This is a genomic window from Ruegeria sp. G2 (genome assembly GCF_056533505.1).
On record NZ_JBQFON010000006.1, the window covers coordinates 222,734 to 269,679 of the forward strand.

The following is a 46,946-nucleotide window of genomic DNA, read 5'->3' on the forward strand; positions in this document are numbered from 1 at the left end:
GGTGGACGGGCTGGCCAGCTGCATGGCGGATGGTAATAGCGCGGCCTTTACAATTGACGGCGCGATGCCAGTCGCACAGGTGCGCGACCTGATCCGCTCCAGTTTTGGCTGGGCGCTCGATCTTGACTGGTCGGCGCCTGAACACTGCGCGCGCGCCTGGTATGTGTCGGAAGAAAAGCTTGAGCCTCGTTTGGGGGAACGGTTTGAAGAACCGATAGAGGAGTATGAGCAACCTCTTGCTCCGGCACGTGATTCCGCGCTTGCCGATAAGGCTTTGGCGGACTGGTCGGGCGAAAGTCCGATCGCCGAATTCCTGCTGCGCCACCCAGAACACCGCCACGCCGTACGTCGTGCGCAGATGAGCCGTCTGGCACCATATGGCGAAATCAGCGACAATACGATCAGTGCGGAGGTTCTGCCGATTGACATGTTGCGCGCCAAATTGTCGTTCTTTGGTGCCACGCATTTCGACCCGCGCTCGGATCGTTGGGTGCGTATTTGCATGTATTCGGGGGCACCTTACCCCGAGGAACTGAGTCCGGAGAACGCGGATTTGTGGGTGTATCCGGAGCGCGCCCAATGAGTTTTTCCCTTAATGAAATCGAAGCCACGGCCAAGCGTGCAACGCGGGGTGCGGGCTATGCCTGGGGCATCTCTGAAGAGGCCGCAAAAGCGACGCGATGGCTCTGTGCGCAGGGGCTGGACGGAACGGTCGAATTGTCACGCGTGCTGGAAGGCGAGTTTGCCGGGTCACTGGAAGATCATGTTCCCGCAGGGCTGGACGGAGACTGGGTTGGTCGCAAAGACCTATGCCCACTGATGGTCGGTGCTCTACTTTCCGACTGTGCGCACATGCTGTTGGCGGGCCCGATCCGGATCAGACAGGTTGCTTCGCCAATGATGCTACTGCCATTTGCGGCCTATGCTGCGCGCATGCACAACGCGGTGGTTTCAGTCACGGCGGGCGATTTCAAGGCTTTGACGGATGGTGCGAGTTTGATGCTGAGAAACGACTGCCCGGTTCGCGCGGATCATGTCGAGGTAGCATTCAGCGACCTACTGATCGAGCCGTGTTCACGACAGACGCGTGCAACGCCTGATCCGGCGGCATGGACAATACTCAACCGTTTTGCCCATCTTACCTATGCTCCTGCGACTGAAGAATCCCGTTTGCTCGGCGCAGGGGCCGGGCTTTCTGACAATGACTGAAAAGAGACAGACATGATTGAAACCCGCACCCTCTCACTCGCTGAAATTGAAGACCTATCCTTTCGCGCGCTGGTGGCTGCGGGGACGAGCGAAGAAAACGCGCGTCCTTTAGCGGTTGCGACCGCGGCAACCGAGGCTGACGGGGTCGCCAGCCATGGTCTGGCCTATATCCCGATCTACTGTGAGCATGTTCAATGCAGCAAGGTTGATGGGCTTGCACAGCCGGTTCTGGCGCAGCCACGCCCTGGCGTCGTTACAGTCGATGCTGCCACCGGATTTGCGCATTCCGCCATTGAAGCCGGGTTCGACGCCTTGATCCCCGCTGCCCGCGCGCAGGGGATTGCGGCGCTGGCGATCAGAAACAGCTATAACTGCGGCGTTCTTGGATATCACACTTATCGTCTGGCGCAGGCCGGCCTGGTTGGTTTGGGTTTCACCAACGCTCCGGCCTCAATTGCGCCCTCCGGCGGGGCCAAGCCGGTGGTCGGCACCAATCCGTTTTCAATCGCCGCTCCGGGCACGGACGGCCAGCCCGCCCTATTGATTGACCAGAGCGCCAGCACCATCGCCAAAAGCGAAGTCATGAAACACGCGCGTGAAGGCAGGCCGATCCCTGTTGGTTGGGCACTGGACGATGAAGGAAATCCAACCACTGATCCGAATGTGGGCCTCAAGGGTTCGATGGCGCCGTCGGGTGGTTATAAAGGTGTTGGCATCGCGCTGCTGACCGAAGTTCTGGCTGCTGCTCTGACCGGCGCGACTTTGGGGATCCACGCCTCTCCGTTTTCTGGCACGGCCGGTGGTCCGCCGAAGACGGGGCAGTTCTTTATTGCGATTGACGCAAATGCGACGGCGAATGACGCATTTTCAACAGGAATTGTCGATCTTGTCGAAGCGATCCGGTCGCAAGAGGGCGCACATTTGCCCGGAGATGGCCGCCGGGCAAAGCGACTGGCAGCTAAATCTGATGGTGTTGCGGTGAACGTAGCGACACTTAGCAAAATTGAGGCTCTGCTGACTTAGGGCTTTGTGGCGCAAATCCGGGGTGCCAGAAGAGAATGACCTGGAAATCGGGACACGTGCGAACAGGGAGGAATCACATGTCTATGAAGGACCCTTTTACCGATCTGGAGATCAAGCGATCTTCAGGTGGGTTTTACGAAGGCCACAGCGTCGAAATTGCCTTGCTCAGCAAGTCAATCATGGTCGCGCTGGTGATCTGGGCATTGGTCTGGCCCGCTAATGCAAACGGTGTTCTTGGCAGCCTGAACTCTCGCCTGCTGGAAGACTTTAACGCCTTCTATATCATCATCGTCGGCTTCTTTGCCTTTTTCCTGTTTGTTGTGGCTGCGCTGCCGCAAACTGGTAAACGACTCATGGGGCCGGAAGGTGAAAAACCGGAATTTTCGGATTTCTCGTGGTTTTCTATGATGTTCGGCGCCGGTCTGGGCGTCGGTCTGATGGTATTTGCCACCGCTGAGCCTCTGGGCCTTTGGGGGTCAAACCCGGTTGTGATCGCCGAACGGGTAGTTGGTAATACCGAAGAGGCACTGCAGTCCGGGTATCGTTATACCTTCCTGCACTACGGGTTTCATGCCTGGGCGATCTATGTCGTGACGGGCTTGTCGCTGGCCTACTATGCCTACACGCGCAACATGCCGCTAACGATCCGCACTGCGCTGACACCTTTGTTCGGCAAGCTGATGAACGGTTTTCTTGGCCACGTCGTGGACGTTCTGGGTGTTGTTGCAACAATCCTGGGTGTCTCGGTAACGATCGGTTTTGGCGTTTCACAGTTTATCGACGGTCTCTATGCCATCACCGGTATGGGATGGATCATGGATCTGAACGGAGAAGTGCCGACGCCAAGTACAGTAGGTCTGTTGGCGGGTCTGATCGTCATCATGGGCCTGTCGATCGTATCGGCTGTATCGGGCGTTGGTCGTGGCGTTAAGTATCTGTCTAACCTAAATCTGGTGTTGTCTCTGATCCTGCTGCTGGTCTTCGTCGTATTCGGGTCGTTCCTGTTTGCAATGACCACCTATGCAACGGCGTTCATCGACTACATCCTGCATTTCATCTCGCTCAGCTTTGGCGCGTTCAACCCGCAGTCAGCGGCAGCATTTGATGCAGCGTTGCCAAGCGAAGCTGCCCCATTTGCCGATGCCCTGTACAGCGGTGCAACCAACCCCTGGGGTTCGTTTGACGGGTTCAAATCAGGACTTGAAGGCGACGCCGCAGCCCTGCCTGAATCCGTTCTCGCTTCGGTCTATGCCGCTGGTGACCCCGGTCGTCAGTTTGGTTGGCAGGCAGGATGGACCACGTTCTACTGGGCCTGGTGGATCGCGTTCTCGCCCTTCGTGGGCCTGTTTCTGGCGCGCATATCCAAAGGGCGTTCGGTTCGTGAGTTCATCATTGGCTGTGTATTCGCACCAGCGCTGGTCTGCTTTGCATGGATGACCATTCTGGGTGGCACCGCGATCGATCTGGAATTGAACGGCACGGCCGAAGGCGCCATCATCGGTGCATCGAACACCGCCAAGCTGTTTGTAACCCTGCAAGAGATGATTTCGGGCGGGTTGCTGTCCGGCATCACCGTGATGTGCGTCGTATTGATCATGACGTTCCTGGTCACATCGGCGGACTCGGGCATTCTGGTGATGAACACCATCATGTCGGGTGGCGATCAGAATATCGGCAACAAGCACAAGATCATCTGGGGTCTGATCCTGACGGCTGTGATCGGTGCGCTGATTCTGGCTGCGGGTGAGAACAACCCGATGGACGCGTTGCGAAACGCGATGATCATCGGCGCATTGCCCTTTACGATGGTGATGGGGCTGATGTGCGTGGCGCTTGCCAAGGCGCTGTATCGCGACGGATTGCGGCAAAAGCACGCTGCACCGGCTGAATAAGCTGTTGTGCCGGGCGGTCGCGATGCGGTCGCCCGGCATCATTTCGGTATTTGGCACCGCCCATCTCCGACTACCCCCTCTGCATCGAATCACGCACTTAAGCTACGCCACGTAACCGGAAGATACGCAGACAGGAAAATGGCTGCCTGGCTCGCCGGCAGCATCTGATCCCCTGATAGCATGGTAGGTCATGCCGCCGGTCATTCCCGCGCAAGAAACTGGTGTGGAATTTGGGCAGTTTATCAACAGCCCAAATCAGATCGAAATGGCATTCATCTTCGAACAGTATGCGCGGGACAAGGCTGGTTTACACGAAGGTACACCCATCAAGACATATATATATAATAAGAGAAAGAAATTGATGAAGAGTTTACCATCCGATTGGCCACTAACATTCGCGATCGCCCTATTCGCTGGTCAAGGTTGGGAAACGAGTTTCTTGGGGTTTCGGCTCAGTTGGTTCGGGGTACTTGTGCCCAGTGAGACTGGGTTGTCGAGGTGTTGGCTTAACGCTCCAATGAACCACGTTATCGGCGTCGATCCCGCAACTATGTAAGGATCGCTTAGTCCGAAAGCGGCAACCAGATAGTTTTGCCGGTTCTTCTGTCTCGCCCAACTTCGCGTTCCTTTTGCCCGCAACCCGATCCTTTTGTTGTGCAACTCAATCACTGTAGCGATTCAAGTGAATAATCGGTGTTGGAGAAATTGCAGCGGTTTAAATGAAGCTCTGATTTTGGACGCTCAATAAAGCACCACCTGTATATATTTTTCGGAATGCTTAGGTTTCCGACGAACGTGAAAACTAAAGAAAGGTCCTTCAGCTTGAAGTGTAGGGCTCCAAGAATCAGCTTACTTTTCTATCAGTTAAGCCCCGCCAATTAAGAGGTGGTAGTGTCGCAAGGCTTCGAGAAAACCAATTTCGTATACGACGGTTGGTATTCGCGCCGATTTTTCGGATAGCAAACAACGAAGTTGAGAATGGTATTTTCAAAAGGTGGGCCAAGGGGTGGACTGAGAATAAAGTCAAAAATGTAATATATTGATAATTAGGCGAATTTTTAAGGGATATGGTGCGCCCGGAGGGAGAAAGATTGAACCCCCGGTTCAATTCCCTTTCAGAGAATGAACTCAGCGCGCTGTTTGAAGCCCTGGAAGACTGGGAGCGCCAACTCGCACAATTAGACTCGCCGAGTCTGAGGTGCGACGATGAGCACCTTACGCCATAAATTCAATGACATAGGCGGGCGAAAGCCCGAGGCTGAGGCCGACGCGCCGAAGTATCCAACGCCGTTTTCCATTCGGTTTACGTTCGAAGAACGCGCCAGACTGGATGCCAAACGCGGTAGAAACTCGCTTGCCGTGCATATTCGTGAACGCTTGTTTGGTGATGAAGTCACGCCTCGACAGAAGCCAGGGAACAGCCCAGTCAAAGACGCGGAAGCTTTGGGACGCGTCCTTGGTGCTCTGGGTGGGTCACGCCTTTCAAACAACCTGAACCAGCTTGCCAAGGCTGTTAACACGGGCTCGCTGCCAGTGACACCAGAAACCGAAGCCGATCTCGTCGAAGCCTGTCAGGAGGTCAAAGCCTTGCGTGCCGACCTGCTGCGTGCGCTCGGCAAATTGCCGGGAGCATCGCCATGATCCTGAAGGCCAAAGAACGTGGTGATGCTGGCCAGCTTGCGCGATACCTCTTGGCAACTCGTGACAATGAACATGTCGAACTGCACCAGGTTGCGGGCTTCACGAGCGATGACTTGATCGAAGCCTTCCAAGAAGCCGATGCCATTGCTCGCGGGACACGTTGCAAAAACTATCTGTTCTCGATGAGCCTGAATCCGCCCGAGGGTGCTCACGTTGAAACGGAAGTATTCGACAAGACGGCAGACCTGATCGAGAAGAAGCTCGGGCTGGACGATCAGCCGCGCGCCATCGTCTTTCATGAAAAAGACGGCAGACGCCATGCGCATGTCGTCTGGTCACGCATCGATACAGAACAGATGCGGGCCATTAACCTTCCGCACTTCAAGTCGAAGCTAAAGGATGTCTCGCGTGAGCTCTTTCTTGAGCATGGCTGGGACATGCCGCGTGGGTTGCAGGATTGGTCATTGCGTGACCCAGAGAACTGCACGCGCGAAGAATGGCAGCAAGCCAAGCGTGCGGGCGTTGATCCGCGTGAGATAAAGGCTGTCTTTAAGCAAAGCTGGGAGGCTTCGGATAGTCGTGCTTCGTTCGAGAGTGCCCTCAACGAACGGGGCTTCTGGCTCGCACGCGGTGATCGGCGCGGCTATGTCGCGCTCGACTATCGCGGGGAAGTTTATTCGCTTTCACGTTACGCCGGGGTGAAGACAAAGGAGCTCGAAGCACGCCTTGGAGATCGCCGCGCTTTGCCTTCCGTCGATGAAGTCAAAGCAGAAATCTCGCGACGACTTTCACCTAGACTCGAAGGGTTCATCAGAGAAGTCGAAGCAGAGGCCAAGCAACGCATGGCGATGCTCGACTTCCGCAAAGGTGAGTTGCTAGCGCGTCATAAAGAAGAGCGAAGCAGGCTGTGGGACGCTCACGAAAAACGCTGGTTGGCAGAAACCAACCAAAGAGCACGGCGAATGCCACGTGGCTTTTCCGGTATCTGGCACCGCCTGACAGGTCAGTATCGTCAAACCAGAGAAAAGAACGAACGAGAGACGATTGAAGCGTGGCAGCGCGACCGTGCCGAGAAGGACACCTTGATTTTCAAACAGCTAAAAGAGCGAGAAGCCCTTCAGTACGATATCAAGCGTCACCGCGCGCGTTCGAGCGAAACGCTTATGCAGCTGCGCGCAGATGTTGCGAACTACACCGCTTCAGATTACGATCAAGAGCTTCAACGGCGAAAGAGCGAAATTGAACAACGGCGCCCTACAGTTCGGCTTAGTCGCGATTTTTAGTCGAAGCAGTGCTCGCAGACCTGAAAAGACTGATCCAATTGAGCACCGCATAAAGGCCTACAGCGTGTTCAATATATACCTAAGATACTATGGAAAAGCTTTACGCCAGCAACAATTACCGCGACTGTAGCGGAAGTGTAGAAGAAGATTGACTTCTCTGTTTCAATTGAGAGCGCCATGATTTGAAGTGCTAGACGTCGTATAGTTCGCAATACGACGACTGATAAACAACCAATAACGAGCATAATCCAATATATTGTCGTTGGGATTAATGCGGTTGCAGAATAGAATAGAATACTTCCGATAGTTTGGACGGAAAACAAGGCGGCTATTACTAAGTCTTGCTCTACACCTTCCTCAAAGCTCATTGGTGCGCCGGTATTTCTGTCAATGGCAGTCCAAACTGGACTTATCCCTATGGATTTTCTGAATCCTTCGAATGGATCAAGGGCTAGTAGGTTCCAGACATCAAAAATCACAAACAGACACAACAGGTAACATGCAAAGGCTAGCGAAAATGCAGCCAGCATATCTAAGGTTACTATGGCTACTCTCCTAAATATAGCGCGAGACTCTATAAACTTCTTGGCAAGCTTGTATGTTATAAAGACCGAAGCAACATCAAAAAGTGCGTTCAATGGAAGGAGCAAATAAAGTTTTAGTGCGCGTAATTGATAGTAAATTATCTCCCAAGTATTCCCGCCAACTAGCACCGCAATCTCTTCTTCACCACTAGGCGGGTTTTTCGATATCTCTCGATGAATTAAATCTTCGAAGAAGTACTCAACTGCAAAAAAATGTATAAAATACGGAAGCAGTAAGCACGATAGTGTCAAAACAAAACTTCCAAGCGAAATCCTCAAAATAACGGAAATTTTTGATAATTCACCTGGTGCAAGAATCTTACGAACTGTGCGTACAAGTTGTCCGGCAATGTCACCAGGTAGATCGGAGACTTTCAGGTCTTCTACGTAAACCCAATACTCTGTAAGTTTGCTTTTGAGCCAGTTCTTTTGACGATCTAGCAGCAGCTTGTCCAAGCCATATCCAACAGCTACAATTGCACCACAAATTATGGCAATATCAAGCGTACCAACTTCCACCAGTTTACTTCTTTCGCATCGATATCATCTATCAACCAAAGCAATATACATTCATGTTCGCATCGGCGCTCGCTACACGTCAAGAACGGAAAAATAGTTGCCTGAGTCTGTTGTGTTAACCTTCTAAGCCCTGGCGGCCCTGAAAGCCAACTAGGAAGGTAAGAGGGCGCCTATGCGCGCCTCTCGGTGATCGTTTCGGGAGCATCTTCGCGTGGAAGGCGTAGAACGATGCGGCCATTGATCGGGCAGGTTTCCAACTGCAGCGTGAAGCCTTTGTCGTCCTTGTGCGACCATGCTGCGCCGACTTTGTTCCAGTAGGATTTGTCGCCTTTTTCGGTGACGTGCCAGGCTAGGTAGTCGGGGGCGTTTAGGGCTTGGGTTTTGGTGTTCTTTTCGCGTGCCATGATGTCTTCTCCTTTGTTCGGGTTGGCTTGCTAACGCCCTCCCGTCAGGCCGAAGGCCAAGGCTCGGAGTTCATGGACAACACGGCTGGCATAGCCAGGTGGTGCGGGCCGTCCATTGAAATCTGATGCCGCATTCGGTCAGGGATTCTTGGGTGAACTAGTGCAAGCCTTCCCAGAACAGTGAGAAGCAAGTTAAGCATGATGTAGAACACAGACGCCTGAGCCCTTACGCGCTGATCACAGATGCCATCGCCTCACTCGTCCGATTGCGACAGCCCATGAAGTCGATTTCGCGCTGAATAGACCGCACGCGACGGAGGAGAATAGCTGCCATTTAACTTCCTGCGGGATATCCATTCCGTTCCAATTGTCTGTACTTGATGCAGCTTCAATTGCTCGAAGCGTTTTGAGTGCATCCTTTCCTCATGTCGAGAAAGACACCCGATCCATCAGAGCCTTGTTGAGGGCCAATGATGATGTGCGGGGCCGAAAGGCCCTGAGCGGTTCGGGGCCTCCTTGAACAAGAGGAGGATACGATGAAACTCGTCTCACGATTTGAAGCGGCAACACTTGGTACCGCAGAACTATTCGGATTGCGCAAGAAAGCCTTCATTGCTTTTTCAACTGCGCCGCGTGGTTCTCAAGAACAGCGTGATGCCCTTGCGTCCATGCATGCTATCGAAAACGAGTTGGCTGCCCGAAAGCCAACGCCATAAATCTCTACCGGCTGGCCGACTGGCCAGCCGAAATTTTTCGTGTCTCAGAACAAGGTCATCTGCGCGTTGCTCCAGCGCGTGCGTTCGGCCTCATGGTCAAGCCATGCGGTGACAAAAGCTACCGCGCCGCCATGCTCGGCGACTGTTCCTTTTTCCAAGAAGTGCGACCGATAGCCTGTCTCAGTAACGGGGAGTTTCTCTTTGTTCTTGGTATGAAGTTCGATGTGGTCAACCATGCCGAATTTCTCGGGCGTGAAGGTGATTTCGATTTCGACACTACGCCATGTGATGATGTGCTGTTCCATGTCTTTGCCTCCTCCTTGCGGGGAGCCGCCGCTTACGTGGCGACTCCTTCTTTGGTCTCGGATGTTTGGAAGCCGTTCAGGTAGTCAGCTGCTTTTTGTGCATGCGCCGCTGCTGCGAATATCGCGCGCTTGTCACTCTTAAGGACTTTGAGCCAGCTTTGAATATAGGCCGCATGGTCGATGCCAGCTTCTGGCGTCAGACCAAGGTCAGCACATAGAAATGCTGCGCCTAAGCGCCAGAGCAACTTTCCCAATTTGTTAATGCAACCGCGCTCATATTTGCTTCCGAGGTTGCCCAAGGCAGGGGACCCACCAGTAGCCAAGGCCCCCCCTGTTTGGTTTGCAGAGCGGTTTCAAAAAATTTCCAATTTCATTGAAAAAGTGTTGCATAGTCAACGTTCGAGCACTGCCCGATCCGGATGAACGGTTCTGTCGGTTTGCTGGGTCGCATCCACCACCATTTAAACAATGCACGTGCTCGATGGGATTGTCCTTGTGGCAACTCTCTCTACATTCTCAGCGGCTGACATTTCGCGCGTATGGATTGCGATTTGTCCATCCACTTTCCCAATGCAAAGCGATGCAACAGCCATTTATGGCCGATAATCATTAAGTTCGTCTCGGGGTCAAAGCAGGGGGCACGACGAGCCGCGTGCGCGCGTTGAGCGGGGCGAGTTTTGGTGGGTACCCTGCGTCCAAAAGAGCGTAATCTGATGACAATACGCCGCAAAAATCAGAATATTCTTATGAATTTCACAATAATATACACCAATAAATACTTATTGACATAATGAAATTCAGTACACATGTTTGATTCATTATTGGGAATCGTGAGGCATTCATGTCTGAAAAGCGTGAAAAATTTGTAAAACTTGCAGAGGGAAGGACGCGTACCGCGTTGGATGCAATACGGAAGATCGGGAACCTCTCAAACAAGAGGGCCTATGACTACGACGAAAAAGACGTGAAGAAGATAATCAAAGCCCTTCGAGAGGCTACCAGCGAACTTGAAAGAAAATTCAACCCATCCTCTTCCAGCGATTCCGACACTTTTAAGCTTTAGGATACCAGTATGAGTGCCGAGCCACTTCAAATTGATAACGACCGTTTCTTAATCAACCGTCTAATTGAGCAAGCACCAACCCATACTCTCGTGCGGGAATTCTTTATGAACGCTCAAGAGAACGCCGCCTTGGCTCCAGAAGGCGAAAGAACAGTCCGAGTCTACCCAACGAATATCGAGGGTGTCCGAAAACTCACTTTCTGGAATACGGGGCCGGGGATGAGTGAGAGTGACTTGCGCGTAGCAACCAACCTGTCGTCATCAATAAACAAGCAACTGGCGCTGGACGAGAACTTTGGTATCGGAGCGAAGGTTTCAGGGTTAACCATAAATCCTGAGGGCATACGATATCGGTCTTGCAAAGATGGAGTGATCCATGAAGTCACTATTGGTTACGATGATGAACTGAAGACATATGTAAGATTTCCGGTGCAGTTCGACGATGGAAAAGAGGACACTGTGTATGACGTTACTTGGGCTGCGACCTCAGAGGGAATGCCGAAAAACATCGACTGGACCGAGGTTGTCCTGCTTGGCGAGGATCGCGAACACGACACCGTTGAGCGCCCGATAGGAAGAGATGTCGCGGTAGATCGAAGCTACGTCACAACTCAGATTTTTCAGAGGTTTGCCGAATTCCGGCCGGGTGTTGAAGTGTTCATCAATACTGCCATGACGAAAGGCGGGGGGAAGAACGAAGAAGGTAGGTTTCGCTCCCTGAAACCACTCGCGTCCGTGATCCCATCTTTGCCACACGCTGAGCAGGTGACTTGCCCAGAGACAGGTGTGATCGTTCACTACGTGCATGATCCGAAGCATCTCAACCACGGGCACACGTTAAGCTCTTTGAAGAACCCAGCAACGCAGTCAACGACCTTTTGTGCGTTGGTTCACAAAGGTGAACGCTATGACTTAAAAAACAAAAAGCGTTGGTCTGCCGCCGCTCCAAACTTTGGAATTCCGTTTGGTTCGACAGTGCTGACAGTAGAGATCATGTTGCCTGAAGAAATGGCACTTCCCAACCAGTACCGAGATGGCCTTACTTCGCCTAGTGATCGTTCCGCCTTAACGATTGAACACTTCGCTGCACAAGTGAGGGAGCTTATGCCGCAGTGGGTGAAGGAAGTTATCAAAGATGCGCATCCACCGAGCGATGACAACCTTGATGACCTCCAAAAGGACCTTCAGAAGTTGCTGGATGAATTCAAAGTTCCGACAGTCGCATTCTCGCCTTCAAAGGCGTTGCCGGACCGTGTCGATCTGTTTGATCAAGGTACAGATGAAACTGAGCCTGCGGAAACGGAGGGTGTGGACGACGATGTCGACGGCATATTTGATCGCATCAACGAACGATCCAAACGTGCCATTCCGCGTCGTGTGCGAAGGGCTCCAGATGGAGCCAAGCTGTCTAAAGAAACCAAAGCACTAGAACGAGTGCCCCAGATAGAAATCTTGGTAAAGCCCGAAGAAATTGAAGCTAAAGGCATCAAAGGGCGCGCTGGAAAGTTCTATAAGGACGCTCAAACACTATTCGTTAATGGCAAGTATTCTGCAGTCGACAGAATGGCCTCGGAGCTTGAGTTGTCGTTCTCGGGACAGGTGGAAGCTGAGATGCTTCGCAAGTTGGTGTTGCAAGCTGCGCAGCGGTTCACTGCCTTTAGGGTTGGAAAAGCAACGTGCTACGCTATCAGCAAGAGACTAGCGGAAGATTGGTCTGTCGATGACCTCGACCGGGCCACTTCGCCAGAGTCTTTGAGCGTGGCGGCTGACGACTACCGTCAAAGCCTCAATGCAGCTCGAAAATGGATGCGGACTGAGTTGAAGGCGGATTCAAATACTGTAGAGACGTCCGAGCCTGTATGAGCTAGGTTTTCCCTTAGGTCGTACGATACTTGTCCGGGCCAATACCTGATCAAGGCTACTTCCGCCGCTGTGATGCGGGCGCTGCAGCCCATCAGTTACCCGGCAGTAGCGCCAGATCAGGTCAAGGTGTCATTTGCCGACACGCCAAACTGTGAGAATGCGAAGGAGATTGGACTTATCCCGCAAGTTGGGTCGAACAAGTATTCTCAGACGAGGGCAATCAACGAAATCAAACGGCAAGCTGGATCACGGGGCGCTAACTTGGTGTTACTTCAAACACGGGCGACGAGCCTCTTAGGTGACATGCTCATAGACGCAGAGATGTACCGCTGCCTTTAGTATAGAATTGGATTTGGGCCGCGTTAGCGGCCCTTCTTCGTTCGGGGTCTAGCCGACCAGCCTAACGCGGGCTAGGAGCCACAAACTTCGCCACCTTGTTCAGTGCTTCCAGCTTTTCGGCAAGCAGATCATCACCACCGTATTCCGCTTCGGTCGGGTCCGCATCCTCCAACCGCCCCGCAATCAAACGGCGAATTTCTGGGTCAATCTTTGCGCGGCGGGCCGCATCGGCCCAGCTATGGCGCAGGCTGTGGAATGTCATTCCATCGTCGGTCAATTCGAGAGGCTTGCGAACCTTTCTTGCGAAGCGGTGCCCATAGTTGGTCATGAACCGGCCCCGCTTGTCGGTGCTGACCTCTTGCGTCTTCGTTTGCTTGCGCTTGTCTGTGTAGTTCTCCAACCACAGCATGCGCCCACCCGCTTCGCGGCGCTTTGCTACGTAGTCAAGAAACCCGGCTTGAACCAATGCATCAGGTACTGGAACGGTACGAAGGCTATGGTAATTTTTCACCTTCTGATCCGGGTCCAAATCGGTGATGCGGATGCACCAATGGTTACCGATCTGCACAATGTCATCAATGGTAAGTTGCCCTAGCTCTTCCTGCCTAGCGCCGGTGTAAGCGGCTATGAGTGGAATCCAGTGGTCCAAGGTGGAATGATCAAAGGTTGAGCGCGTATAATCGATGATCTTGCCAACCTGTTCAGGCGTGAATGGTGTTCGAGACTTTTCTTTCCGCTCACTTGCTCGCTGCTTCGGCTTGTCCGTCGTGTATCCTGCGAAAGGGTCGGCAGGCAGAACGCCTAGCCTATCAACCGCGTAAGCGGTCAGGCTCTTCATGTGGAAAAGGGCGGTTTCCCGACTCTTTAGGCCGATGGGCGCTTTTCCGTCTTTCCGGCCCTTCTTGATCGACTGATGGAGCGTTAGACGCCGGTGCTCACCAACCGCAGGGGGAAGCTTTTTCAGAGCTTCATCAAACTGGTTCAAATGCTCGCGCTTGATCTGATCTAGTTGAATATCGCCGTGAAGCTCATTCCACCGACGCAGCGTATACATAACCTTTTCGCGGTTTTGGGGCGTGTAGTCTTTGGAATCAAGAAAGCGCTCGGCTACGTCGCTCAGGCCCACGACTCCTTCATCCGTGCCTTTGATCGGTTCCGGAACTTCAATCTTGAGCGAGTTTGCTATCCGCTTGGTGCCGCGAATTTCTGCTACCAGAGCTTGCCGATATGCCGCGTTAGCGGCGATTTCTGCGCGGTGTTGGATTTCAGACATGAGGTCCGCGTCTTCTTCGTCCTCTAAATGTCCTGTCGCACCTTCACCCGCCGTCAGAAACGCAGCGACCTTTCTAAGCTCGGCAATGTGGCTCGGGATTTCGCCTGTACCACCGATGGCGTCCAGTGCAGCCTTTTGATCATCCGTTAGGAGTTTGGACAATCTTTCCCGGTCTTCCTCACGCGCGCGGTCTTCAAGCTGCTGATCGAATATTGTTCGTTGAAAACGAACCTTGGCCTCAGCTTCCTTGGGATCGGAGGTTTTCATTGTGCCCCGAAAAGCTGCCTTATTGTCGTACAGGTCGCGGATGGTCGTCGGAATCGGTAGGTTGAAATGGTAGGTCGTGCCGCGCTGTTGCGTTCCGGGGACCTTTGGGAGTTTGTAAGCTGGCATGAAATCAGTGCTCAAAGAGATGTATTGTGTTAGCCGACGCTAGCACAACAACTAACACAACAGATAGCGCACGCAGCTCAGCTAGCGGCCTGTTTTTGCTTAAGATATTGATATGGATGGAAAGTTTATGGTGCTGCTGGAGAGAATTGAACTCTCGACCTCTCCCTTACCAAGGGAGTGCTCTACCTCTGAGCTACAGCAGCGCTGTGGGCGGGTGATTAGACTTAAACTAAACGCGGCGCAAGGGTGTCTGGACGGTTTTTTTCCACTGCTGTAGAGAAAGACAATGGCAGACAAAAATTCACCCAAAAAACACGGCAAATCCGGGGAAACGCGCGAGGAGCGTTTGAAGGCGGCTCTGAAGGCGAATATGGCGCGGCGTAAGGCACAGGCGAAAGCGCGGGCAGCGTCCGGGCACAAGGCCGACAAGGACGAGGGATAAGAGCAGATGGATTCGATTCTGGTGACGGGCAACGGCCCGCTGAGTGGGCAGATTCCCATTGCAGGGGCGAAGAATGCGTGCCTGACGCTGATGCCTGCGACGTTGCTCAGCGAAGAACCGCTGACGCTGACCAATGCGCCGCGCCTTAGTGACATCAAGACAATGACCGCATTGCTTCAATCTCTTGGGGCTGAAGTGTCCGCATTGCAGGATGGGCAGGTGATTGCGATGTCGAGCCACAGCCTGACCAGCCATGTTGCTGATTATGACATCGTTCGTAAGATGCGCGCTTCGAATCTGGTGCTCGGACCCTTGCTTGCGCGGTTTGGGCAGGCAGTTGTCTCGTTGCCCGGTGGCTGCGCGATCGGCGCGCGCCCGATGGATTTGCATGTCGAAGGGTTAGAGGCGCTGGGTGCCGAAATCGAGTTGAAAGATGGCTATCTACACGCCAAGGCACCCGGTGGTCTGAAAGGTGCCGTGCACGAAATGCGATTTGCCTCGGTTGGTGCGACTGAGAATATCGTCATGGCTGCCACGCTGGCTAAGGGTACGACTGTACTTAAGAACGCTGCGCGCGAGCCTGAGATTGTCGATCTGGTGGAATGCCTGCGCAAGATGGGCGCGCAAATTTCCGGTGAGGGTAGTTCGACCATCGAAATTCAAGGTGTCGACCGGCTGCACGGTGCCACCCATCAGGTGGTGACCGACCGGATCGAGTTGGGCACTTATATGCTGGCCCCTGCGATCTGCGGAGGCGAGGTCGAGCTGTTAGGTGGCCGTATGCGGCTGGTTGAGAGTTTTGCTGCCAAGTTGGATGCGGCAGGGGTCAGTGTGGCAGAGACCGACAAAGGCCTGAAAGTGACGCGCAAGAACGGGCGCGTAAGCTCGGTTGATGTTGTTACCGAACCGTTCCCCGGATTTCCAACCGACTTGCAGGCGCAGATGATGGCGCTGATGTGTACAGCTGAGGGAACTTCGGTGCTTGAGGAACGCATCTTTGAAAATCGTTTCATGCACGCCCCCGAATTGGTGCGCATGGGTGCGAATATTGAGGTGCATGGTGGCACGGCCACCGTCACCGGGGTTGAGCGCTTGAAAGGCGCGCCGGTGATGGCGACCGATCTGCGGGCTTCGGTCTCGTTGATCCTTGCCGGATTGGCGGCGGAAGGTGAAACGGTGGTCAGCCGGGTCTATCATCTGGATCGCGGATATGAACATGTGGTGCGCAAGCTGGAAGGCGTGGGCGCAAAGATCGAACGGATTAAGGGTCAATGACAGACGCGAGTTTCAAAGACGGCCGTGAGGCACCGCTGAACCTTGGGGCCGAGGATGCCGATGACCTGCAGGTTATCGCGACCCTGACGCAGGACGCGATTTTTCCGGTCACCGAGATGACATGGCGCCCATCCGAGCGTCGCTTTGCCTTGTTGCTGAATCGCTTTCGGTGGGAAGACAAAGATGCCGCTGCCCGGCGAGGCCGCGCATTCGAACGAGTGCAGGCAGTATTGGTGTTTGATTCCGTTTTGTCCGTGGCCAGCCAAGGTATCGACCGCAGCGATAAGGATATGATCCTGTCCCTGTTGTCGATTGAATTCGAGCCCGCAGAAGATGGCGCCGGTCAGGTGTTGCTGACGCTCGCTGGCGATGGTGCGATACGGCTGTCGGTCGAGGTGATAGACGTTACGCTCAAGGACGTTACTCGCCCATACATCGCGCCCTCGGGCCAGGCTCCGCAGCACCCTGAGTGAACAATAAACGTGGCATCGCTCAGGCGTTTTCGAACCCATCTGAGGGTCTAGGATTACGACCCGCAACTGTTTTTGATGTGTTCGGTATAAGCCGGACTCTGACCCGTTCGATCCGCGATCTGTGTCAGGCGGATCATCGGGATGACCCCATGAAGCTTGCCCTATGGACCGCCAACAAGGATCCGGCTGCGATCCGAGACTGGATCGATGCCGGAGCCTCTCTGTGGGTCGCGACAAAAGGGGAGGAGGTTGTAGCGGTTGGCGGACTGCGTGCAGAGGGTGAGATTTCATTACTCTATGTCGACCCAGATCACTCTGGGCAACGAATTGGCGCAACTCTTCTGCATCGGTTGCAGGATGAATTGCGCGCGCAAGGTTGCACAGAGGCGCATTTGCGTGCGACCAAAACCGCACATGGGTTCTATGTCGCGCAGGTTTGGCAGGATGCTGGAGACCCCACCGAATGGAACGGCATTCCGCAATATCCAATGCGCAAATCGCTGCATCCAGTGGGCTAAGGGTTGAGGCCACGCGGTCCCGGCGATAAGACCCGTTGAAACGCCTTCGGAGTACCCTACATGCCCGTTTTCCTCGATACGACTGCAGCTGATTTCGAGCCCGCTTTTCAGTCGCTGCTATCCGCAAAACGCGAGGACAGCCCCGATGTGGACGCGGTCGTGGCACAGATCATCGACGATGTGCGCGCCCGAGGCGACGCGGCGGTGATTGAACTGACCGCGAAATTCGACCGTCTCGAGCTGACACCCGAGACCATGGCCTTCTCTGCAGATGAGATCGCTGAAGCCGTCGCGCGGGTTACGCCAGAGGATCGCGCAGCGCTGGAACTGGCGGCTGACCGCATCAGGGCCTACCACGAAAAACAGATGCCCGAGGGCCATCGGTGGACTGATGAGGCCGGGGCGACGCTCGGCTGGCGCTGGTCCGCGGTGTCGGCTGCGGGGCTCTATGTGCCGGGAGGACTGGCGTCATACCCCTCATCGGTTCTGATGAACGCAATTCCCGCGAAAGTGGCGGGCGTGGGCCGGCTGGCGATCGTCGTTCCAACACCTGACGGTCAGGCGAACCCGTTGGTCCTGCTGGCGGCGCAGCTGTCGGGTGTGGATGAAATCTATCGTATCGGAGGTGCGCAGGCCGTGGCCGCGCTGGCATATGGCACCGAGACTATTGCGCCGGTCGACAAGATCACCGGGCCGGGCAATGCCTTTGTTGCGGCTGCCAAACGCCGCGTTTTCGGCAAAGTTGGCATCGATATGATCGCCGGTCCCTCGGAAATTCTGGTCATTGCCGACAGGGACAACGACCCCGACTGGATCGCTTTGGACCTGCTCAGCCAGGCCGAACATGACGAAAGCGCGCAATCGATTCTTATTACTGACGCCGCCGATTTCGGTGAGGCCGTTGCCCAAGCCGTCGAGAAACGCCTTGAGACCCTTCAGCGCCGTACCATCGCAGGTGCCAGTTGGCGTGATTTCGGCGCGGTGATTACCGTGCGTGATCTGAATGAGGCCGCCGCATTGTCCAATCGTATCGCCCCCGAGCATCTGGAACTCTGCGTGTCCGACCCAGAGACTCTGAGCCAGAAAACCATCCACGCAGGTGCCATCTTCCTCGGCCAGTATACGCCCGAAGCCATCGGCGACTATGTCGGCGGCCCTAATCATGTGCTGCCAACCGCACGTTCGGCACGATTCTCGTCAGGACTCAGCGTGATGGATTTCCTCAAACGAACCACGCTCAGCCAAATGACGCCCGAGGCTCTCCGCATCATCGGTCCGGCGGCCGAAATGCTTGCGAAGTCGGAAAGCCTTGAGGCGCACGGATTATCGGTTACGGCACGCCTGAACCGGTTGAACGGTTGATGTGACGCAATGACTTGAGGGCGATGCCACTTCTGTGCGTTGCCCAATGGAATCCGTTGTTATAGGTCTGTGCAGACGTAAGGATTGTGACTGTTAAGATGACCCGTATCTCGCATATCGAACTGGATGACCGGAACCTACCCCCGCCGACCCCCGAAATCGAGCAGGAGCGCAAGGTCGCCATCTATGATCTGCTTGAAGAGAATTCGTTCACCCTTCCTTCACGCGACGACCGGATAACCCCGGACGGGCCATACCACGTGCAACTGTCAATCCGTGACAAACGTCTGGTATTCGACATTGAAACCGAGGCGAGCGAGAAGGCGGCTGAGTTTCATCTGTCGCTGGGGCCGTTCCGCCAAGTGGTCAAAGACTACTTCCAGATTTGCGAGAGCTATTTCAACGCGGTGAAGAACCTGCCGCCCAGCCAAATCGAAACCATCGATATGGCCCGGCGCGGTATCCACAACGAAGGTAGCCGCGTGCTACAGGAACGGCTGGAAGGCAAAGCCGATATCGACACCGACACCGCCCGCCGCCTGTTCACGCTAATCTGCGTGCTGCATTTCGGAGGCTGACGGGTGACGTCTCTGCCGCAGTCCATTCTGTTCTGTTGCGACCACAATTCGGTTCGGTCCCCCATGGCCGAAGGCATCATGAAGAAATTTTATGGGACTGGCACCTATGTGCAATCCGCGGGTGTCCACGGTGATCTTGATATCGACGGCTTCTGCATAGCTGTCTGTCAGGAGATCGAAGTCGAGTTGTCCCGCCACCGTTCGCGATCATTCGACGAGATGGAGGAATGGGGCGACGATCTCAGCTCGTTTGACCTGATTGTGGCCCTATCGCCAGCCAGCCAGAGAAAGGCGCTGGAACTGACCCGGTTTTTTCACCTCGATGTCGATTATTGGCCAATTATGGACCCTACCGGATTAGGCGAATCCCGCGAAGAAAAGCTACGTCACTATCGACAGACCCGCGATCAGATCATTTCGCATCTGAAAGACCGCTGGGGCGAACCGACGGAGTGAACATGAACCCAACTGTAAAAACCTATTTTGATGCCTTCAATGCGGGTGATGTGGAAGGCATGTTGGCCTGCCTCTCCGATGACGTGGCCCATCATGTGAACGAAGGTCAGATACGCGTCGGCAAAGAGAGATTTGCCACCTTCTGCGCCCATATGAATCGTTGCTACCGCGAGAACCTGACCGATATCGTGATCTTCGAGGCCGAGCACGGCGCCCGCGCCGCCGCCGAGTTTATCGTCAACGGCACCTATCTGGAAACCGATGAGGGGTTGCCTGAGGCGCATGGCCAGACCTATCGCCTGCCTGCGGGTTCGTTCTTTGACCTCAGGGATGGCAAGATCACTCGCGTGACGACCTACTACAATCTTGCTGACTGGACCAAACAGGTTTCAAATGGCTGAGATCACGGATGTCCGCCCCTTGACCGGAGCGGCACTTGAGGCTGCGCTGGACGATGTGGCGCGCCTGCGGATCGAGGTGTTCCGGGTTTGGCCATATCTCTATGATGGCGATTTGGCCTATGAACGGGAATACCTGCGATCCTATCGGGACAGTGACAGGGCTATCGTTGTCGGTGCCTTTGATAGCGACAGGTTGGTCGGTGCCTCGACCGGGGCCCCCCTGATCGATCATGCTGACGACTTCGCCGCAGCCTTTGCAGAGACGGATCTGGACCTTTCAAACATCTTCTACTGCGCAGAGTCCGTGTTGTTGCCGCGCTACCGAGGACAAGGCGTAGGGCATAAGTTCTTTGACCTGCGCGAGCAACATGCGCGTGCGTTGGGCTTCACCAAATGCACCTTCTGCAGCGTCCAGCGCCCCGATAACCACCCGATGCGACCCGCCGATTACCGTCCGCTTGATACCTTCTGGCGCGGGCGGGGATACACGCCGTTACCGGGGGTGGTAGCGCAGTTCTCGTGGAAGGATGTGGGCGAGGAGTTTGAAAACCAAAAACCATTGCAGTTTTGGATTCGTGATCTGTAAAATGCTTGAGGGCAAGCTGCCCACTTGCCCCGATTATCGCCACCCAATACCATCGTGACATGTGTGGTAAGTTTGCAGCCGGTCACCTGACGCAGCGCGAGATGTTGGCGATACTCGAGAATTTTCTCTACGGAAAAGTTTCGCCTCATTTGCCCGACCAGTTGCCAACAGGTGGCTATAATGTTTCCCCGACCAATCAGATCGGTATGATCCGGTGGGCGAATGGTACCGCAGAACTGACAACCGCACGCTGGCAGTTGAAGGACCCGCGTAGCGCGAAGCCCGTCATAAACGCGAAGATTGAAAATGTAAGTTTCTGGCAAGATTACTGGGACAACGGCCGCTGCTTGATCCCGGCGTTGGGGTACTATGAGTGGCCAAAAGACCAGGGCCATGATTGCCCGGTCTTTGTTACCGTCAAGCGCAACGCACCTACCATGTTCTTCGCTGGTTTTGTTCGAACACAAGACGGAAGTCACAATTGTTCGATTCTAACCCGTCAGCCAAGCCCGCAGATTGCCCATATTCACAGTCGTATGCCGGTCATCCTGACGCCTGATGAGATTGAAAGCTGGTTGTCAGGGGTAACGACACCCCAGGACGCTCAGAAATCGCTTGGAGCAGGTTACGAGGGCCGCTTCGAGTTTCACACTGTAAGACCGATTAAGCGCGATAGCGAAGGCGAAGAAATGATCGAGCCATATTCCCCGCCGGTTCAGACGGCGTTTGATTTTTGATTGAACCAAAGCGTAAGTCGCCGTCCGGTGAACCTGGCTGGTTATTATGGAGCTGAATGTATTGTGTGGTGCCACGGCATAGAGCTTTGCGATCCGGCGAGTGCCTCGCTCGTGCCATCCATGATAAGCAAGCAAACGCGGCGCCGAATGCCCAGCCGAGCACAATCTCGGGCACCTCTACGCCGCCAAACCCGATTTGGTGACGTTCTACAAGTGGATTGATCCTACAAACAGCATGTATCGGGGAATCGGAAAATGTCGCGAAACAAGCATTATTCGTGTACCAAGCCGAACCGCTCCCGCATAACCTTACTTGAAGCTGCGGCTGTCCTTGATCTGGTCCCAAGCCCAGACGACCTCTTGCAACTGTTCTTCCTGCGACCGGTCACCACCATTCATGTCAGGGTGTAGCACCTTGATCAGTTTCTTATAAGCCTTCCGGATTTCAGCCTTGGACCAGCTGTCCTGAGCTTCGAGAATCTCGATCGCGCGGCGTTCGGTGGGGGGCAGGCGGCGGCCGCCAGAGTTGGCACGGCCGGGGTTCTTAGTGGCGTTTTCGCCCAGAACCTGATGCGGGTCCTCGATGCCCAGGCGTGCCCATGCTCGTGCTTCGGGGTCACCCATGGGTTTGGTCTCACGCTCCCACACTTTGTCCTTCGAGCGCTGTGCGTTCAACTCGGCCTCGGTGGTGCCGTCGAAGAAATTCCATTTCTGGTTATATTCGCGCACGTGTTGCTGGCAGAACCAGAAAAAATCATCCAGAACATCAGGTGCCTTGGGCGCGCGGAACTTGCCGGCCTCTTCGCAACCCTCGTGATCGCAGATTCGTACCGAAGTTTCGGACGCACCCGACATGCCTCGGCGCCCGCGCGGCTTCTTTTTCTTAGCGCTGGACACGGACATATCGAACCCGAAGGGATCTGACTTTACCATCTGCACAACCTCACGAAGGCATCTTTTCGACTCGGAGGCAGCAGTTTAATCTAAGCAGCCGAAAGTAGAAGAGGGGAACGGCAATTTATTTGCCGTTGAGCAAAAAAATGAGCGTGACCGACGAAATCCGTAACCGATTGCAGGCAGCATTTGATCCGACTGAGCTTGATGTAGTCGATGATAGCGAAAGCCACCGCGGTCATGCTGGTTATCAAGAGGGTGGAGAGAGCCATTTCAACGTACGCATCCGGTCTGAAGCCTTCACTGGCCAATCTCGTATCGCCCGCCATCGCGCGGTTCATAAAGCGTTGGGAGACATCGTGCCGCGTATTCATGCGCTGGCGTTGGATATTGATGTATAGCGGTCAAAACCTCGGGCGTAGTCAAATTTGCGCGTGTCCGAATTTGGTTGACCCGCCAGAATCGCCAACTGCAGAGCTAGAATGATTGGGTTGGCTTGATACACAGCCCACTTTCAGAGGCAAAATAGCTGATCTCGAATTTATTGCAGATTTAACCTCGATCAAAGAACTGCAATTCACCGCTCTTTAAATTCGCCACGTCGATCTCTGGCCTGCCAGAGCGATCGGAGTAATGGATTAAGAGGGCTCAAAATGGCTGACGGGTGTGATTGTGACCGTAACGCTCTCATATATCAAACCGTGGATGCGGCCTTAACCCTTGGCCTGTCGATCACGCACCCAGTTGGTAACACTGAATCCTTACCGCTGCAGCAAGCGATCGGGCGTGTTCTGGCCGAGGAGTGTTACAGTAAGGTCGACATGCCAGCCTTCGACAATTCGGCCATGGATGGCTACGCCATTCGGACTGGCGATCTGGACGAAGGGCTTGAGTTTGAATTGCCGATAGGCGGGCGAATGGCCGCCGGTGATAGCGGAATGCACAACGCACAAGTGGGCAGCGCCTTGCGTATTTTTACCGGCGCTCCGGTTCCAACGGAGTTTGATGCCGTTCTTATGCAAGAGGACTGCAGCGTAATCGCAGACCGCGTCCGATTTTCTCGTCGGCCCAAGCCCGGTCAACACATACGCCGCACGGGCGAGGATTTACAGGTCGGGACCCAGATTCTGTCCCGCGGATGTGAGATTACGGCGCGCGAAGCTGCCGTACTGGCGTCTTCTGGTCACGGGCGCGTCAAGGTATATCGCAAACTGAGGGTGACAATTTTTTCGACTGGCAGTGAGTTGCGCGAGCCGGATGAAGTGCTGGGCCCCGGCCAGATTTACAACTCCAATCGGTATATGCTGTTGGCTTTGTTGAACAAGCCGTGGATTGATTTAACGGATTGCGGCCAGATCGAAGATGACCCCAAACTTCTGAAGCGCGTGTTGGAGGAGGCTTGTGAAACGTCTGATCTAATCGTCACCACAGGTGGCGTTTCGGTGGGGGATGAAGATCATATGCCTCGCCTGTTCAAGGAAATTGGCGGTGAGACTGATGTGATGAAGGTGGCAATGAAGCCGGGCAAGCCAATCATGTTCGGGCGCCGTGGGGATGCGCTATATGTTGGGCTACCGGGCAATCCAGTATCTGCTTATGTCACATGGCAGATCATCGGGTCGCACATAATGGCGCGGAAGGCAGGATTGAGCCACACTCAGCCGGTAAGCGAGCAAGCTGTTCTGGCAGAGCCATTGCAACGCCAAGCAGGTAGGCAGGAATATCGGCCGGTGCGGATTGAAGGCACATCACCAGAGGGGACTCCGCAGTTGCGATGTCTGGCGGCATCCTACAGCGGGCGGGTGGCATTGCTGGCGCAGTCCGACGGGTTGGCGGTAATCCCGGCAGAGATCGCGAACTTGCCTGAAGGGCACCGGGTTGAGTTTTTGAGATTTAATCGACTGTTTTGACGACCGGTAATAAGCTCAGGTCCTTAAACATATAGGTTGTGGGTTCCAGTCGATTTTCGAACGGGTTGCGGCAATAGTTCGGAATTTCGCCAGAGATTTGAAAACCCAGCGACTGGTACAATACCCGTGAAGGATCGGAGCTACGGGTATCCAGAACCAGTAAGGATTTTTCCAGTTCAACCGCCCGTGCTTCCAAAGCGGTCATCAGGGCGCGTCCCAGCCCACGGCGGCGCGCATCGGGGTGGACCAGCAGTTTGGCAACATCTGCACGATGGGGCTGGTTTGGCATTGTGGCTTGAATCAATTGCACTGTACCTTGAATGCGTCCATCACCATAGGCAACGAACAGATCGAGCGTGCCTTGGCGCAGGCCGGGGCGCACCCGATCCCGCCAATAAGTAAGGGCGGCTTCGTGTGAAAATGGCAGGATGAAACCTATGCTGGAACCGGTATGCACGCACCGATGAAGGATATCCGACAAATCCTCCAGTGCGGCATCGAAAAAGGCCTCGGACAAGCGCGAGATCATATTAGCACCAGCAGATAACGCGCGCCTCGTTTCGCCCCGGTTTCAAACCGCGTGGGTCCGGACAAGTGATAGCGCAGACAGTCGCCGCCGCTGAGTGCGTGGCGCACTCCGTCTACTGTCAGCGCCAATTCGCCGTCCAGAACAATCAGATGATGTTCCTGCCCCGGTTTGGGTGGTGTCTCGTAGTTTATGACGGTTTCGCGGGGCAGATGGCCCTCCATCACTTCACCGCTGAGTCCCGTCGCCGGAGGTGAGACCGACCGGCGCGTAAAACCGCTTTCGGCGTCGTGCCATTCGGGTTGCTTTTCAAAAGGCACCTTAGGGTCGAAACTGTCCTCGACCATCATCAACAAGCGCGACATCGGCAAGCTGTACGCCGCACATAAACGTCCAAGGGTTTCGGCGGTTGGGCTAACATCACCATTTTCCATCCGCGAAAGGGTGGCTCGACTGATACCGCTTTGGTCCACCAGTTGTTCAAGCGACCAGCCACGGCCCTGACGCAGCTCGCTCAGACGTTTTGCAAGGCGGTTTGAGAGGTTGTCTAGCATAGATCAAATATGGGAATCATTTTCATAATTGAGAATTATGCCAAAAATAATGTAGTATGCAACAAAAAAGGACGCGGAATATCCGCGCCCTTAACTGCTCGGGTTGCCAGATAACTTACTTCCAGCCAACCTCATTAAAGATTTTTTGCGCCTCGGGGATGTTCTTGGCGACTTCCGAAAGGTTCACCTCATCCGCTTTGAAATTACCCAACGCTGCAACGTTGTCGGCGAGTGCTACACCTTCGACCGCGGGAAACTCATCGTTTCCGTTTGAAAAATATACCTGGGCCTGATCGCTCGCGAGATATTCGAGGAACTTGATGGCATTCTCTTTGTTCGGCGCGTTCGCCGCGACACCTGCGCCCGACAGATTCATATGAGCGCCCTCAGCGCCTTGAGCCGGGAACTGCACGCCGATCATATCGATATCTGCGCTCAGGCCTTTTACGTCTTTGCGCATAGCACGAGCAAAGTAGTAGGAGTTTGAAACAGCGACCTCACACTCGCCGGAAACGATACCGCGCAGCTGGTCGGTGTCACCGCCCTGTGGCTCGCGGGCCATATTGGCGACAACGCCTTCGGCCCATTTCTTGGCTTCTTCCGCACTGTGGTTGGTGATGATCGACGCCAAAAGTGTCTGGTTATATGTGTTGCTTGACGACCGTATACAGATCAGTCCTTCATACTCTGGCTTGGCCAGATCCAGATAGGTGGCCGGGGGATTGGCAACGTCGGCCTTGTCGTAAAAGATGATCCGTGCGCGCTGCGAGAATCCGTACCACTGATTGTCCTGATCCTGCAGATTGGCCGGGATGCGTTCTTCCAGCACTGCACTTTCGATGGGCTGCAGAATACCAGCATTCTTGGCGCGGGCCAGACGTGATGTGTCGACTGTTAGAAGGATATCGGCAGGTGAATTCGCACCTTCAGCTTCCATCCGCGCGATCAACTCATCTGCTTTGCCTTCAATGCGGTTGATGGTGATGCCGGTGGCGTCTTCGAAGTCAGAATACAGGCGCTCATCAGTGTCATAGTGGCGCGAAGAATAAAGGTTCAGCTCACCTTCGGCTGCAGCCGAGGTGGAGATCAGAGCCGTCAAGACGACGGCGATACATGTGGAGGATTTCAGCATGATGTGTCCCAACATTACAATTCGGTGCGGGCGCTTACCCGACTGAAACAGTCAATTAGACGATTTGGCAGGAGATGCAAGCAATTCCGACAAAATTACTTGGTCAAATTGTCGCCGCGCTTGAAGGCTTAAACGATAAGGCATCGGATACTGCAGTTGAGTTGCCAGTGCAGTCATTATTCGGAGTGAACCGCGTAAGCTCTGCGCGTCCCGTTTTATGTTAAATGTATGGGTGATCACGTGCCCTCTGGCCGCAAACGAGACCAATTCAAGTGACATAGCCCTATGTGTTGGGGCTAAATCAAACTTGTAGAACCAACTAAGATCAACCGCTTTAGAGCGATGCTATCATGAACATTTTTTCTAATGCGGCGTCTAAGCATGCCTTGCTCTGATGCGTTCGCAGGTTAACAAATTGGCGTGGTCCACAATACGGCTGACCGCTGTGGAAAATTTGGCATCACTGATCGTCAGCGCGACACGTACCCAATCGTTCAAGCCGTCGCCAAAGGCTGATCCGGGCATGACGGCCACGCCAGCTTGTAGCAGATCCCAGGCGTAGGCCTCTCCGTTTAAACCGGTGGCTGAGACGTTGATAAGTGCAAACATCCCTGCCTCTGGCCGGTGTACTGTCAGCTTCGTTTCGGCGCGCAGTCGCTCGGCCAACAGGGTGGCGCGCGACGCAAATCGTTCAGCCATTTCAGGGGCCACTTCAGATCCGCTTCGGATCGCCAGTTCTGTCATGTCTGCAATAAAAGGCTGGTTCCCGAACAGCATGGTTTCGGAAAAAGGCAGCAAAGCCTCACAAAATGAGACGGGTCCAATACACCAACCGCTGCGGAAGCCCGGGGCCGCATGTGATTTCGAGATCGAAGAAACCGCGATAACGCGATCAGCCAGATTCGACATAGCTAATGGCGAAAAAAATCTCGCGCCTTCATAGACGAGTTCTTCATAGACTTCGTCTGAGATAATCCACAAATCATGTTTGATCGCCAATTGTCCAATCTCGGCAATGTCTGCCTCGGTCAGAATTGCACCTGTGGGGTTGTGTGGTGTGGTTAGTAAAATCGCGCGACTGCACGATGTTATCCGCGGCGCGATGTCCTGCGCCTGCATGCGAAATCCGCATTCAGGTCGAAGCGGAACGGGCACCACGTCAGCGCCAGACGCGCGAATAACCCCTTCGTAAGTCGCATACATCGGGTCCCCGACAAGAACCTCGTCTCCGGTCTGAGCCACCCCGGCCATTACTGCAAACAATGCGGTTTGGGTTCCGGGGAAGCACAAAACACTCTCAGGTTCAAAAACTCGCCCTCGGTTGGCTGTGTAGCGTTCGGCAATCGCTGTAAGTAAACCAGGTTCACCGTGGCCATTGGAATACCCAGTGCGCGCAGCCCTTAGCGAAGATACGGTGGCTTCAATCAGTGTATCTGGAACAGGGACGTCTGGTTCGCCAATTGTCATCTCGACGATATCCGCACCAGTTTTGATAAGCTCTCGTGCTTTCAGGTGTACACCCCATTTCGCCCCTCCCAAGTTGGCGAGCCGTTTAGTTACGTCAGTGGTTCTCAAGGCTGCCTCATATCTTTGGTTAACGGAATTCTGATGATCGCACTGATCGCTGTCAGCCCAATCTGCGCTAGTTGCCCATCAGAGAAAGCGTCCGGGATGGCGCCACCTTCAAGCCAAAGCCCATCAAGTACCGCGTTGCAGGCGATCGCTAGTTGAGTTGCCTCGGATGCTTTGACCGTGTGTCCGGATTCGTTCAATGCCGCGACGATCAGTTTCTCAAGTTTGTCGCGAAAATAGGTATAGGTCTGTTGGTGGATACACTGCATTTTGGGGTCATGGAGTACCCGGTTCAGAAAACCGGCCCATAACGCTATGGCAGCTGGATCAACTACCGGAGGCTGTAGTGACGCAGTCACAAAATTGGTTAGCTGAGACACCGCGGTCCCATCACCTGCCGCGGCTGTTGTTTGATCGGTCAGAGCGTTCATGTGATGTTCATAAGCGGCCTGAATCAGTTCTTCTTTCGATAAGAAATAATGCCGGATCAATCCCTGCGTAACGTTTGCGCGAGCGGCAATTTCGCGGACAGTTGCGCCGTGTAAACCTATCTCCGCAATCAGGTCCAACGTCGCCTGAATCAGGGCTTCACGTCGAGATTCGGCGGATTGACGCGTGAATTTCCGACCTTGGGTTATCATTTCCAATCCATGAAATGCCATTGTTATGCAGTTGTATAATTATGAATACTATTGATTATCGCAAGGTGATTTTAACCAAGGATTGGATCAAGAATGGGCGGCTATTCTTGTAAAAATCGTTCTGCGGTACACGGGGATGGAAACGATGATGAACCACCCAGCAAAGACCTAACCGGGTAGAACGGGCTATATCAAAGCCGTCGACAGTATTGGAGCGTAGCTCAGTAGGATCAGAACGGTGGCAACTGCGATTAGAAAGGGCCAAAGAGATTTGAGAATAGCCCCCGGGCTCGTGCCGCTCATTGAGGAAGCGATGTAGAGGCCGATTCCGACAGGTGGTGTCAGCAGGCCCAGAACCAGATTCAGGCAAACGACAACACCGAATTGATATGGGCTGATATCATAGGATCCGGTTGCGATGGGCAAAAGAATGGGTGTGATCAGAATGATCGCTGCGATGCCGTCTATGACCATTCCAACCAAAAGCAGGGCGAGATTGACGATCAGCAGAAACAGAAACGGATCGGATGTAATTGAGGTGATCAAACCGGCCAGATGTTGGGGGATTTCTTCGTAGATAATAACCCAGCCGAAAACGCTGGCAGCGGCGATCATGAACAGGATCATTGACGCGTTTGAGGCGGTTCTTTTGAACATCTCGCCCAAGTTTTGAGGTTTAAGATCGCCATAGATCAACCATCCGACCAGAAACGCGATCAGTGAGGCGATGGCGGCGGATTCGGTTGGCGTGGCGATGCCGAACAGGATGCCTCCGATGATCGAAACAGGGATCAGTAGGGCGGGCAGGGCAGCGATCAGAGCGCGCATCGCGTCGCCACGTGACATCCAGACGCCCTTGGGAAACTGCTGCGACCACCCAATCAAAGTGATCACCAGCGCAAAGGCCCCGGCCAGCAGTAGACCCGGAATGATTCCTGCGATGAACATGTCGCCGATCGGGATCTGAGCCAGAACCCCGAAGATGACGAACATCATCGAGGGCGGAATGACGGGCGCAAGCAGGCCTCCCGCCGCTGTGGTCGCTGCGGCAAAGCCTTTATCATAACCTTCTTCTTCCATCGCGGGGACCATGGCGCGCGACATTACGGCAATCTGCGCGGTGGCAGAGCCAATGATGGCGGCCATGAACATGTTGGCTAACAGGTTGATATAGGCAAGCCCACCTCGGAACCCGCCCACAAAGACACGCGCCAAAGCAACCAGGCGACGCGTCATGCCGCCTTCGTTCATCAGCTCTCCGGTTAACATGAACAGGGGAATCGCCAGCAGGCCATAATTCTCCAGCCCGCCAAACATCTTCTGGGCGAAACTGTCATAGAGGACAGTGTTACCGCTCTCCCAGATGTACCAGATCGCCGTAATTGCAAGAACGATGGCGACGGGAACCGACAAAAGCAGTGCGGCCAGAAAGACAATCGGGCTCACGATTGCGCGCCCTTAGTTTGCCAAGCCAGCAGGTGCATCGTGGAATGCAATGTGGCCCCCAGAGCGAACAGCCACATGACCAGCCAGAACAGATATTTCGGCAGCCCGAGGGTCAGGGTTGGCTCGGCATAGATGAAATTGAAAGTGTTGCCCTGAAAAGTCGCTGTATCGAATCCAGCGCGCGCAATGTCCAAAGGCAGGAACCAGCGCCAGCAGAAGTACAGCATCGCGACGGCGAAAACGAATACAACCAGATCCACCACCTTGCCGATGATTGCCCTGATATGAGGTGGTACCAGATCAACAACGAGCGTAATCGAGACCGAGTTGCGGTGATGCAATGCTGCTGATGCGCCTAGAAACGTCATCCAGACCATCGCATAGATCGCCAACTCATCCACCCAGAAAAGCGCGTTTCCTGCTGTGCGTGTCACCACGTTCAGCAAGATCAACAGGGTCACGCAGACCGCCAAGCCTGCGGCACACCACAACTCTACTCGCGCCCAGGCGGCTGACAGCCGGTACAACATCGCTGATCCCCTATGAAAAAGGGCGCAGGATCGACCTACGCCCTTTCCTTGATGTATTCGCCTTTATTTGGTTTCTGCCGCAGTCGCCCGCAATGCGTCAAGGGATGAGGTTTTTTCCGACCAGATACCGTTCCATTCCTCGATGGCATCGCCGAAGAACGAGGCATCCACTTTCTTGTAGGCCTTGCCGGTGCCCTCGATCTGATCCAGCCACTTGGCCTCATTGGCTACATAGGCATCGATGGTGCTGTCCACATGCTTGGCCATCAGATCGCCAATCATTGCGCGATCTTCATCGGATAGACCGGCCCAGACCTTTGCCGAAACTAGACCGACCATTGGGAACATCATGTGGTCCGACTGCACGATCGTATCGGCGTGATCATAGTATTTCAGAACCCAGATCAATTCGGCATCCATGTCGATGGCATCGACCTGACCATTCGCCAATGCGTCGTAGACCGCCGGTAGCGGCATCGGAGTCGGAGCAGCCCCAACTGCGTTGTAGAAATCAAGGATCGGTGTGAAGGGCGTGATCCGAAGTTTCAGGCCTGACAAGTCGTCCGCTGATGACACTTCTCCCCGGCTGACGATCTGGCGCAGGCCAGCCATACCGTAGCCAACGCCCACGACGCCAACCTGACCGGGCAGGGGCTCCAGCATTGTTTTGGCGGTATCGGAACGCAGGATACGCCCAGCATGGCCAATATCATCCGCCAGATAGGGGGCGTAAAACGCACCCAATTCTGGTGCGCGGTTCGATACCTCGGCCACCGTCATGAACGCCATGTCCAGCGCACCGGTCTGAAGTTGCTGCAACATCTCGGCCTCGTTCCCTAACTGGCGGGCCGGGAAAACCGAAACGGAATGAGCGCCACCGCTGGCTTCATTCAACTCGGCCCCAAAGGACTCTGCTGCTTTGGTCCAGATATGCGGGGGTGGAGTAATCAGGCCCAGACGGAATTCATCTGCATGGGCGGCCAGCGATGTCATAGCAAGCGCGGCTGCTGATGCGGCGATCTTAGCAAAATGTCTCATGTGTTTCCCTGTCCTATTGTTGGTGTCAGAGTGTGACCCAGCCTTCTGGCGGCTCTTTGCCCGGATGCACAGTCTGGCACTGCGGGCATGTTCGGTCGTCTTCCGATGCATAGAATTTTTCGTAGACTGGCGGCAAGTCTTTGACGATGGACTGCAGTTGCATCTCGGCTCGATGAACGAGTGATCCGCACTCAAAACAGTACCACTCGATAGCGTCCAGCTCACCTGTCTGCCGTTTGGGTTCTATAACCAACCCGATCGAGCCTTCCTGCGGGCGCTGCGGAGAATGACGCACATGGGGCGGCAGCAGGAAAATCTCGCCCTCGCGGATCGGGACGTCGTAGAACTCATTCCCATCAAACAGTTTCAATACCATGTCACCTTCGAGCTGGTAGAAAAACTCCTCGACCGGATCGTCATGGTAGTCGGTCCGCTTGTTCGGTCCACCAACCACAGTGACCATCAGGTCGGTATCTTCCCAGATCTGTTGATTGCCGACAGGCGGTTTCAGCAGGTGACGGTGTTCGTCGATCCATTTCTGAAAGTTGAATGCTCTTAACTTCGACATATCCCACTCCCTGTTAGTGGAAGATTGGCCTGTTTTCCCATAACCGCAAAGAAATTATCTGCATTTAGATATCCGATTTGTTTATATCTGTCGGGCTAAACCTTAAGTCCGCTTTCTTCGAACCCATTGCGAATGATCTCTTTTTCGGCCTCTGTCAGTTCTAACATCGGGGGCCGTACCTGCCCGCCAGTTTGTCCCAATAGTTCTTGCCAGTATTTGCCAAAGGCGGTGGGTTTGTCCGCAGGCCGGGTACGCTTCATTGCGTCCCGCACTGGGTTCAGGCTGTCGAACACTTTGCGTGCTTCATCTGCTTTGCCCGCAAAGGCCAGCCGCGTGTATTCATTCATCCGCTGGTCGTTTCTGCTCTGCAACAGGTAGGGTGGTGACGAGCACAGGTACAGTTTCCAGTTCAGTTCGAGGATGTTATCCAGCCACTCATGTTCGGCTGAGGTAGAGACTTGAATCTTGTCGCCGACCATATGGGTCAGCTTCACGTACATCTCGCGCGGGACCGAGTATTTGATCGCAACGATATTGGGCAGATCGGCAATCCGCGCGCATTCCTCGGGTTGCATGAGATATCCGCTGTCCGGATGGCTCCACATCGCGATTCCAATATCAAGCTCGTCGCAGAACCGTTTATAATACTGGTACAGAACCTCTCCGCGGTCCTGAACAAAACTCAGAACGGGCGCATGCAGAACGACGTAGTCGGCACCGCAATTCTGCGCATGGCGTGCCAGGTCCAGCGCTGTGTCCATGTTCTGATCCGAGACTGAAACGATCACACCGGCCCTGCCCGCACATTCATCGACGGCTACCTCAAAGTTTCGTTTGCGCTCTTCAAGGGTCATCGAAAAGAATTCGCCTTGTTTGCCCGCTACAAACAGGCCCTGAATACCCAGATCGTCAATCCAGTGCCGGATATTAGACCTCAACCCTGCCTCATCGAGCGTAAGGTCGTCATTGAACGGATTCAAGGCTGCTGCCCAAATTCCTGTCATATGTTCGCGCGCATAGGCTTTTGCATCGTGCTTGGAGTATTTCATATTGGACGGGCCTTCCGGTTGACCGCATCATGAAAGCCCGATCATTCCACCTGATCCAATGCGAAAGCCGGGAATTGGGTATCGGAAAATAGAATATCCATGGATTATCAATTTGGAAAACTTTAGCGCTGGAGTAGGCTTGCCGCATGAAGATCGGATTGATTGGTAAAGGCGCAATTGCGCAATATGTTTCGAACGCGGTTCAGGCCCGGGGACATTCGGTTTGCGCGGTGCTGGTGAGATCGGGCAGCGTTTCGCAAAATCCGGAACTGTTTGTAGATTCGGTTTCGAGCCTCACGGCGAATACGGAACTGGTGATTGATTGCGCGGGGCATCGGGCACTGGAGGAGTACGGGCCCCAGATTCTGGCTTGCGGCATCGACATGATTACCGTTTCCATCGGCGCATTGGCGGATCAGCGGGTGGCAGATGCGTTGGCATCGGTTGCAAGGGAAGGTGGCGCAAAGCTGCATTTGGCCAGCGGTGCGATCGGAGCGCTCGATTGCCTTAGCGCCGCCGCGACGGGCAAGCTGGAAAAGGTCACCTATGTCGGGCGGAAACCGCCACTGGGCTGGATGGGTTCACCGGCAGCGGACAAACTGGACCTAGAGACTCTGACAATCGCGGAAACGCACTTCAAAGGCACCGCCCGCGAAGCTGCGCTGAGATATCCCAAAAACGCGAATGTTGCGGCGGCGGTCGCGCTGGCAGGGCTGGGTTTCGACCAAACGCAGGTCCGTCTGATCGCTGACCCATCGATCACGCGCAACATCCACGAGATCAAAGCCGAAGGCGATTTCGGGCAGTTCCATTTTCAGATCAGCGGAAATTCCCTGCCTGACAATCCGCGCAGCTCAGCACTGGCCGCGATGAGCGTCATCTCGAAACTCGAACAGATTTCAAGTCCGGTCGTGCTCTGATCATGGTTGGACGTCATTCACGCATTGTCGACCGTGCCCTGACTCGGCTGAAATTGCGCCAGTTGCGATTGCTTGTTGCCGTAGGCGCACACGGCAATATCCAGAATGCCGCGCGTGAGCTGGGCATTTCGCAACCCGCAGCGACCAAGATGATTCAGGATCTGGAACTAGACTTTGAGGTCAAACTATTCAGCCGAACCAATCGCGGCGTTATCCCAACTGTGTTCGGAGAGACCCTGATCCGTCATGGCAAACTGATCTTTGCACAAGTCTCAAACGCAGCGCAGGAAATTGATGACCTGAATGAGGGGAATTCGGGGCGTGTGGTTGTGGGTACTCTGCTCGCCGCCTCGACCAGCCTGCTGCCAACGGCAATTGAAATATTGTTGGCCGATCGCCCGAACGTGGCAATCAAGATCAATGAAGGCACGAATGAAGTTCTGATGCCCCGATTGCTGTCAGGTGAAATCGATATGGTGGTAGGACGCCTGCCCTCGCACCGACACCGTGACAAGATCAGGCAGGAGAAACTGTTCGAGGATCACATACTTGCAATTGTTGGCAATCAGCACCCCCTTGCCAGGCGTAAGAACATCTCGTTTGCCCAGACCAAGCCTTTTGGCTGGATTGTGCCCCCATTGGAAACCACACTCAGACGACAGCTCGACCATTTCTTCGTTGGTCAGCAACAATATGTGCCGCCGGTGATGATAGAATCCGTGTCCTACCTAACCAACCGGGCTTTGCTGCAATCGCGCGATTTGATTGGGCTTATGCCGGCCGAAGTTGTCTCGCAGGACGTTGCCCACGGTTATTTGACGCCGTTGGATTGGGACGTACCCTTTGGTCAGGGGCCCATCGGAGTTTCATTTCGTGCCGATGCCGATCTGTCCCCGGCAGGCCGGGCTTTCAAAGCCGCGCTACACCAAGCAGTGCAACAGAAATAGGATCAGGTATTCGCCAATTTGATATCAGTATTCATCCAATTCACTTGAAGTAATGTCAGCCATTGCATGAGTTGAAAGGGTCCTAATTCGGAGGCATCAGTTACATGTATCCTGAGCTTAAGCTGTTCATCGCAGGAAAATGGCGCACGACCAGCCAGGATGTGCCTGTCGTTAACCCGGCGACCGAAGAAGAAATCGCACGTCTTCCCTGTGCGTCCAAAAGCGATCTGGATGATGCGCTTGATGCGGCTGTCAAAGGCCTCAATATCTGGAGCCGCACCGCACCACGCGAACGTGCTGACACGATCCTGCGCGCTGCTGCACTGATGCGGGAACGTCAGGAGGAGATCGCTCAATCCATCACTTTGGAACATGGCAAACCGCTAAAACAGGCCCGACTTGAGGTGATCCGAGGGGCCGAGTTCTTTGAGTGGGACGCGGGCGAAGCAATGCGCACCTATGGACGGATCATACCCGCTGCGCCGGGTCATAAATTCGCGGTACATCACCAGCCCATCGGTGTGGTCGCCGCGTTTTCACCTTGGAACTTTCCTATGAGCCAGCCGGCACGGAAAATCGCTGGTGCGCTCGCCTCAGGTTGTTCGATCATCTTGAAAGCGGCCGAAGAAACACCGGCGGGTGCGATCCATATCGCAAAGGCCTTTGACGACGCTGGATTACCTCCGGGTGTGTTGAATCTTGTGTTCGGCAACCCAGCAGAAATCTCTGGCCACTTGATCCCGCAGGAACCGATCCGGCTTGTGGCTTTTACCGGTTCGACAGCAGTGGGCCGCCATCTGACCACGCTTGCGTCCGAACATATGACGCAGGTGCTGATGGAACTGGGTGGCCATGCGCCCGTAATTGTCTGCGAAGATATCGATGTTCGGGCGGCAGGTGTATCAAGCGCGGTTCGAAAGATGCGCAACGCCGGGCAGGTCTGTACATCACCGACTCGGTTCTTTGCCCATGAAAGCATCTTCGATGCGTATTCAGACGCGTTCGTCGAACGCGCCGCTGCAACTGTTGTCGGCAACGGGATGGGCCAAAATGTTGAGATGGGGCCACTGGCCAATGATCGCCGTGTACCTGCATTGACAGAACTGGTGGAAGACGCCCGCGCAAAGGGCGCGACGGTTGCGACAGGCGGAGCCAAACATGGTGACAAGGGCTACTTCTTTCAGCCCACAGTCTTACTGAATGTGCCCGACAATGCGCGTATCATGCAGGAAGAACCTTTTGGTCCGGTGGCGGTAATCAATCCGGTCACTTCATTGGATCATGCGATTGAGCAGGCAAATTCGGTGCCCTATGGATTGGCAGGCTATACCTTCACCAATCGCGCAGATTATATCGACCGTTTGATCGATGAGGTCGAGGTGGGCAATCTGTCGATCAACACGCTCGAAGCCTCGATGCCCGAAACGCCTTTTGGTGGTGTGAAGTCCAGCGGCTATGGCCGTGAGGGCGGAACCGAAGGGTTGGAGAACTACATGACGGTCAAGCATGTCTGGCACTCGGCCAAACTCTCTTAACCCAGGCGTCGCACAAATCACTTCACCCCTAAACAAAAAACCGCGCTCAAAGGCGCGGTTTCTTATTCGGATATGTGCAGTTCTTAGCCCTGACGAGCTTTGAACTTGCGCTGCGTCTTGTTGATCACGTAGACGCGGCCTTTGCGACGCACAACCCGGCAATCACGGTGCCGGTTCTTGAGCGAGCGGAGCGAGTTCTTGACCTTCATGGTCTGTCTCCAATCTGCGGCGCCTTCATCAAGGACGTGGCCAGCGCCTGGGTTAATCGGGTGCCCCGGAAATCCGAAGCAGTGAATTCATGGTGGGCGGTACAAGGATCGAACTTGTGACCCCTTCGATGTCAACGAAGTGCTCTACCGCTGAGCTAACCGCCCATGAAACCGCCGCTTGGCCTACCCCATAACGAAATGGGGCGCGGAACCCCGCGCCGGTAGCGGGGTCTATAAAAGGAGTCGTTAGGGGGATCAAGGGGTTTGGCAGAACTATTTTCCGGTCTATGTTCAATGCGAACGAACGGAGAGCCCATGCCCAACGCCGCGACCAATGCAGTCTATGTTCTGGATATGCCCGCAGAGCGTACCTCATGCGTGGTATTTGCCTCTCCGCATAGCGGTCGGGCATATCCCGCATCGCTGCTTAAACGGTCTGTACTGAACCGTAAAATGATTCGGTCTTCCGAGGATGCCTATGTCGATCAGCTATTCGTCTCGGCCCCGGAATCCGGAGCGCCATTCCTCGCCGCAGCCATGCCACGCGCCTATCTGGACCTGAACCGCAGTGCAGATGAATTGGATCCGGCGCTGATTCAGGGCGCGCGCCGTCACGGGCACAATCCGCGTGTGGCTTCGGGGCTGGGCGTAATACCCCGCGTAGTCGCCAATGGGCGCGCGATTTACAGTGGTAAGCTGACGATGGACGAAGCGCGCCTGCGGATCGACACTTACTGGCGGCCCTATCACCAAAAACTGAAATCCCTTCTGTCCGAATCGCATGAGATGTTCGGGCAAGCGATCCTGATCGATTGCCACTCGATGCCACATGAGGCGGTCGCAATGGCCGGCGGCTCTGGCGGTACGCGCCCCGAGATCGTTCTGGGTGATCGGTTTGGTGCTGCTGCTTCGGGGGTGATCGTCGATCAGATTGAATCTGCATTCACAGATGCGGGTCTGAATGTAGCTCGTAATGCGCCTTTCGCAGGGGCCTATGTCGCCCAAACCTATGGCCGCCCAACCCGGCAGCAACACGCAATCCAGATCGAGATCGACCGCTCCCTGTATATGGACGAAGATACAATTCAGCCAAACGGCAACTTTCAGTCGTTCCGTGAGGTGCTGCGGCAGGTCACCGGCAAGATTGCCTCCATAGGGTCCGAGCCGCTGTCGCTGGCTGCTGAATAGCCTTAGCGCAGCGCGCGTCCCTTAACGATCGCATCACTACCAAATCGGCGGCGAATATCGTCTGTGGCCCGCTCAGCCTGGGATCTGCGTGTGGCACCGGGATCCAGCAAATCACCCGAAATATCGGCCTGATCCTCGGTGCACAAATCGGATAGGCCACATCCAAGCAGGCGATACGGACCCTGATCCCCAACCTGATCGAACAATCCGCGCGCCGTGCGATATATCCTGTCCGCGATCTGTGTCGCGTCGCGCAACGACACGCGCCGGGTAATGACTTTGTGATCGGCTTGTTTCAGTTTCAGCGTCACAATCCGACCCGCCAATCCCTTGGCTTTGGCACGATCGGCCACTTTTTCGGACATGCGCCACAGGTGTCCGTCTAATATTTCGATGCTGGCGGTGTCTTCAAAGAACGTGGTCTCGTTGCTTATCGACTTCATCGGTTCATGCGCAGAGACGCGCCGCTTGTCCTGCCCTCGTGCCAGATGCCATAACCGATATCCCATTGATCCGAAGCGCGCAGTCAGTGCCTCCTGATCCCAGCGTAGAAGATCGGCGAACGATCGAATTCCTGCACGATCCAGCGATTCCTGCGCTGCCGGGCCAATTCCCCAGATCAACCTCACAGGTTTATCGTGCAAAAACTCAGCTGTTTCAGCCTTGCCGATCACCGAAAACCCGCGCGGTTTGTCCAGATCTGAAGCGACCTTGGCCAGAAACTTGTTGTGGCTAAGACCGATTGAGCCGGTCAAGCCAAGTTCATCCTTCATTCGTCTGACCAGCCGTGCCAGCATTACAGCTGGTGGCGCACCATGCAGTCGTTCAGTGCCCGACAAGTCCATGAACGCCTCATCTAGTGAAAGCGGTTCCACAACAGGCGTCAATTCGTCCATCATCTCCCGGATTTGGCGTGAAACACTGGCATAAACCGACATGCGCGGTTTGATCACGACCGCATCGGGGCACAGCTGAAGTGCCTTGAACATCGGCATCGCTGATCGCACGCCGCGTATACGCGCGACATAACACGCGGTCGATACCACCCCGCGCTTTCCACCCCCGATAATCACCGGCTTGTCTGCCAGTTCGGGATTATCGCGCTTTTCGACAGATGCGTAGAAGGCATCGCAATCCATGTGGGCGATGGTTAGATCGAACAACTCGGGGTGCGATTTCAATCGTGGGCTGCCACAGTATGTGCAGCGCTTGCTCTGCTCTATTTGATTTAAACAATCGCGACAGATAGCAGGCATCACAGGTTCTTTCGGGCCAGTTTCGACTTGGCGAAGTCTCTGGGTCGGTTAGAATCTATCTCGATTGGGCTGGAATAAAAAGGGGATTGATGGATTTCACGGGGGCCAAAACTGCGCTGTTCCTCGGGGACGAATTGCTTGTGATTTTGCGAGACCAAAAAGATGATATCCCCTTTCCCGGGCATTTCGATTTCTCCGGCGGAGGGCGAGAGGAGGGCAAATCCCCAATAGAATGTGCATTGCGTGAGACGGTCGAAGAAGTTGGGCAGAACTTGTCGGAAACTGATCTTGTATGGTCCCGTCAATACGATCAAAGCTGGTTCTTTGTTGCCCGACGCCCAGCTCAGGATGTGCATCTTGTCCAATTTGGTGACGAAGGGCAGGGATGGTGCCTGATGCACCCTCAAGATTATTTGGCCGACCCACTGGCCATACCCAATTTCGTTGCCCGTCTAAAGGATTACCTGACCGAACTTGGGTAGTGGAAAAGGGTTGCTGGTTCTCAGAAGAAAGCCCCCCGCTGGTGCGGGGGGAGGAAACGGACCTCAGGAAGAGATGGCCCGTTGGGGAGTGTCTCAAGCCCAGAATCGCGCAAATTCGCCCATTTCGATACCTTCAAGCCAATCGTGCAATAAACTCGTATTTTTCATGTGTGTTTTCGGGCACAGGGGCGATTTGGCGCGGCTGCAGTGAAAATTGACGTAAGGTCAACTGGTTGCAGGTCGAACTTGTCCTCTATTCTGCATTAATCCGGTTGCTCAGTCAGTGCCGCGGCAAAGAAATTAGTTCGTTCAGAACGGCTTCTGCGGCGGCCCGTGGATTCTCCGCCTCATAGATCGGACGACCCACAACTATGTGGTCCGCGCCGTCTCCAATAGCGCTGGCAGGGGTTGCGACTCGCTTCTGGTCGCCATGTGCAGCGCCAGCCGGGCGCACTCCAGGCGTGACAATCAGACGGCCTTCGGCTTGGGGTAGGGCCCGGATCAGAGCAGCCTCCTGAGGGCTGGCGATTACGCCATCGGCCCCCGCCTCAAATGCCTTGGCTGCACGTTCAACCACAAGGTCCTGAACATCGCCCGCTTTCAGAAGGCTCGCATCCAAATCGTCCCTGTTCAGGGATGTCAGGACGGTAACCGCCAAAATCTTCAGGTCTTTGCCCGCTGCACCTTCCTTTGCGGCGCGCACCACATGCGGGTCGCCATGAACAGTGAGGAAGTCCAAGTCAAACTGCGCCAACCCACGTACCGCATTTTCAACAGTATTGCCGATATCGAACAGCTTCATGTCCAAAAATATGCGCTTGCCGTGATCCTGTTTAAGCTCGTTGGCCAATGCCAGCCCGCCGCCGGTCAGCATCCCCAGCCCGATTTTGTAAAACGAAACAGCATCCCCCAGCCGCTCAGCCATGGCCAGACCCTGCAGGGCGTTTGGGACATCGAGGGCTACGATTAGGCGGTCATCGGACATAGGGGGCTCCTTTTTGGCAAACGTGTGCGTCCTAACGGGTTCGGAGCGATCTGTCTATGCGCGAAGCCTGAGGTGAAACGGTTCACGTACTAAGTTGCGCAATGTGCTAATGTGCAAACGTTCAGAACAGGGAAAAGAAAGATGAAAAAAGTAATTCTACTTGGCGTGGCACTGATGTTGGCCGCATGCGAAGATGCGCCTCAGAGTGATCCGCCCGAAACTGGTGCTGCACCGGCTCCAACCAATGACAATCTTCTGCTGGTGCGTGGGTATCGATCGGAAGACGACTGGTGTCAACTGACAGGGGAGACAGCCTATACCGGCAACTTCCTCGATCATACAGCTGATCTGGTTTCATGCCCCACAGGCAGCAGTGCCGAGCAATCTTTGGTTGAAATGTATGATGCTGACGTGATGGGCCAAACCGGCGGTTATTCCGTCTATTCTATTCCGCGCGGGTGACACCGATTTATCTGCTTTAGCCCCTTGAATGGGAAAAGACATTTCCCAAATTGAATGTGAGGCCCAGACCGACGCGTGCCGCCAAGCGGGCGCATCAAAACGGGGCGCTTAAGAAAAGGAGAATGCTATGGACTTGAACAAGTTCACCGAGCGGGCACGGGGATTCGTGCAAGCGGCGCAGACCATTGCGCTGCGTGAGGGGCACCAAAGGCTGGAACCCACACATATTCTGAAAGCATTGATGGATGACGATCAGGGGCTGGCGAGCAACCTGATCACACGCGCTGGCGGCGCACCGAACCGTGTTGTTGAGGCGTTGGACGCTGCAATGGGCAAGATCCCAAAGGTCAGCGGCGACGCGAGCCAGATTTATATGGATGGCCAGACTGCCAAGGTTTTGGACGAGGCAGAGAAGATCGCCACCAAGGCAGGCGACAGCTTTGTGCCGGTTGAACGCATCTTGATGGCGCTGTGTATGGTGAAATCCAAAGCCAAAGAGGCGTTGGAGGCCGGTGCCGTATCCGCCCAGAAACTGAACGAAGCGATCAACGACATCCGCAAGGGTCGCACCGCTGACACCGCATCGGCGGAAGAGGGCTATGACGCGCTTAAGAAATACGCGCGCGACCTGACCGAAGCCGCAGCCGAAGGCAAGATCGATCCGATCATCGGGAGGGACGAAGAAATCCGCCGTTCGATGCAGGTTCTGTCGCGTCGGACCAAAAATAACCCAGTTCTGATCGGGGAACCCGGCGTCGGTAAAACCGCGATTGCCGAGGGTATGGCCCTGCGCATCGTCAATGGCGACGTGCCGGAATCGCTAAAGGACAAGAAACTGCTCGCGCTCGACATGGGCGCGCTGATCGCTGGTGCGAAGTACCGTGGTGAGTTTGAAGAGCGCCTGAAGGCTGTTCTGACCGAAGTGACCGAGGCCGCTGGTGAGATCATCCTCTTCATCGACGAGATGCACACGCTGGTCGGGGCTGGGAAGTCCGACGGCGCGATGGACGCTGCCAACCTGATCAAACCCGCGCTTGCCCGGGGTGAGTTGCACTGTATTGGTGCGACGACGCTGGATGAGTACCGCAAATACGTCGAAAAAGACGCGGCCCTAGCGCGCCGGTTCCAGCCCGTTGTTGTGGCTGAACCGACCGTCGAGGACACGATCAGCATCCTGCGTGGCATCAAGGAAAAGTACGAGCTGCACCACGGCGTGCGAATTTCCGACTCTGCGCTGGTGTCGGCGGCGACCTTGTCGCACCGCTATATCACAGACCGCTTCCTGCCCGACAAAGCCATCGACCTAGTCGATGAGGCGGCGTCGCGTCTGCGGATGGAGGTCGACTCCAAGCCCGAAGAACTCGATCAGTTGGACCGCCAGATCCTGCAGATGCAGATCGAGGAAGAGGCCTTGAAGCTGGAAGACGATGCGGCCTCCAAGGATCGTCTGGAAACCTTGCAAAAGGATCTGGCCGATCTGCAGGAGCAATCTGCCGAGATGACCGCCCAGTGGCAGGCTGAACGCGATAAGCTCGCTGGCGCGCGCGATCTGAAAGAACAGCTCGACAAGGCGCGCGCTGATCTGGAGATCGCCAAGCGCGAAGGCAACCTCGCTAAGGCGGGTGAGCTGTCTTACGGCGTAATTCCCGAGCTTGAGAAAAAGCTGACCGAGGCTGAGAACACCGAAAGCAGCCAGATGATGGCCGAGGAAACGGTGCGCCCAGAGCAGATCGCTTCGGTGGTGGAGCGCTGGACGGGTATCCCGACCTCGAAAATGTTGGAAGGTGAGCGCGAGAAGCTGCTGCGGATGGAAGACGATCTGCATTCCCGCGTGATCGGTCAAGATGCGGCAGTGACCGCCGTGGCCAACGCCGTGCGCCGTGCGCGTGCCGGTTTGAACGATGAAGGCCGCCCGCTGGGCTCGTTCCTGTTCCTCGGGCCAACCGGCGTGGGTAAGACCGAATTGACCAAGGCTGTGGCGAACTTCCTGTTCGACGACGACAACGCGATGGTGCGCATCGACATGTCCGAGTTCATGGAGAAACACGCGGTCGCCCGTCTGATCGGAGCCCCTCCGGGCTATGTCGGTTATGATGAAGGCGGTGTGTTGACCGAAGCCGTACGGCGCAGGCCCTATCAGGTCGTGCTGTTCGATGAGGTCGAAAAGGCACACCCGGATGTGTTCAACGTGCTGTTGCAGGTTCTGGATGATGGCGTTTTGACCGATGGTCAGGGCCGTACCGTGGACTTCAAGCAAACGCTGATCATCCTGACGTCGAACCTTGGGTCTCAGGCGCTCAGTCAGTTGCCCGAAGGTGCGGACAGCGCGCAGGCACGGCGGGATGTGATGGATGCGGTCCGGGCGCATTTCCGGCCGGAATTCCTGAACCGTTTGGACGAGACCATCATCTTTGACCGCCTCAAGCGGGCCGATATGGATGGCATCGTCGATATCCAGATGGCACGCCTGCAGAAACGTCTGGCCGCCCGCAAGATCGAGCTTGCACTGGACGATGGCGCGAAGGAATGGCTGGCCAATGAAGGCTATGATCCGGTCTTCGGTGCCCGCCCATTGAAACGCGTGATCCAACGCGCTTTGCAGAACCCGCTGGCCGAGGCATTGCTGGCCGGTGAGATCAAGGATGGCGAGACTGTACCTGTCACAGCAGGCACGGATGGATTGATCATCGGCGATCGGCTGGGCACATCGGAACGCCCGCGCCCTGACGATGCAGTGGTTCACTAAGCCTTAAGAACTGAAAAGACCCGCCAATTTGGCGGGTCCTTTTTTTGGTAGTGGTGTGATTGGGGCTGAGAGCGATCAGGCCTGTCCGGCCAAGTCCTGCGCCAGCATCATTGCATTGCCGTCCGGGTCGTAAAATGTGGCAGTGCTGACCATCCCCTCAATCGTCTCGGTTTCGCCGTCAAACTGAACTCCAGCCCCTTCCAAAGCATCGCGTGCGCTTGCGATATCAGCAACACCAAAGACCGGAACGGTGTTTCCGGGCGCTGGTTCTGCCTGCTCACCCAAACCAAGGGTCACGCCTTCGGTTTTGGTGAGCATCTCGCTCCAACCCGCCTCATCAATATGATGAACCAATTCAAACCCGAGCTTCTCATTGTACCATTGTGCGCTGGCGTGGCGGTCTTTGACCGAAATGGCAAGAGTGATGGTGTTTTCTAAGGAAACGAGGGGCATGGAACTTTCCTTTTGTCCTAAAATAAAGTAACTATACTTTATGGACATAAAGCTACTTGTCAAGCTTACCTCTCGGGCCTGGTCGCTGAACATTCTTGCGCAGTTGCACAGTGGGGTTCCGGGCAGGCAGGCCCCATTACTCGCTGCGACCGGGGCAAGCCGGACGGCATTTGCAGCAAGTCTGGAGCATCTGGTCAGCCTTGGCCTGCTTGAACGGAACCCGGGCCACGGCCACCCTTTGCGACCTGAATTCCGTTTGACCAAAGCCGGAGTACAGGCGGCGGCTGTAGCGGCAGAAATCATGGCTTTGGTGCCGGATGATACCGAATTGACGCTACTGCGCCGCAGCTGGACGGTTCCTATTCTGGCGCTGACCCGCCAACCTCGGCGCTTTTCCGGGCTTAGGTCCGACCTTCAGGTGATCACGGATCGTGCATTGTCATCCTCGCTCAAGCAATTGGAGGCGCAGGACTGGGTTCGACGCGATATCGAAACTTCGGCCCGGCTGCCTTTTCCGACCTATCAGGCGGTCAATCTGGGCTGCGAAATAAACCGTGTTGTCGGCTTTAACATCGGGTGACTGATATCTCTGCGCCAAAGCACGCCGAGTTTTCGTTACAATCTGTTCGCTCAATCGTGACGCCTGTTTCCTTGGCTCTGTGCTATCAGACCTTACCTCAGTTCCGAGGTTAATGAATGACGGAGAACCAAATGGCGCATCGCTGGACCAACAAACTGACGCATGCAGACGTCACCCCAAGGGCGGCGTTCCTGAACCGGCGGCAGGTCATGGCCGGTTTGGCGGGTGTCGGGCTGGCGGGCTTTGCACGACCCGCAGCGGCCGAGGCGCTTGAGCCGAATACCTGGGAAGAGATCACCTCGTACAACAACTATTACGAATTCGGGACCCGCAAGGATGACCCGGCGAAATATGCGCACACGCTGGTGACCGAACCCTGGAGTGTCACCATCGACGGCTTGGTCGACCGCCCCGGAGAGTATGATTTCAAGGACATCATGTCTGAAATGACGGTTGAAGAGCGAATCTATCGCTTCCGCTGTGTCGAGGCATGGTCGATGGTCATCCCCTGGAACGGGTTCGAGCTGGCAGATTTGCTTGGCATGGCCGGTGTTCAGGACGGCGCGAAATATGTGGCCTTTGAAACAGCCTATCGACCCGATGAGATGCCGGGTGTCTCATATCCGGTGCTCGACTGGCCGTATCGCGAAGGGCTGCGTTTGGATGAGGCGATGCACCCGCTGACCATTATGGCGACCGGGATTTATGGCAGGGACATCCCGAACCAGAACGGTGCGCCTCTGCGCCTGGTAGTGCCGTGGAAATACGGTTTCAAATCGATCAAATCGATTGTGCGGATCACCCTGACGGATACGCAGCCTCCGACCAGTTGGAACCTGGCGGGTCCGCGTGAATATGGATTCTACAGCAATGTGAACCCCAATGTGGATCACCCCCGCTGGTCGCAGGCCTCGGAACGCCAGATCGGCGGAGGTCTGTTCGCCAAGCGAATCCCGACGCTGATGTTCAACGGGTATGAAGACGAAGTTGCCGGCCTTTACGAAGGCATGGATCTGGCGAAGAACTATTAAGATGATGCAGCGGCTCAACGACCTCTTGCGACGGATCCCCATTTGGTCCGTCTATCTGCTGGGCGCGCTGCCAGCGCCCTGGTTGTTCTATCAGGGCATGACCGGTGGCCTCGGGGTCGAGCCGATCGAGGCGCTCGAGCATGAATTTGGCGAACTGGCGCTACAACTTCTGATTTTGGGTCTCGCGATTTCGCCCTTGCGCCGCTTCGTTGGGCTAAATCTGATGAAGTTCCGCCGTGTGATAGGCGTACTAACATTTTCCTATGTCGCGTTACATCTGTTGATCTGGCTGGTTCTGGATGTCCAGATTCCCAGCCAAATCTGGGCGGATATTATCAAGCGGCCCTATATCACGGTCGGCATGGCTGCCTTTGTATTGTTGCTGCCGCTTGCAATCACATCCAACAACTGGTCGGTTCGCCGTTTGGGGTCTCGGTGGCGCAAATTACATCGTCTGATCTATCCAGCAGCAATTCTGGGGGCGCTTCATTATGTGATGCTGGCGAAGGGGTTTCAGATCGAGCCATTGGTCTATCTGGCGATCATCCTTGGCCTACTGGCCTTGCGTCTGCCGGTCACAACACTCCTGATCCGGTTTAGGCAGGCCGATTCAGTCTGACTCGCGGGCGAGTCTGTGGGTAACCGTGTGAATAACATATCTGAGGTGCTGTTTTGCGATGGTCGGCGTTAGCGACTTCCGGGTGCTGTGGCTGAGTTGCTCTCATAACTGTTTGTTTTTGTGCATTAAAATTTGATATTTGTGTTTTTTTCTGTTTTTTTGATTTTTCCACTTGCGGCTTCTAGGCGATATACTTAGAACGCCCTTCACCGGCGCTGCTGAGGCGGTTGCTGGGACGCTGGGAACGGCGGAGACGGGCCGGAGAGACGGTTGAGACGCATCGGAGAGACGGTGGGCATCTGAGGTTGGTAATTGGGCGGTGGCGCTGAGTGATTGGC

General features: G+C 55.0%; 52 protein-coding genes, 2 tRNA genes and 1 pseudogene (1 of these 55 cut by a window edge). 32 read left to right on the forward strand and 23 right to left on the reverse strand.

Annotated elements, in window-relative coordinates:
* The 6 genes from ACR0DU_RS13195 to ACR0DU_RS13220 form a co-directional block, all read left to right on the forward strand.
* Window positions 1-583, forward strand: partial view of a hypothetical protein gene (locus tag ACR0DU_RS13195; RefSeq protein ID WP_480875157.1) — the final stretch only. It extends 1,103 nt beyond the left edge of the window; the window shows 583 of its 1,686 coding nt (coding positions 1,104-1,686); its start codon lies off the left edge, out of view; its stop codon occupies window positions 581-583.
* Window positions 580-1,209 (forward strand): DUF3726 domain-containing protein, encoded by a 630-nt coding sequence (locus tag ACR0DU_RS13200; RefSeq protein ID WP_480875159.1) that lies wholly within the window; start codon window positions 580-582, stop codon window positions 1,207-1,209. The genes ACR0DU_RS13195 and ACR0DU_RS13200 overlap by 4 nt, the downstream gene beginning before the upstream one ends.
* Window positions 1,210-1,221: 12 nt before the next feature.
* Entirely contained in the window at window positions 1,222-2,232 is a 1,011-nt protein-coding gene (locus ACR0DU_RS13205) for an Ldh family oxidoreductase (protein ID WP_480875161.1), read from the forward strand.
* Between the two features lie 77 nt (window positions 2,233-2,309).
* Window positions 2,310-4,124 (forward strand): BCCT family transporter, encoded by a 1,815-nt coding sequence (locus tag ACR0DU_RS13210; RefSeq protein ID WP_480875163.1) that lies wholly within the window; start codon window positions 2,310-2,312, stop codon window positions 4,122-4,124.
* A 1,206-nt stretch (window positions 4,125-5,330) separates the two neighbouring features.
* Complete coding sequence (gene mobC / locus ACR0DU_RS13215) at window positions 5,331-5,765, forward strand: plasmid mobilization relaxosome protein MobC (RefSeq protein WP_480875166.1); 435 nt, start codon at window positions 5,331-5,333, stop codon at window positions 5,763-5,765.
* The gene (locus ACR0DU_RS13220) at window positions 5,762-7,048 is read left to right on the forward strand and encodes a relaxase/mobilization nuclease domain-containing protein (RefSeq protein WP_480875168.1); all 1,287 of its coding nucleotides are present in this window, start codon (window positions 5,762-5,764) and stop codon (window positions 7,046-7,048) included. Before mobC ends, ACR0DU_RS13220 begins: the two co-directional genes overlap by 4 nt.
* A gap of 68 nt (window positions 7,049-7,116) precedes the next feature.
* Here the strand turns inward: ACR0DU_RS13220 and ACR0DU_RS13225 are convergent, their stop codons facing one another.
* Window positions 7,117-8,151 (reverse strand): hypothetical protein, encoded by a 1,035-nt coding sequence (locus tag ACR0DU_RS13225; RefSeq protein WP_480875171.1) that lies wholly within the window; start codon window positions 8,149-8,151, stop codon window positions 7,117-7,119.
* A 170-nt stretch (window positions 8,152-8,321) separates the two neighbouring features.
* A complete protein-coding gene (locus ACR0DU_RS13230; protein ID WP_480875173.1) occupies window positions 8,322-8,555 on the reverse strand; it encodes a hypothetical protein in 234 nt (77 codons plus the stop codon).
* A 536-nt stretch (window positions 8,556-9,091) separates the two neighbouring features.
* On the opposite strand from ACR0DU_RS13230, the gene ACR0DU_RS13235 reads away from it, so the two are divergent.
* Window positions 9,092-9,271, forward strand: coding sequence for a hypothetical protein (locus ACR0DU_RS13235; RefSeq protein WP_480875176.1), 180 nt, complete (start codon window positions 9,092-9,094; stop codon window positions 9,269-9,271).
* Window positions 9,272-9,315: 44 nt separating this feature from the next.
* Here the strand turns inward: ACR0DU_RS13235 and ACR0DU_RS13240 are convergent, their stop codons facing one another.
* A complete protein-coding gene (locus ACR0DU_RS13240; RefSeq protein ID WP_480875178.1) occupies window positions 9,316-9,576 on the reverse strand; it encodes a hypothetical protein in 261 nt (86 codons plus the stop codon).
* Between the two features lie 32 nt (window positions 9,577-9,608).
* Entirely contained in the window at window positions 9,609-9,875 is a 267-nt protein-coding gene (locus tag ACR0DU_RS13245; protein ID WP_480875181.1) for a zincin-like metallopeptidase domain-containing protein, read from the reverse strand.
* A gap of 542 nt (window positions 9,876-10,417) precedes the next feature.
* Here ACR0DU_RS13245 and ACR0DU_RS13250 point away from each other — a divergent pair.
* Together ACR0DU_RS13250 and ACR0DU_RS13255 are read left to right on the forward strand one after the other, a co-directional pair.
* Entirely contained in the window at window positions 10,418-10,639 is a 222-nt protein-coding gene (locus ACR0DU_RS13250) for a hypothetical protein (protein ID WP_170534732.1), read from the forward strand.
* Window positions 10,640-10,648: 9 nt separating this feature from the next.
* Window positions 10,649-12,502, forward strand: a complete 1,854-nt coding sequence (locus ACR0DU_RS13255) for a hypothetical protein (protein ID WP_480875184.1) — start codon at window positions 10,649-10,651, stop codon at window positions 12,500-12,502.
* Window positions 12,503-12,902: 400 nt separating this feature from the next.
* Here ACR0DU_RS13255 and ACR0DU_RS13260 read toward each other — a convergent pair whose 3' ends face one another.
* Window positions 12,903-14,507, reverse strand: a complete 1,605-nt coding sequence (locus ACR0DU_RS13260) for a tyrosine-type recombinase/integrase (RefSeq protein ID WP_480875186.1) — start codon at window positions 14,505-14,507, stop codon at window positions 12,903-12,905.
* Window positions 14,508-14,635: 128 nt separating this feature from the next.
* A tRNA-Thr gene (locus tag ACR0DU_RS13265) sits at window positions 14,636-14,710 on the reverse strand.
* A gap of 83 nt (window positions 14,711-14,793) precedes the next feature.
* Between ACR0DU_RS13265 and ACR0DU_RS13270 the strand changes: the two genes are divergently transcribed.
* From ACR0DU_RS13270 to ACR0DU_RS13320, 11 genes and pseudogenes are all read left to right on the forward strand, one after another.
* Window positions 14,794-14,949 (forward strand): hypothetical protein, encoded by a 156-nt coding sequence (locus ACR0DU_RS13270; RefSeq protein WP_480875187.1) that lies wholly within the window; start codon window positions 14,794-14,796, stop codon window positions 14,947-14,949.
* Between the two features lie 6 nt (window positions 14,950-14,955).
* Window positions 14,956-16,224, forward strand: a complete 1,269-nt coding sequence (gene murA, locus ACR0DU_RS13275; RefSeq protein ID WP_170780747.1) for a UDP-N-acetylglucosamine 1-carboxyvinyltransferase — start codon at window positions 14,956-14,958, stop codon at window positions 16,222-16,224.
* Complete coding sequence (locus ACR0DU_RS13280) at window positions 16,221-16,697, forward strand: DUF2948 family protein (RefSeq protein ID WP_480875189.1); 477 nt, start codon at window positions 16,221-16,223, stop codon at window positions 16,695-16,697. Before murA ends, ACR0DU_RS13280 begins: the two co-directional genes overlap by 4 nt.
* On the forward strand, window positions 16,694-17,215 hold the full coding sequence (locus ACR0DU_RS13285) for a GNAT family N-acetyltransferase (RefSeq protein ID WP_480875192.1): 522 nt from the start codon (window positions 16,694-16,696) through the stop codon (window positions 17,213-17,215). Before ACR0DU_RS13280 ends, ACR0DU_RS13285 begins: the two co-directional genes overlap by 4 nt.
* 60 nt (window positions 17,216-17,275) lie before the next feature.
* Entirely contained in the window at window positions 17,276-18,577 is a 1,302-nt protein-coding gene (gene hisD / locus ACR0DU_RS13290; RefSeq protein ID WP_480875194.1) for a histidinol dehydrogenase, read from the forward strand.
* A gap of 98 nt (window positions 18,578-18,675) precedes the next feature.
* A complete protein-coding gene (locus ACR0DU_RS13295; protein ID WP_319545322.1) occupies window positions 18,676-19,155 on the forward strand; it encodes a UPF0262 family protein in 480 nt (159 codons plus the stop codon).
* A 3-nt stretch (window positions 19,156-19,158) separates the two neighbouring features.
* Window positions 19,159-19,611 carry an arsenate-mycothiol transferase ArsC gene (locus ACR0DU_RS13300; protein ID WP_010441093.1) on the forward strand — a complete coding sequence of 151 codons (453 nt, stop codon included), beginning with the start codon at window positions 19,159-19,161 and terminating at the stop codon, window positions 19,609-19,611.
* 2 nt (window positions 19,612-19,613) lie between these two features.
* Entirely contained in the window at window positions 19,614-20,012 is a 399-nt protein-coding gene (locus ACR0DU_RS13305; RefSeq protein WP_480875197.1) for a ketosteroid isomerase-related protein, read from the forward strand.
* Window positions 20,005-20,598 (forward strand): GNAT family N-acetyltransferase, encoded by a 594-nt coding sequence (locus ACR0DU_RS13310; protein ID WP_480875200.1) that lies wholly within the window; start codon window positions 20,005-20,007, stop codon window positions 20,596-20,598. The genes ACR0DU_RS13305 and ACR0DU_RS13310 overlap by 8 nt, the downstream gene beginning before the upstream one ends.
* A gap of 59 nt (window positions 20,599-20,657) precedes the next feature.
* On the forward strand, window positions 20,658-21,335 hold the full coding sequence (locus ACR0DU_RS13315; RefSeq protein ID WP_480875203.1) for an SOS response-associated peptidase: 678 nt from the start codon (window positions 20,658-20,660) through the stop codon (window positions 21,333-21,335).
* Window positions 21,336-21,528: 193 nt separating this feature from the next.
* Window positions 21,529-21,642, forward strand: a pseudogene (locus ACR0DU_RS13320) (hypothetical protein); the annotation flags it as partial.
* A 2-nt stretch (window positions 21,643-21,644) separates the two neighbouring features.
* Here ACR0DU_RS13320 and ACR0DU_RS13325 read toward each other — a convergent pair.
* Window positions 21,645-22,268: a DnaJ domain-containing protein gene (locus ACR0DU_RS13325; RefSeq protein WP_010441101.1), complete on the reverse strand. Its 624-nt coding sequence runs from the start codon at window positions 22,266-22,268 to the stop codon at window positions 21,645-21,647.
* A gap of 107 nt (window positions 22,269-22,375) precedes the next feature.
* Between ACR0DU_RS13325 and ACR0DU_RS13330 the strand changes: the two genes are divergently transcribed.
* Complete coding sequence (locus ACR0DU_RS13330; RefSeq protein WP_480875206.1) at window positions 22,376-22,630, forward strand: BolA family protein; 255 nt, start codon at window positions 22,376-22,378, stop codon at window positions 22,628-22,630.
* 252 nt (window positions 22,631-22,882) lie between these two features.
* Complete coding sequence (locus ACR0DU_RS13335; RefSeq protein ID WP_480875208.1) at window positions 22,883-24,139, forward strand: molybdopterin molybdotransferase MoeA; 1,257 nt, start codon at window positions 22,883-22,885, stop codon at window positions 24,137-24,139.
* On the opposite strand, the gene ACR0DU_RS13340 is transcribed toward ACR0DU_RS13335, so the two are convergent.
* The 10 genes from ACR0DU_RS13340 to ACR0DU_RS13385 form a co-directional block, all read right to left on the reverse strand.
* Window positions 24,123-24,668, reverse strand: coding sequence for an N-acetyltransferase family protein (locus ACR0DU_RS13340; protein ID WP_480875210.1), 546 nt, complete (start codon window positions 24,666-24,668; stop codon window positions 24,123-24,125). The genes ACR0DU_RS13335 and ACR0DU_RS13340 overlap by 17 nt on opposite strands.
* Window positions 24,665-25,219: a helix-turn-helix domain-containing protein gene (locus tag ACR0DU_RS13345; protein WP_319545315.1), complete on the reverse strand. Its 555-nt coding sequence runs from the start codon at window positions 25,217-25,219 to the stop codon at window positions 24,665-24,667. The genes ACR0DU_RS13340 and ACR0DU_RS13345 overlap by 4 nt, the downstream gene beginning before the upstream one ends.
* Window positions 25,220-25,334: 115 nt before the next feature.
* Window positions 25,335-26,351 carry an extracellular solute-binding protein gene (locus tag ACR0DU_RS13350; RefSeq protein ID WP_480875212.1) on the reverse strand — a complete coding sequence of 339 codons (1,017 nt, stop codon included), beginning with the start codon at window positions 26,349-26,351 and terminating at the stop codon, window positions 25,335-25,337.
* Window positions 26,352-26,726: 375 nt separating this feature from the next.
* Window positions 26,727-27,926 carry a pyridoxal phosphate-dependent aminotransferase gene (locus tag ACR0DU_RS13355; protein ID WP_480875215.1) on the reverse strand — a complete coding sequence of 400 codons (1,200 nt, stop codon included), beginning with the start codon at window positions 27,924-27,926 and terminating at the stop codon, window positions 26,727-26,729.
* A complete protein-coding gene (locus ACR0DU_RS13360) occupies window positions 27,923-28,585 on the reverse strand; it encodes a TetR family transcriptional regulator C-terminal domain-containing protein (protein WP_170780736.1) in 663 nt (220 codons plus the stop codon). The genes ACR0DU_RS13355 and ACR0DU_RS13360 overlap by 4 nt, the downstream gene beginning before the upstream one ends.
* 165 nt (window positions 28,586-28,750) lie before the next feature.
* Window positions 28,751-30,010 carry a TRAP transporter large permease gene (locus ACR0DU_RS13365; protein ID WP_170780735.1) on the reverse strand — a complete coding sequence of 420 codons (1,260 nt, stop codon included), beginning with the start codon at window positions 30,008-30,010 and terminating at the stop codon, window positions 28,751-28,753.
* Complete coding sequence (locus tag ACR0DU_RS13370) at window positions 30,007-30,540, reverse strand: TRAP transporter small permease (RefSeq protein WP_480875218.1); 534 nt, start codon at window positions 30,538-30,540, stop codon at window positions 30,007-30,009. The genes ACR0DU_RS13365 and ACR0DU_RS13370 overlap by 4 nt, the downstream gene beginning before the upstream one ends.
* Window positions 30,541-30,603: 63 nt before the next feature.
* Window positions 30,604-31,533, reverse strand: coding sequence for a TRAP transporter substrate-binding protein (locus ACR0DU_RS13375; protein ID WP_480875250.1), 930 nt, complete (start codon window positions 31,531-31,533; stop codon window positions 30,604-30,606).
* Between the two features lie 70 nt (window positions 31,534-31,603).
* Window positions 31,604-32,146: a 3-hydroxyanthranilate 3,4-dioxygenase gene (locus ACR0DU_RS13380; RefSeq protein WP_480875220.1), complete on the reverse strand. Its 543-nt coding sequence runs from the start codon at window positions 32,144-32,146 to the stop codon at window positions 31,604-31,606.
* Between the two features lie 95 nt (window positions 32,147-32,241).
* On the reverse strand, window positions 32,242-33,195 hold the full coding sequence (locus ACR0DU_RS13385) for a dihydrodipicolinate synthase family protein (protein ID WP_480875223.1): 954 nt from the start codon (window positions 33,193-33,195) through the stop codon (window positions 32,242-32,244).
* A gap of 146 nt (window positions 33,196-33,341) precedes the next feature.
* Between ACR0DU_RS13385 and ACR0DU_RS13390 the strand changes: the two genes are divergently transcribed.
* The 3 genes from ACR0DU_RS13390 to ACR0DU_RS13400 all read left to right on the forward strand — a co-directional run bounded on the left by ACR0DU_RS13390 (window position 33,342) and on the right by ACR0DU_RS13400 (window position 36,597).
* The gene (locus ACR0DU_RS13390) at window positions 33,342-34,115 is read left to right on the forward strand and encodes an aspartate dehydrogenase (RefSeq protein ID WP_480875226.1); all 774 of its coding nucleotides are present in this window, start codon (window positions 33,342-33,344) and stop codon (window positions 34,113-34,115) included.
* A gap of 2 nt (window positions 34,116-34,117) precedes the next feature.
* Entirely contained in the window at window positions 34,118-35,062 is a 945-nt protein-coding gene (locus ACR0DU_RS13395) for a LysR substrate-binding domain-containing protein (RefSeq protein WP_480875229.1), read from the forward strand.
* A 104-nt stretch (window positions 35,063-35,166) separates the two neighbouring features.
* Window positions 35,167-36,597 carry an NAD-dependent succinate-semialdehyde dehydrogenase gene (locus tag ACR0DU_RS13400; protein ID WP_170780729.1) on the forward strand — a complete coding sequence of 477 codons (1,431 nt, stop codon included), beginning with the start codon at window positions 35,167-35,169 and terminating at the stop codon, window positions 36,595-36,597.
* Window positions 36,598-36,680: 83 nt separating this feature from the next.
* Here the strand turns inward: ACR0DU_RS13400 and ykgO are convergent, their stop codons facing one another.
* Together ykgO and ACR0DU_RS13410 are read right to left on the reverse strand one after the other, a co-directional pair.
* Window positions 36,681-36,806 carry a type B 50S ribosomal protein L36 gene (gene ykgO, locus ACR0DU_RS13405; RefSeq protein ID WP_005648635.1) on the reverse strand — a complete coding sequence of 42 codons (126 nt, stop codon included), beginning with the start codon at window positions 36,804-36,806 and terminating at the stop codon, window positions 36,681-36,683.
* A 90-nt stretch (window positions 36,807-36,896) separates the two neighbouring features.
* Window positions 36,897-36,971, reverse strand: a tRNA-Val gene (locus ACR0DU_RS13410).
* Between the two features lie 150 nt (window positions 36,972-37,121).
* Between ACR0DU_RS13410 and ACR0DU_RS13415 the strand changes: the two genes are divergently transcribed.
* Window positions 37,122-37,994 (forward strand): N-formylglutamate amidohydrolase, encoded by an 873-nt coding sequence (locus ACR0DU_RS13415; RefSeq protein ID WP_480875231.1) that lies wholly within the window; start codon window positions 37,122-37,124, stop codon window positions 37,992-37,994.
* A gap of 2 nt (window positions 37,995-37,996) precedes the next feature.
* Here ACR0DU_RS13415 and ACR0DU_RS13420 read toward each other — a convergent pair whose 3' ends face one another.
* Entirely contained in the window at window positions 37,997-39,250 is a 1,254-nt protein-coding gene (locus ACR0DU_RS13420; RefSeq protein WP_480875234.1) for a DNA polymerase IV, read from the reverse strand.
* Window positions 39,251-39,339: 89 nt separating this feature from the next.
* On the opposite strand from ACR0DU_RS13420, the gene ACR0DU_RS13425 reads away from it, so the two are divergent.
* On the forward strand, window positions 39,340-39,732 hold the full coding sequence (locus tag ACR0DU_RS13425; RefSeq protein WP_480875236.1) for an NUDIX domain-containing protein: 393 nt from the start codon (window positions 39,340-39,342) through the stop codon (window positions 39,730-39,732).
* Window positions 39,733-40,012: 280 nt separating this feature from the next.
* Here ACR0DU_RS13425 and pyrF read toward each other — a convergent pair whose 3' ends face one another.
* Window positions 40,013-40,717 carry an orotidine-5'-phosphate decarboxylase gene (gene pyrF, locus ACR0DU_RS13430; protein WP_170475935.1) on the reverse strand — a complete coding sequence of 235 codons (705 nt, stop codon included), beginning with the start codon at window positions 40,715-40,717 and terminating at the stop codon, window positions 40,013-40,015.
* 141 nt (window positions 40,718-40,858) lie between these two features.
* Here pyrF and ACR0DU_RS13435 point away from each other — a divergent pair, with 141 nt between their 5' ends.
* The gene (locus tag ACR0DU_RS13435; RefSeq protein ID WP_480456728.1) at window positions 40,859-41,179 is read left to right on the forward strand and encodes a hypothetical protein; all 321 of its coding nucleotides are present in this window, start codon (window positions 40,859-40,861) and stop codon (window positions 41,177-41,179) included.
* A 127-nt stretch (window positions 41,180-41,306) separates the two neighbouring features.
* Window positions 41,307-43,925 carry an ATP-dependent chaperone ClpB gene (gene clpB, locus ACR0DU_RS13440; protein WP_480875238.1) on the forward strand — a complete coding sequence of 873 codons (2,619 nt, stop codon included), beginning with the start codon at window positions 41,307-41,309 and terminating at the stop codon, window positions 43,923-43,925.
* A gap of 75 nt (window positions 43,926-44,000) precedes the next feature.
* Here clpB and ACR0DU_RS13445 read toward each other — a convergent pair whose 3' ends face one another.
* Window positions 44,001-44,378: a VOC family protein gene (locus tag ACR0DU_RS13445; protein WP_480875240.1), complete on the reverse strand. Its 378-nt coding sequence runs from the start codon at window positions 44,376-44,378 to the stop codon at window positions 44,001-44,003.
* A 40-nt stretch (window positions 44,379-44,418) separates the two neighbouring features.
* Here ACR0DU_RS13445 and ACR0DU_RS13450 point away from each other — a divergent pair, with 40 nt between their 5' ends.
* The 3 genes from ACR0DU_RS13450 (at window position 44,419) to msrQ (ending at window position 46,608) form a co-directional block, all read left to right on the forward strand.
* Window positions 44,419-44,958 carry a winged helix-turn-helix transcriptional regulator gene (locus ACR0DU_RS13450; protein ID WP_480875243.1) on the forward strand — a complete coding sequence of 180 codons (540 nt, stop codon included), beginning with the start codon at window positions 44,419-44,421 and terminating at the stop codon, window positions 44,956-44,958.
* A 131-nt stretch (window positions 44,959-45,089) separates the two neighbouring features.
* On the forward strand, window positions 45,090-45,989 hold the full coding sequence (gene msrP / locus ACR0DU_RS13455; RefSeq protein ID WP_480875253.1) for a protein-methionine-sulfoxide reductase catalytic subunit MsrP: 900 nt from the start codon (window positions 45,090-45,092) through the stop codon (window positions 45,987-45,989).
* A 4-nt stretch (window positions 45,990-45,993) separates the two neighbouring features.
* The gene (msrQ, locus tag ACR0DU_RS13460; protein ID WP_480875256.1) at window positions 45,994-46,608 is read left to right on the forward strand and encodes a protein-methionine-sulfoxide reductase heme-binding subunit MsrQ; all 615 of its coding nucleotides are present in this window, start codon (window positions 45,994-45,996) and stop codon (window positions 46,606-46,608) included.
* Between the two features lie 102 nt (window positions 46,609-46,710).
* Here msrQ and ACR0DU_RS13465 read toward each other — a convergent pair.
* Window positions 46,711-46,946 (reverse strand): hypothetical protein (locus tag ACR0DU_RS13465; RefSeq protein WP_480875245.1); only part of this gene is annotated, 236 nt, incomplete at its 5' end.

Coding starts and splice junctions, on each gene's coding strand:
- ACR0DU_RS13310 (WP_480875200.1), top strand. CDS start 20,005: ATGGCTGAGATCACGGATGTCCGCCCCTTGACCGGAGCGGCACTTGAG.
- ACR0DU_RS13340 (WP_480875210.1), bottom strand. CDS start 24,668: ATGATCTCGCGCTTGTCCGAGGCCTTTTTCGATGCCGCACTGGAGGAT.
- ACR0DU_RS13435 (WP_480456728.1), top strand. CDS start 40,859: ATGAAAAAAGTAATTCTACTTGGCGTGGCACTGATGTTGGCCGCATGC.
- ACR0DU_RS13295 (WP_319545322.1), top strand. CDS start 18,676: ATGACCCGTATCTCGCATATCGAACTGGATGACCGGAACCTACCCCCG.
- ACR0DU_RS13450 (WP_480875243.1), top strand. CDS start 44,419: ATGGACATAAAGCTACTTGTCAAGCTTACCTCTCGGGCCTGGTCGCTG.
- ACR0DU_RS13205 (WP_480875161.1), top strand. CDS start 1,222: ATGATTGAAACCCGCACCCTCTCACTCGCTGAAATTGAAGACCTATCC.
- ACR0DU_RS13345 (WP_319545315.1), bottom strand. CDS start 25,219: ATGCTAGACAACCTCTCAAACCGCCTTGCAAAACGTCTGAGCGAGCTG.
- ACR0DU_RS13240 (WP_480875178.1), bottom strand. CDS start 9,576: ATGGAACAGCACATCATCACATGGCGTAGTGTCGAAATCGAAATCACC.
- ACR0DU_RS13270 (WP_480875187.1), top strand. CDS start 14,794: ATGGCAGACAAAAATTCACCCAAAAAACACGGCAAATCCGGGGAAACG.
- ACR0DU_RS13315 (WP_480875203.1), top strand. CDS start 20,658: ATGTGTGGTAAGTTTGCAGCCGGTCACCTGACGCAGCGCGAGATGTTG.
- ykgO (WP_005648635.1), bottom strand. CDS start 36,806: ATGAAGGTCAAGAACTCGCTCCGCTCGCTCAAGAACCGGCACCGTGAT.
- ACR0DU_RS13380 (WP_480875220.1), bottom strand. CDS start 32,146: ATGTCGAAGTTAAGAGCATTCAACTTTCAGAAATGGATCGACGAACAC.
- ACR0DU_RS13210 (WP_480875163.1), top strand. CDS start 2,310: ATGTCTATGAAGGACCCTTTTACCGATCTGGAGATCAAGCGATCTTCA.
- msrQ (WP_480875256.1), top strand. CDS start 45,994: ATGCAGCGGCTCAACGACCTCTTGCGACGGATCCCCATTTGGTCCGTC.
- ACR0DU_RS13250 (WP_170534732.1), top strand. CDS start 10,418: ATGTCTGAAAAGCGTGAAAAATTTGTAAAACTTGCAGAGGGAAGGACG.
- ACR0DU_RS13280 (WP_480875189.1), top strand. CDS start 16,221: ATGACAGACGCGAGTTTCAAAGACGGCCGTGAGGCACCGCTGAACCTT.
- ACR0DU_RS13335 (WP_480875208.1), top strand. CDS start 22,883: ATGGCTGACGGGTGTGATTGTGACCGTAACGCTCTCATATATCAAACC.
- mobC (WP_480875166.1), top strand. CDS start 5,331: ATGAGCACCTTACGCCATAAATTCAATGACATAGGCGGGCGAAAGCCC.
- ACR0DU_RS13375 (WP_480875250.1), bottom strand. CDS start 31,533: ATGACATCGCTGGCCGCCCATGCAGATGAATTCCGTCTGGGCCTGATT.
- ACR0DU_RS13420 (WP_480875234.1), bottom strand. CDS start 39,250: ATGCCTGCTATCTGTCGCGATTGTTTAAATCAAATAGAGCAGAGCAAG.
- ACR0DU_RS13395 (WP_480875229.1), top strand. CDS start 34,118: ATGGTTGGACGTCATTCACGCATTGTCGACCGTGCCCTGACTCGGCTG.
- ACR0DU_RS13350 (WP_480875212.1), bottom strand. CDS start 26,351: ATGCTGAAATCCTCCACATGTATCGCCGTCGTCTTGACGGCTCTGATC.
- ACR0DU_RS13305 (WP_480875197.1), top strand. CDS start 19,614: ATGAACCCAACTGTAAAAACCTATTTTGATGCCTTCAATGCGGGTGAT.
- ACR0DU_RS13200 (WP_480875159.1), top strand. CDS start 580: ATGAGTTTTTCCCTTAATGAAATCGAAGCCACGGCCAAGCGTGCAACG.
- hisD (WP_480875194.1), top strand. CDS start 17,276: ATGCCCGTTTTCCTCGATACGACTGCAGCTGATTTCGAGCCCGCTTTT.
- murA (WP_170780747.1), top strand. CDS start 14,956: ATGGATTCGATTCTGGTGACGGGCAACGGCCCGCTGAGTGGGCAGATT.
- ACR0DU_RS13370 (WP_480875218.1), bottom strand. CDS start 30,540: ATGTTGTACCGGCTGTCAGCCGCCTGGGCGCGAGTAGAGTTGTGGTGT.
- ACR0DU_RS13445 (WP_480875240.1), bottom strand. CDS start 44,378: ATGCCCCTCGTTTCCTTAGAAAACACCATCACTCTTGCCATTTCGGTC.
- ACR0DU_RS13255 (WP_480875184.1), top strand. CDS start 10,649: ATGAGTGCCGAGCCACTTCAAATTGATAACGACCGTTTCTTAATCAAC.
- ACR0DU_RS13230 (WP_480875173.1), bottom strand. CDS start 8,555: ATGGCACGCGAAAAGAACACCAAAACCCAAGCCCTAAACGCCCCCGAC.
- ACR0DU_RS13220 (WP_480875168.1), top strand. CDS start 5,762: ATGATCCTGAAGGCCAAAGAACGTGGTGATGCTGGCCAGCTTGCGCGA.
- ACR0DU_RS13235 (WP_480875176.1), top strand. CDS start 9,092: ATGAAACTCGTCTCACGATTTGAAGCGGCAACACTTGGTACCGCAGAA.
- ACR0DU_RS13390 (WP_480875226.1), top strand. CDS start 33,342: ATGAAGATCGGATTGATTGGTAAAGGCGCAATTGCGCAATATGTTTCG.
- ACR0DU_RS13400 (WP_170780729.1), top strand. CDS start 35,167: ATGTATCCTGAGCTTAAGCTGTTCATCGCAGGAAAATGGCGCACGACC.
- msrP (WP_480875253.1), top strand. CDS start 45,090: ATGGCGCATCGCTGGACCAACAAACTGACGCATGCAGACGTCACCCCA.
- ACR0DU_RS13360 (WP_170780736.1), bottom strand. CDS start 28,585: ATGGCATTTCATGGATTGGAAATGATAACCCAAGGTCGGAAATTCACG.
- ACR0DU_RS13415 (WP_480875231.1), top strand. CDS start 37,122: ATGCCCAACGCCGCGACCAATGCAGTCTATGTTCTGGATATGCCCGCA.
- ACR0DU_RS13325 (WP_010441101.1), bottom strand. CDS start 22,268: ATGGTAAAGTCAGATCCCTTCGGGTTCGATATGTCCGTGTCCAGCGCT.
- ACR0DU_RS13425 (WP_480875236.1), top strand. CDS start 39,340: ATGGATTTCACGGGGGCCAAAACTGCGCTGTTCCTCGGGGACGAATTG.
- ACR0DU_RS13385 (WP_480875223.1), bottom strand. CDS start 33,195: ATGAAATACTCCAAGCACGATGCAAAAGCCTATGCGCGCGAACATATG.
- ACR0DU_RS13260 (WP_480875186.1), bottom strand. CDS start 14,507: ATGCCAGCTTACAAACTCCCAAAGGTCCCCGGAACGCAACAGCGCGGC.
- pyrF (WP_170475935.1), bottom strand. CDS start 40,717: ATGTCCGATGACCGCCTAATCGTAGCCCTCGATGTCCCAAACGCCCTG.
- ACR0DU_RS13330 (WP_480875206.1), top strand. CDS start 22,376: ATGAGCGTGACCGACGAAATCCGTAACCGATTGCAGGCAGCATTTGAT.
- clpB (WP_480875238.1), top strand. CDS start 41,307: ATGGACTTGAACAAGTTCACCGAGCGGGCACGGGGATTCGTGCAAGCG.